The sequence below is a fragment of the Buttiauxella cochleicola genome (assembly GCF_021282405.1).
GTDB lineage: Bacteria > Pseudomonadota > Gammaproteobacteria > Enterobacterales > Enterobacteriaceae > Buttiauxella > Buttiauxella massiliensis.
The window spans coordinates 173,015-227,810 of record NZ_JAJSOU010000006.1 but is presented as its reverse complement, the minus strand read 5'-3'; the positions used below and the strand labels follow the sequence as shown (position 1 = coordinate 227,810).

General features: G+C 49.2%; 69 protein-coding genes and 2 pseudogenes (1 of these 71 only partly in view). 17 read left to right on the top strand and 54 right to left on the bottom strand.

From position 1 onward, the window contains the following. Positions 1 to 257 precede the first annotated feature (257 nt). Positions 258 to 1,748 carry a SulP family inorganic anion transporter gene (locus LVQ79_RS10540; RefSeq protein WP_232864890.1) on the bottom strand — a complete coding sequence of 497 codons (1,491 nt, stop codon included), beginning with the start codon at positions 1,746 to 1,748 and terminating at the stop codon, positions 258 to 260. Positions 1,749 to 2,057: 309 nt separating this feature from the next. Between LVQ79_RS10540 and LVQ79_RS10535 the strand changes: the two genes are divergently transcribed. Then, a complete protein-coding gene (locus LVQ79_RS10535; protein WP_232864889.1) occupies positions 2,058 to 2,972 on the top strand; it encodes a transporter substrate-binding domain-containing protein in 915 nt (304 codons plus the stop codon). 774 nt (positions 2,973 to 3,746) lie between these two features. Then, the gene (locus LVQ79_RS10530; RefSeq protein ID WP_232864888.1) at positions 3,747 to 4,421 is read left to right on the top strand and encodes an SOS response-associated peptidase family protein; all 675 of its coding nucleotides are present in this window, start codon (positions 3,747 to 3,749) and stop codon (positions 4,419 to 4,421) included. Positions 4,422 to 4,561: 140 nt separating this feature from the next. Here the strand turns inward: LVQ79_RS10530 and LVQ79_RS10525 are convergent, their stop codons facing one another. The 29 genes from LVQ79_RS10525 to LVQ79_RS10385 form a co-directional block, all read right to left on the bottom strand. Further along, complete coding sequence (locus tag LVQ79_RS10525) at positions 4,562 to 5,191, bottom strand: hypothetical protein (protein WP_232864887.1); 630 nt, start codon at positions 5,189 to 5,191, stop codon at positions 4,562 to 4,564. Between the two features lie 225 nt (positions 5,192 to 5,416). Beyond that, positions 5,417 to 6,691 carry a Y-family DNA polymerase gene (locus tag LVQ79_RS10520; RefSeq protein WP_232864886.1) on the bottom strand — a complete coding sequence of 425 codons (1,275 nt, stop codon included), beginning with the start codon at positions 6,689 to 6,691 and terminating at the stop codon, positions 5,417 to 5,419. Positions 6,692 to 6,693: 2 nt separating this feature from the next. Then, a complete protein-coding gene (umuD, locus tag LVQ79_RS10515; RefSeq protein ID WP_232864885.1) occupies positions 6,694 to 7,113 on the bottom strand; it encodes a translesion error-prone DNA polymerase V autoproteolytic subunit in 420 nt (139 codons plus the stop codon). 149 nt (positions 7,114 to 7,262) lie between these two features. Beyond that, the gene (locus LVQ79_RS10510; RefSeq protein ID WP_232864884.1) at positions 7,263 to 8,579 is read right to left on the bottom strand and encodes a phage tail fiber protein; all 1,317 of its coding nucleotides are present in this window, start codon (positions 8,577 to 8,579) and stop codon (positions 7,263 to 7,265) included. A 76-nt stretch (positions 8,580 to 8,655) separates the two neighbouring features. Further along, on the bottom strand, positions 8,656 to 9,360 hold the full coding sequence (locus LVQ79_RS10505) for a hypothetical protein (RefSeq protein WP_232864883.1): 705 nt from the start codon (positions 9,358 to 9,360) through the stop codon (positions 8,656 to 8,658). Beyond that, a complete protein-coding gene (locus LVQ79_RS10500; protein ID WP_232864882.1) occupies positions 9,357 to 9,668 on the bottom strand; it encodes a hypothetical protein in 312 nt (103 codons plus the stop codon). The genes LVQ79_RS10505 and LVQ79_RS10500 overlap by 4 nt, the downstream gene beginning before the upstream one ends. Next, on the bottom strand, positions 9,668 to 13,447 hold the full coding sequence (locus LVQ79_RS10495) for a TipJ family phage tail tip protein (RefSeq protein ID WP_232864881.1): 3,780 nt from the start codon (positions 13,445 to 13,447) through the stop codon (positions 9,668 to 9,670). Before LVQ79_RS10495 ends, LVQ79_RS10500 begins: the two co-directional genes overlap by 1 nt. A 53-nt stretch (positions 13,448 to 13,500) precedes the next feature. Further along, the gene (locus tag LVQ79_RS10490; protein WP_232864880.1) at positions 13,501 to 13,911 is read right to left on the bottom strand and encodes a putative periplasmic lipoprotein; all 411 of its coding nucleotides are present in this window, start codon (positions 13,909 to 13,911) and stop codon (positions 13,501 to 13,503) included. A gap of 81 nt (positions 13,912 to 13,992) precedes the next feature. Continuing rightward, complete coding sequence (locus LVQ79_RS10485; protein ID WP_232864879.1) at positions 13,993 to 14,586, bottom strand: tail assembly protein; 594 nt, start codon at positions 14,584 to 14,586, stop codon at positions 13,993 to 13,995. After that, complete coding sequence (locus LVQ79_RS10480; protein WP_232864878.1) at positions 14,574 to 15,305, bottom strand: C40 family peptidase; 732 nt, start codon at positions 15,303 to 15,305, stop codon at positions 14,574 to 14,576. The genes LVQ79_RS10485 and LVQ79_RS10480 overlap by 13 nt, the downstream gene beginning before the upstream one ends. 12 nt (positions 15,306 to 15,317) lie before the next feature. Then, positions 15,318 to 16,088, bottom strand: coding sequence for a phage minor tail protein L (locus LVQ79_RS10475; RefSeq protein ID WP_232864877.1), 771 nt, complete (start codon positions 16,086 to 16,088; stop codon positions 15,318 to 15,320). Further along, a complete protein-coding gene (locus LVQ79_RS10470; protein ID WP_232864876.1) occupies positions 16,088 to 16,438 on the bottom strand; it encodes a phage tail protein in 351 nt (116 codons plus the stop codon). The genes LVQ79_RS10475 and LVQ79_RS10470 overlap by 1 nt, the downstream gene beginning before the upstream one ends. A 73-nt stretch (positions 16,439 to 16,511) precedes the next feature. Beyond that, positions 16,512 to 16,928, bottom strand: coding sequence for a hypothetical protein (locus LVQ79_RS10465; RefSeq protein WP_232864875.1), 417 nt, complete (start codon positions 16,926 to 16,928; stop codon positions 16,512 to 16,514). Position 16,929: 1 nt separating this feature from the next. Beyond that, complete coding sequence (locus tag LVQ79_RS10460; RefSeq protein WP_232864874.1) at positions 16,930 to 17,688, bottom strand: hypothetical protein; 759 nt, start codon at positions 17,686 to 17,688, stop codon at positions 16,930 to 16,932. A gap of 105 nt (positions 17,689 to 17,793) precedes the next feature. Continuing rightward, a complete protein-coding gene (locus LVQ79_RS10455; protein ID WP_232864873.1) occupies positions 17,794 to 20,922 on the bottom strand; it encodes a phage tail tape measure protein in 3,129 nt (1,042 codons plus the stop codon). Beyond that, on the bottom strand, positions 20,922 to 21,206 hold the full coding sequence (locus tag LVQ79_RS10450; RefSeq protein ID WP_232864872.1) for a DUF1799 domain-containing protein: 285 nt from the start codon (positions 21,204 to 21,206) through the stop codon (positions 20,922 to 20,924). The genes LVQ79_RS10455 and LVQ79_RS10450 overlap by 1 nt, the downstream gene beginning before the upstream one ends. A 17-nt stretch (positions 21,207 to 21,223) precedes the next feature. Continuing rightward, a complete protein-coding gene (locus tag LVQ79_RS10445; RefSeq protein WP_232864871.1) occupies positions 21,224 to 21,562 on the bottom strand; it encodes a phage tail assembly chaperone in 339 nt (112 codons plus the stop codon). Between the two features lie 42 nt (positions 21,563 to 21,604). Next, entirely contained in the window at positions 21,605 to 22,540 is a 936-nt protein-coding gene (locus LVQ79_RS10440) for a phage tail tube protein (protein WP_232864870.1), read from the bottom strand. A 44-nt stretch (positions 22,541 to 22,584) separates the two neighbouring features. After that, entirely contained in the window at positions 22,585 to 23,031 is a 447-nt protein-coding gene (locus LVQ79_RS10435; RefSeq protein WP_232864869.1) for a phage tail terminator-like protein, read from the bottom strand. Next, on the bottom strand, positions 23,024 to 23,608 hold the full coding sequence (locus tag LVQ79_RS10430; RefSeq protein WP_232864868.1) for a hypothetical protein: 585 nt from the start codon (positions 23,606 to 23,608) through the stop codon (positions 23,024 to 23,026). Before LVQ79_RS10430 ends, LVQ79_RS10435 begins: the two co-directional genes overlap by 8 nt. 2 nt (positions 23,609 to 23,610) lie before the next feature. Continuing rightward, entirely contained in the window at positions 23,611 to 23,964 is a 354-nt protein-coding gene (locus LVQ79_RS10425) for a hypothetical protein (protein WP_232864867.1), read from the bottom strand. A 1-nt stretch (position 23,965) separates the two neighbouring features. Then, complete coding sequence (locus LVQ79_RS10420) at positions 23,966 to 24,448, bottom strand: DnaT-like ssDNA-binding protein (RefSeq protein WP_232864866.1); 483 nt, start codon at positions 24,446 to 24,448, stop codon at positions 23,966 to 23,968. Positions 24,449 to 24,450: 2 nt separating this feature from the next. Then, on the bottom strand, positions 24,451 to 24,624 hold the full coding sequence (locus tag LVQ79_RS10415; protein ID WP_232864865.1) for a hypothetical protein: 174 nt from the start codon (positions 24,622 to 24,624) through the stop codon (positions 24,451 to 24,453). 39 nt (positions 24,625 to 24,663) lie between these two features. After that, entirely contained in the window at positions 24,664 to 25,800 is a 1,137-nt protein-coding gene (locus LVQ79_RS10410) for a major capsid protein (RefSeq protein WP_232864864.1), read from the bottom strand. A 16-nt stretch (positions 25,801 to 25,816) separates the two neighbouring features. Next, positions 25,817 to 26,569, bottom strand: a complete 753-nt coding sequence (locus LVQ79_RS10405) for a DUF6651 domain-containing protein (protein WP_232864863.1) — start codon at positions 26,567 to 26,569, stop codon at positions 25,817 to 25,819. A gap of 123 nt (positions 26,570 to 26,692) precedes the next feature. Beyond that, positions 26,693 to 27,805 (bottom strand): phage minor head protein, encoded by a 1,113-nt coding sequence (locus LVQ79_RS10400; RefSeq protein WP_232864862.1) that lies wholly within the window; start codon positions 27,803 to 27,805, stop codon positions 26,693 to 26,695. Position 27,806: 1 nt separating this feature from the next. Beyond that, positions 27,807 to 29,195 (bottom strand): DUF4055 domain-containing protein, encoded by a 1,389-nt coding sequence (locus tag LVQ79_RS10395; RefSeq protein ID WP_232864861.1) that lies wholly within the window; start codon positions 29,193 to 29,195, stop codon positions 27,807 to 27,809. Positions 29,196 to 29,199: 4 nt separating this feature from the next. After that, positions 29,200 to 30,759, bottom strand: a complete 1,560-nt coding sequence (locus LVQ79_RS10390) for a terminase large subunit domain-containing protein (RefSeq protein WP_232864860.1) — start codon at positions 30,757 to 30,759, stop codon at positions 29,200 to 29,202. Further along, the gene (locus LVQ79_RS10385) at positions 30,756 to 31,328 is read right to left on the bottom strand and encodes a terminase small subunit (RefSeq protein ID WP_232864859.1); all 573 of its coding nucleotides are present in this window, start codon (positions 31,326 to 31,328) and stop codon (positions 30,756 to 30,758) included. The genes LVQ79_RS10390 and LVQ79_RS10385 overlap by 4 nt, the downstream gene beginning before the upstream one ends. A 26-nt stretch (positions 31,329 to 31,354) precedes the next feature. Between LVQ79_RS10385 and LVQ79_RS10380 the strand changes: the two genes are divergently transcribed. Then, positions 31,355 to 31,585, top strand: coding sequence for a hypothetical protein (locus LVQ79_RS10380; RefSeq protein ID WP_232864858.1), 231 nt, complete (start codon positions 31,355 to 31,357; stop codon positions 31,583 to 31,585). Between the two features lie 100 nt (positions 31,586 to 31,685). Then, positions 31,686 to 32,006, top strand: coding sequence for a hypothetical protein (locus LVQ79_RS10375; RefSeq protein WP_232864857.1), 321 nt, complete (start codon positions 31,686 to 31,688; stop codon positions 32,004 to 32,006). 74 nt (positions 32,007 to 32,080) lie between these two features. On the opposite strand, the gene LVQ79_RS10370 is transcribed toward LVQ79_RS10375, so the two are convergent. From LVQ79_RS10370 to LVQ79_RS10345, 6 genes and pseudogenes are all read right to left on the bottom strand, one after another. Next, a complete protein-coding gene (locus LVQ79_RS10370; protein WP_232864856.1) occupies positions 32,081 to 32,746 on the bottom strand; it encodes a hypothetical protein in 666 nt (221 codons plus the stop codon). A 98-nt stretch (positions 32,747 to 32,844) separates the two neighbouring features. Beyond that, positions 32,845 to 33,177, bottom strand: a complete 333-nt coding sequence (lysC, locus tag LVQ79_RS10365; protein ID WP_502258311.1) for an Rz1-like lysis system protein LysC — start codon at positions 33,175 to 33,177, stop codon at positions 32,845 to 32,847. Beyond that, positions 33,116 to 33,391 (bottom strand): annotated as a pseudogene (locus LVQ79_RS10360) (hypothetical protein); the annotation flags it as partial. The gene lysC and the pseudogene LVQ79_RS10360, both read right to left, overlap by 62 nt. Then, positions 33,388 to 33,867, bottom strand: coding sequence for a TIGR02594 family protein (locus LVQ79_RS10355; protein WP_232864855.1), 480 nt, complete (start codon positions 33,865 to 33,867; stop codon positions 33,388 to 33,390). The gene LVQ79_RS10355 and the pseudogene LVQ79_RS10360, both read right to left, overlap by 4 nt. Positions 33,868 to 33,869: 2 nt before the next feature. Beyond that, the gene (locus LVQ79_RS10350) at positions 33,870 to 34,190 is read right to left on the bottom strand and encodes a hypothetical protein (RefSeq protein WP_232864854.1); all 321 of its coding nucleotides are present in this window, start codon (positions 34,188 to 34,190) and stop codon (positions 33,870 to 33,872) included. Continuing rightward, a complete protein-coding gene (locus LVQ79_RS10345; protein ID WP_232864853.1) occupies positions 34,183 to 34,482 on the bottom strand; it encodes a hypothetical protein in 300 nt (99 codons plus the stop codon). Before LVQ79_RS10345 ends, LVQ79_RS10350 begins: the two co-directional genes overlap by 8 nt. 174 nt (positions 34,483 to 34,656) lie before the next feature. Here LVQ79_RS10345 and LVQ79_RS10340 point away from each other — a divergent pair, with 174 nt between their 5' ends. Then, positions 34,657 to 34,878 (top strand): hypothetical protein, encoded by a 222-nt coding sequence (locus LVQ79_RS10340; protein ID WP_232864852.1) that lies wholly within the window; start codon positions 34,657 to 34,659, stop codon positions 34,876 to 34,878. A gap of 135 nt (positions 34,879 to 35,013) precedes the next feature. Here the strand turns inward: LVQ79_RS10340 and LVQ79_RS22565 are convergent, their stop codons facing one another. After that, on the bottom strand, positions 35,014 to 35,337 hold the full coding sequence (locus LVQ79_RS22565; protein ID WP_370639843.1) for a hypothetical protein: 324 nt from the start codon (positions 35,335 to 35,337) through the stop codon (positions 35,014 to 35,016). A gap of 71 nt (positions 35,338 to 35,408) precedes the next feature. Here LVQ79_RS22565 and LVQ79_RS10330 point away from each other — a divergent pair, with 71 nt between their 5' ends. Continuing rightward, entirely contained in the window at positions 35,409 to 35,621 is a 213-nt protein-coding gene (locus tag LVQ79_RS10330; RefSeq protein WP_232864851.1) for a hypothetical protein, read from the top strand. Positions 35,622 to 35,742: 121 nt separating this feature from the next. Here the strand turns inward: LVQ79_RS10330 and LVQ79_RS10325 are convergent, their stop codons facing one another. From LVQ79_RS10325 to LVQ79_RS10250, 16 genes and pseudogenes are all read right to left on the bottom strand, one after another. After that, the gene (locus tag LVQ79_RS10325) at positions 35,743 to 36,378 is read right to left on the bottom strand and encodes a hypothetical protein (protein WP_232864850.1); all 636 of its coding nucleotides are present in this window, start codon (positions 36,376 to 36,378) and stop codon (positions 35,743 to 35,745) included. Then, a complete protein-coding gene (locus LVQ79_RS10320) occupies positions 36,375 to 36,734 on the bottom strand; it encodes a RusA family crossover junction endodeoxyribonuclease (RefSeq protein WP_232864849.1) in 360 nt (119 codons plus the stop codon). Before LVQ79_RS10320 ends, LVQ79_RS10325 begins: the two co-directional genes overlap by 4 nt. Beyond that, the gene (locus LVQ79_RS10315; RefSeq protein ID WP_232864848.1) at positions 36,731 to 37,018 is read right to left on the bottom strand and encodes a hypothetical protein; all 288 of its coding nucleotides are present in this window, start codon (positions 37,016 to 37,018) and stop codon (positions 36,731 to 36,733) included. Before LVQ79_RS10315 ends, LVQ79_RS10320 begins: the two co-directional genes overlap by 4 nt. 4 nt (positions 37,019 to 37,022) lie before the next feature. Further along, positions 37,023 to 37,478 (bottom strand): YbcN family protein, encoded by a 456-nt coding sequence (locus LVQ79_RS10310; RefSeq protein ID WP_232864847.1) that lies wholly within the window; start codon positions 37,476 to 37,478, stop codon positions 37,023 to 37,025. A gap of 366 nt (positions 37,479 to 37,844) precedes the next feature. Then, positions 37,845 to 39,803: an SIR2 family protein gene (locus LVQ79_RS10305; RefSeq protein ID WP_232864846.1), complete on the bottom strand. Its 1,959-nt coding sequence runs from the start codon at positions 39,801 to 39,803 to the stop codon at positions 37,845 to 37,847. A 28-nt stretch (positions 39,804 to 39,831) separates the two neighbouring features. Then, positions 39,832 to 40,065 (bottom strand): hypothetical protein, encoded by a 234-nt coding sequence (locus LVQ79_RS10300; protein ID WP_232864974.1) that lies wholly within the window; start codon positions 40,063 to 40,065, stop codon positions 39,832 to 39,834. 586 nt (positions 40,066 to 40,651) lie between these two features. After that, complete coding sequence (locus LVQ79_RS10295; RefSeq protein WP_232864845.1) at positions 40,652 to 42,535, bottom strand: DNA cytosine methyltransferase; 1,884 nt, start codon at positions 42,533 to 42,535, stop codon at positions 40,652 to 40,654. Between the two features lie 275 nt (positions 42,536 to 42,810). Next, positions 42,811 to 43,299: pseudogene (locus LVQ79_RS10290) on the bottom strand (class I SAM-dependent methyltransferase); the annotation flags it as partial. Continuing rightward, a complete protein-coding gene (locus LVQ79_RS10285) occupies positions 43,292 to 43,483 on the bottom strand; it encodes a hypothetical protein (RefSeq protein ID WP_232864844.1) in 192 nt (63 codons plus the stop codon). The pseudogene LVQ79_RS10290 and the gene LVQ79_RS10285, both read right to left, overlap by 8 nt. Then, entirely contained in the window at positions 43,476 to 43,940 is a 465-nt protein-coding gene (locus LVQ79_RS10280; RefSeq protein WP_232864843.1) for a hypothetical protein, read from the bottom strand. The genes LVQ79_RS10285 and LVQ79_RS10280 overlap by 8 nt, the downstream gene beginning before the upstream one ends. Then, positions 43,937 to 44,227, bottom strand: a complete 291-nt coding sequence (locus LVQ79_RS10275) for a hypothetical protein (RefSeq protein WP_232864842.1) — start codon at positions 44,225 to 44,227, stop codon at positions 43,937 to 43,939. The genes LVQ79_RS10280 and LVQ79_RS10275 overlap by 4 nt, the downstream gene beginning before the upstream one ends. 10 nt (positions 44,228 to 44,237) lie before the next feature. Continuing rightward, positions 44,238 to 45,611, bottom strand: coding sequence for a replicative DNA helicase (locus LVQ79_RS10270; RefSeq protein ID WP_232864973.1), 1,374 nt, complete (start codon positions 45,609 to 45,611; stop codon positions 44,238 to 44,240). After that, complete coding sequence (locus tag LVQ79_RS10265; RefSeq protein ID WP_232864841.1) at positions 45,611 to 46,450, bottom strand: replication protein; 840 nt, start codon at positions 46,448 to 46,450, stop codon at positions 45,611 to 45,613. The genes LVQ79_RS10270 and LVQ79_RS10265 overlap by 1 nt, the downstream gene beginning before the upstream one ends. Then, positions 46,443 to 46,589, bottom strand: coding sequence for a hypothetical protein (locus tag LVQ79_RS10260; protein ID WP_232864972.1), 147 nt, complete (start codon positions 46,587 to 46,589; stop codon positions 46,443 to 46,445). Before LVQ79_RS10260 ends, LVQ79_RS10265 begins: the two co-directional genes overlap by 8 nt. Before the next feature lie 83 nt (positions 46,590 to 46,672). Continuing rightward, a complete protein-coding gene (locus LVQ79_RS10255) occupies positions 46,673 to 47,215 on the bottom strand; it encodes a toxin YdaT domain-containing protein (RefSeq protein WP_232864840.1) in 543 nt (180 codons plus the stop codon). An 11-nt stretch (positions 47,216 to 47,226) separates the two neighbouring features. Then, positions 47,227 to 47,448, bottom strand: a complete 222-nt coding sequence (locus tag LVQ79_RS10250; RefSeq protein ID WP_232864839.1) for a transcriptional regulator — start codon at positions 47,446 to 47,448, stop codon at positions 47,227 to 47,229. Between the two features lie 122 nt (positions 47,449 to 47,570). Between LVQ79_RS10250 and LVQ79_RS10245 the strand changes: the two genes are divergently transcribed. The 11 genes from LVQ79_RS10245 (at position 47,571) to LVQ79_RS10200 (ending at position 54,225) form a co-directional block, all read left to right on the top strand. Beyond that, complete coding sequence (locus LVQ79_RS10245; protein ID WP_232864838.1) at positions 47,571 to 47,969, top strand: helix-turn-helix domain-containing protein; 399 nt, start codon at positions 47,571 to 47,573, stop codon at positions 47,967 to 47,969. A gap of 295 nt (positions 47,970 to 48,264) precedes the next feature. Then, positions 48,265 to 48,393 carry a hypothetical protein gene (locus LVQ79_RS22495; RefSeq protein ID WP_255668917.1) on the top strand — a complete coding sequence of 43 codons (129 nt, stop codon included), beginning with the start codon at positions 48,265 to 48,267 and terminating at the stop codon, positions 48,391 to 48,393. Between the two features lie 138 nt (positions 48,394 to 48,531). Beyond that, positions 48,532 to 50,160 (top strand): RecE family exodeoxyribonuclease, encoded by a 1,629-nt coding sequence (locus LVQ79_RS10240; RefSeq protein ID WP_232864837.1) that lies wholly within the window; start codon positions 48,532 to 48,534, stop codon positions 50,158 to 50,160. After that, on the top strand, positions 50,160 to 50,336 hold the full coding sequence (locus tag LVQ79_RS10235; protein WP_232864836.1) for a hypothetical protein: 177 nt from the start codon (positions 50,160 to 50,162) through the stop codon (positions 50,334 to 50,336). The genes LVQ79_RS10240 and LVQ79_RS10235 overlap by 1 nt, the downstream gene beginning before the upstream one ends. Further along, entirely contained in the window at positions 50,333 to 50,500 is a 168-nt protein-coding gene (locus tag LVQ79_RS10230; protein ID WP_232864835.1) for a hypothetical protein, read from the top strand. Before LVQ79_RS10235 ends, LVQ79_RS10230 begins: the two co-directional genes overlap by 4 nt. Continuing rightward, positions 50,484 to 51,155, top strand: a complete 672-nt coding sequence (exoX, locus tag LVQ79_RS10225) for an exodeoxyribonuclease X (RefSeq protein WP_232864834.1) — start codon at positions 50,484 to 50,486, stop codon at positions 51,153 to 51,155. Before LVQ79_RS10230 ends, exoX begins: the two co-directional genes overlap by 17 nt. Further along, positions 51,155 to 51,823, top strand: a complete 669-nt coding sequence (locus tag LVQ79_RS10220) for a DEAD/DEAH box helicase family protein (protein ID WP_232864833.1) — start codon at positions 51,155 to 51,157, stop codon at positions 51,821 to 51,823. Before exoX ends, LVQ79_RS10220 begins: the two co-directional genes overlap by 1 nt. Positions 51,824 to 51,840: 17 nt before the next feature. Continuing rightward, positions 51,841 to 52,542 (top strand): single stranded DNA-binding domain-containing protein, encoded by a 702-nt coding sequence (locus LVQ79_RS10215; RefSeq protein ID WP_232864832.1) that lies wholly within the window; start codon positions 51,841 to 51,843, stop codon positions 52,540 to 52,542. Positions 52,543 to 52,587: 45 nt separating this feature from the next. Then, positions 52,588 to 52,800, top strand: a complete 213-nt coding sequence (locus LVQ79_RS10210; protein ID WP_232864831.1) for a TraR/DksA family transcriptional regulator — start codon at positions 52,588 to 52,590, stop codon at positions 52,798 to 52,800. A gap of 98 nt (positions 52,801 to 52,898) precedes the next feature. Further along, positions 52,899 to 53,171: an excisionase gene (locus LVQ79_RS10205; protein ID WP_232864830.1), complete on the top strand. Its 273-nt coding sequence runs from the start codon at positions 52,899 to 52,901 to the stop codon at positions 53,169 to 53,171. Then, positions 53,140 to 54,225 (top strand): tyrosine-type recombinase/integrase, encoded by a 1,086-nt coding sequence (locus LVQ79_RS10200; RefSeq protein ID WP_232864829.1) that lies wholly within the window; start codon positions 53,140 to 53,142, stop codon positions 54,223 to 54,225. Before LVQ79_RS10205 ends, LVQ79_RS10200 begins: the two co-directional genes overlap by 32 nt. Positions 54,226 to 54,559: 334 nt before the next feature. Here the strand turns inward: LVQ79_RS10200 and LVQ79_RS10195 are convergent, their stop codons facing one another. Continuing rightward, positions 54,560 to 54,796, bottom strand: the 3' portion of a protein-coding gene (locus LVQ79_RS10195; RefSeq protein ID WP_151994609.1) for a YebY family protein. Its footprint extends 105 nt past the window's final position; the window shows 237 of its 342 coding nt (coding positions 106-342); its start codon lies off the right edge, out of view; it ends in the stop codon at positions 54,560 to 54,562.

Sequence of the window (54,796 nt, the reverse complement as noted above, 5' to 3'; positions counted from 1 at the left end):
GTGATACGAGTTATCTGGTAAATACTACGCTTCTTAAAGCGATGAAATATGGCTTGCGCCCCAAGGGAATGTGGTCATTAAACCTACCACGAACCCACCAGTTTACTTTTGAGGATCAGTTTCAAAACTATCTGGCACCTCCGTTTCACTCTGGAACTAAAGCTAATCTAGCAGCCTTAACATTGTAAAAGTAACGGCAGATTCACAGTTTTGCCATTTCCTCATCAAATAAATCTGGATTAACGCGTGAGTGGTATTCAAATTTTGCCGCTCAGCCGCTCGTGGAAGTCACTGCTGCGTAAATCGAGACCGACAATTTGTACCTTGCTTTCATAGCGTTGATAGCGGGTTTCGATAGCATCAAGCACGGCAACTGTCGATACATCCCAAATTTGAGCCTGAGACAAATCAATAATCACGTTTTGCGGATCGTCGGCATACTGGAAATGTTCAACCAAATCGTTGCTACTGGCAAAAAACAACGGCCCGGTTACCGTATATCTTACAGATTGCCCGTCTTCAGATAATGTTCTTTCCGCGCGTACTACGTGGGCAATACGGCGAGCAAACAAGATCATCGCAAAAACCACGCCACCGACGACACCCAACGCCAGGTTCCCGGTCGCAACGGTCACTGCGACAGTGCTTACCATCACTAAAGTTTCAGGAAATGGAATTCTTTTCAAGGTAGCAGGTTTAACACTGTGCCAGTTGAGCGTTTTCACCGCCACAATCACCATAATTCCGGCTAAAACCACCATCGGGATTTTTGCCATCAATTCGCTTAAACCGGTGACTAACAGCAACAGCACCAGGCCGGCAGCAATTGTCGAGATACGTGTACGCCCCTTACCAAGTTCCACATTGACCATGGTCTGGCCAATCATGGCGCAACCGGCAATACCACCGTAAAAACCGGCGAATATGTTAGATACTCCCAACCCCCAACATTCACGACGTTTACTCGAAGGTGTGTCAGTCAGCTCATCAACAAGTTTGGCGGTTAACAACGATTCCATTAAGCCAACGAAGGCGATGCTCAAAGCGCAAGGCCAGATAATTCGTAAAGTATCCAGATTCAAGGGCACCAACAACGCTGTCAGTCCGGGTAATCCAGTAGCCATTGGTCCCGCCTCACCCACTGTTGGTACAGATAACCCCATCCCAATGCATCCCGCTGTAATGACAATAATCGCCACCAACGGCGACGGAACCATTTTAAATACCCGAGGGAGAAACAGCACTATTGCCAGGGTGAGCGCAAACAGCCCCCAGACCAGCGGGTTATCCCCCCAAATATGTGGTACCTGGGCAAAGAAAATGAGAATGCCCAACGCGTTTACAAACCCTGTCATCACTGACAGTGGTATATAGCGCATCATACGAGCAAGCCCTGTGACGCCGAACAGAATCTGGACTAACCCTGCCAGCAATACTGCAGGGAAAATATATTCAACGCCATGCAGATGCACCATTGGACCGATAACTAATGCTACTGAGCCAGCAGCAGCTGTCACCATTGCGGGGCGCCCACCAAGCACTGACATGGATAAACAAAGCACAATAGAGGCGACCAGGCTGACTTTCGGGTCAACCCCCGCGATGACTGAGAATGAAATGATTTCAGGTACAAGTGCCAATGCCGTTACTACTCCCGCAAGGGATTCACGCGCGAGCAAACGCGGGCTACGCAAAACCGAGGCGAGAGAGTTTTCCCGACGATGTGTTTCAGTTTGAGTTGTGGTCATAGTTTGTCTTTGCAGGTTTGTCGTTATTAGTTGTAGCGAACTTCAGGTCGGGCGTGATTGTACAGAGAGGATAGTAAGGATGCTAATTAATATGCCCCCTATCTCGGACCTATCCTCTGGGCTTGTATGGGTATTCATGTAGATGATTTCAGGATGATGAATATTGAGGCATGCCACAAATATAGATATTAATGGCTATTATTAGAAAGACAATTATTAGTAAACCAACATAAAAGCAATTACAATACTGCCGATATTTTCGAAAAATATAATTTTACTTTAGCCATTTTAATTAATGGGGGCTTACTTTTGTTTAGTCATTTGACTTATTGTAAAATGATTGGTTCTTTTATGTTGGCTGCTATGATATTTTTTTGCAGCAATGCTGTAGCCGATCCTGTGCTTAATAAAATACTTAGCACGCATAGTATTACCTTGGCATGGGTGGGTAGTTCCAAGCCTATTTCCTGGGAGGTAAATGGAAAACCGACTGGCATGGCGGTGGATATCTGCCAGGGGGTTGTCGACAGTATAAAAAAACGCTACAACACAAATCTAAATATACAATGGGTAGAAGTTGCCTCAGCCGCGCGCTTTGAATATATATCTCATCATAAAGCAGACATTCTCTGCGCCATTGCCGGAAATACAGCGCAACGTAATAAATTCGTTACTTTTTCAAAGCCATGGTTTTTTACACGGACAAATTTTCTGGCTAAAAAATCTCAGCATATAAATAGCCTCGAAATGCTCTCTGGGCGAACCGTAGGGGCTATTAGTGGCGGAACATCTGCATTATTACTCTCTGCAATGAACCAAAATATTAACTATTCGATCTCTGTTAAGCTGATGAGAAGTTTCGATGAAGGATTTGATTTACTAGAACAAGGGCACATCTCAGCATTTGTCACTGATGACATTATCATACATAGCAAGTTAGCTGAAATGGCGGACAGAGATGACTATCAAATGAGTGCTGAAGGATTTGGTGACGTAATACCCTATGGAATGGTGATAGCTAAAGATGCAGATGAAATAGAGTCCATCATCAATGATGAGTTAAAAAACCTGTTTATCTCAAAACGATTTGATGAGTTATATAATAAATGGTTCATGTCCCAGATTTCTCCTACTGGTGAAAATATGCGGCAACCCATGTCAAATGATCTCATCAAAGAAAAAAATAGCTATCTACTTGCACCAGAAACTCCAACTACAGACTAAAAATGAACAGCAAAATATTAAAAGAATTAAGTATCTCCTCAAAACTGCCACCTCATATTAGAATGATAAATAATCGAAAATTGAAGCGCAGTCAGAAAACATAGCAAATACATAAATGTTGGCAGGGCATACTTTGGGTGCGATAAGTGGTGGGACTGCTGCATTAATGATGCGAAAAATGAATCAAGACTATAATTATTCGCGGAAAATAAACAAACCTGGAAAACTGAGAACAATATCAGGTGAACGCAGAAGATTTAAGGGATGATAATCCGCCACGGTTGAAATCCCGTCCCTACTGAAATGATATTTAATAAAAAGCTCAGTATGTTAACGGGTTCTGACATCAGGCAAACAGGAGTTTTTGAAGAGTGTTTTGGTTTTTTTTAGTTTAAACCATCTCACTTTCACCTACAAAAATGCTCGAAAAGTACTTGGATGTGAGGGAGAAAATGTTTACATTGATTTAACAGGGCAAAAAAACCGGATATGGAAATTCGGAGAAATTTCGGAACGACCAACCTAAGTCCTTGTATATAAAGATAAATAAAAAAAGACCGAATACGATTCCTGTTTACTAGCCATTGTTATTTCCCCCTGTAAAATCAATTACATACCCACACAATTCGCATTAAAATCACTCATCAACACTTACCATTGCGCCCTTTGGCGATCAAACACTTGCTATCTTTTTCGGATGCTCGACGGGATAATTTCGGATCCTATTTTGATCTCTTTTTGCCTATGCTTTAGGTAAGCAAACTGGAGGTAACTATGTGCGGACGCTTTACTCAAATCCAATCTCGCGATGACTATCTTGAATTTTTGGCTGAAGAAGTTGGGAAAGATATTGCTTACGATCCCGAGCCTATTGGTCGATACAACGTCGCGCCAGGCACTAAAGTTCTCCTGCTAAATAATCGCGACGATACCCTTCACCTCGATCCTGTTGTCTGGTCATACGCACCGGGTTGGTGGGATAAAGCACCGCTAATAAATGCCAGAGTAGAAACTGCGGCCACCAGCCGGATGTTTAAACCGTTGTGGAATCACTGCCGGGCGATCGTGTTTGCTGATGGTTGGTTTGAGTGGAAGAAGGAAGGAGACAAAAAGCAGCCGTATTACATCTACAGGAAAGACAGGAAGCCGCTCTACTTCGCTGCGATTGGAAAACAGCCGTTCGATGCAGGGGATGATGCTGAGGGATTTTTGATTGTGACGGCAGCAGCCGGTAAAGGTCTGGTCGATATTCACGACCGTAGACCTTTGGTGTTTACACCATCGGCAGCACTGACATGGATGGATCCAGAGACTACAGGAGTACAGGCCAGCGAGCTAGCTCATCATGTTGCAGTGTCGACAGATGAATTTATCTGGCACCCGGTAACACGGTCTGTGGGGAATGTGAAAAATCAAAGTCCGGAACTGATCAGAAATATTTGTTATTAAATTTTACTGGTTGCTATGAGTGTCAAGCGCAAAAATGGTTCAAATATGAAACTTCCCTAAACCGCATCGTACTGACATAGTTATATGTATAGAATTTTATTCACGGAAAAAATGTTTATGGTTATCCTCTATATATTAAATCAATAATTGCAAGGGACATCATCTCCGCTATACGGAAAACTATATTTGGCGCGTACGATAGTTCTGCTTCTTGGGAATGCAGTCGGCGGATTATTTATCGATGCTTTTGGAACTAAAATATTACTAATTAACACACCATCACCTCTTATATAGTCAATCAGTATATCTCTCTTGGTATGATAGTTTTCGAGCACGGATGTATCTTTTTTTGCGTATGTAGCTTCAATTACTAGAGCTTTTGAAGCATCTTTGATATCCGAAGGTGTGTAATCCCCAAAAGAAAACCAAAGAATATCATATCCAGTGGCAACACCATTTTTTGAAACAGTACACCCTAGATACTGACGAGTATTATCATCATTAGGAGCCGATTTTCCAGGAAGAGTATACCTTGAAACTTCTGACTTATAGCCTACGGTTTGTCTACAAACTACAAATGAAACGGGATATTTTACTACTGAGCTAACTAGGTAAGCCTCCCTGCCATTTACATTGCATGAGTCACCCAAGCTAATGGGATTGGTTGAAATGACTCCTCCATTAGGGGGGAATCTAGTATGTATAGGTATTGAGTGAGCTGTAAGTGATATAGCAAGAATCGTCAGAAAGCTAAGGTTGGCAGTCTTCATAGGGACTCTCCAAATCATTAGTTTGTACTAGTCCATACCCATAAACTATCCTTTATGAATTAAATGTAATGTTACTATTTTAGTCAAGATACTTGTAAAATACAAATACACGCCCTCTCAGCCTGAGTAATTACAATTAATTATCTGCAAAGAAGTTTATGAGGCAGATTTTAACTACCAGTAATGACAATATATTTTTTTAACAAACCCCAGAACTGTTTGACCCTACCTAACCTTCACCACCATCAAATCTGACCATCTCGTCGTGTACCGCGGCGAGAGCATGTCCCGCTTCATCTTCCACTGCTGTTGAATGCCCTGCCCGGCAAAATACAGCGCCCCTTTCCCGTTCTTGTGGTTGAGATGATCCAGCACTTCCATTAATGCAGCACTGTTTTGTCGCGGTGCGTTGTCGTCAAACAGATTGAGCTGAGCCACACCCTGGCTGAAGAAGTCTCCCAACATGATCCCTGCTTTCTGGTATCGATATCCATCCTTCCAGATTTTATCGAGACAGCGTATTGCCGCGGCGATAATGTCGCGGGTGTCCTGCGTGGGTGTCATTAACTTCACGGCGCCCTGATTTCCGTAATATGGTTCGTTCAGAGCGAACGGGGATGTTTTGATGAATACCGAGATGTAACGACAGAACTGATGTTCACTCCGTAGTTTCTCCCCGGCACGTGCCGCATAACTACAGATGGCCTGGCGCATTTGTTCGTATTCAGTCACCCGATCTCCGAATGAACGCGAGCAGACGATTTCCTGTTTGGTTGGTGCAAACTCTTCCAGGCCAAGACAAGGTTCACCGCGTAGTTCACGAACGGTGCGCTCGAGCACTACGTTGAAGTGTTTCCGTATGAACCGGATATCGGTATCAGCTAGCTGCAAGACGGTTTTGATACCCATGGCTTCGAGCTTTTTAGAAATACGACGCCCCACGCCCCACACTTCATCAACAGGAAAATGCGCCATCAGCTTGCGTTGTTTTTCTAAATTTGTCAGGTCCACCACACCACCCGTTTGCCGCTGCCATTTCTTGGCAGCATGGTTAGCGAGCTTGGCTAAAGTCTTGGTCTGTGCCACCCCAACGCCTACGGTGAGACGCGTTCGCAGCAAAATGGTTTCTCTGATTTCCCGCCCAAAATCCTCAAGGTTGCGACAGTTACGCACGCCAGTAAGGTCACAGAAAGCTTCATCGATACTGTAAATTTCACAGCGTGGCGACATTTCTTCCAGTGTTGTCATTACCCGATCAGACATATCGGCGTACAGCTCGTAATTGGAGCTGAAGCAGACAACGCCGAACCTCCGGAACAAATCCTTTTGCTTGAAAAACGGGTCGCCCATTTTGACGCCGATGAGTTTCGCTTCTGCGCTCCGGGCAATAACGCAACCATCGTTGTTCGAGAGAACGACGACCGGCCTGCCCTGCAAATCTGGCCTGAATACCGTTTCGCAACTGGCATAGAACGAATTGACATCTACCAGGGCAAACATGCTCAGCCCATCGATTTGATGACGAACGTGACCACACCCAGGATGTTGAGCGTGCCCTCGCTGTCGATAATAATTGGCGAGTATGCTTTGTTCATCGGATTGAGCTGGACAGTCGGATGAAGCTGCAGGCGCTTAACGGTAAATTCGCCATCAACCGAGGCAATGACCACATCGTTATGCCTGGCGGTACGTGAACAATCCACTGACAGCAGATCCCCGTCGCTAATCCCACCGTCAATCATTGAGTCTCCCGACGCACGAACGAAATAGGTGCTGCTCGGATGAGGTGCGATTAACTCACTAATATCTAAGCGCTCTTCTACATAGTCCTGAGCGGGGGACGGGAAGCCGCACTTTACCGGGTCGCTAAACAGCGGAATAGTGATGACTTCGCGAAGTAAGACGGGCTTGATAAGGTTCATATGATAGCCATAATTAATTGCTGTGTATTTATACAGTATATCTATCGTTAAATCTGATCAAGCGAACCGGCAATGTGGGCTGGCGAGGTTATGAGCGAGCGGGATTAAAGGGCTTTACTGATGAAGGGGTTACGCATTGTGTAAATTTTTCAGGGTTGTGACTGCTCTCCCTCGTCCTGCACTTTTTCAGCTGCAATACGTTTAGCTTCCACTACTCTTTGAGCCTCAATCCGATCTGCTTCCTCCGCTGCTTTTTGATCCGCCAGAATTTTCAGATTCCAGATGCTGTTTTGTGGCATCTCGACACGGACAGAGATGAACTGGTCAGCAGGGATATCAATCGGATCGCCGCCTGCAAATCCCTCTCGTTCATTGCGAGCAAATACTGGAGCATCAGGATAAGTACGGTGATACGTTTTTACGAGTACTGAGCCATCTTCATTCACTTCATAGTCAAGCCAGATGAGTGGCTGCTTATTTCTGTCTGTCGGAATATCAAAACCACCATCGATGCCACCCCATGCTGCATCAGCGTTAAGGCCCATACAGCCCTCAACCAGATATTCGCCAACACCCTGCCGCGTGACCGTTACGCCTTCCGATTCACCGTTATTCTCTGCGCGTCCATCAGCAAAGATTTTAACAACAGGCGACGCGGCTTTTAGCGTACCGTCCGCTGCTTTGGTGGTGTTGTGGTTGCCGTAAAACACATAATAACCCGCCACCGGCATTCCCCCAGACCATAGCGTAAACGCTCGCTGGCCTGTATTCTGCCCAGAGCCGTCTCTAAATACGATGCTTAACCCTTCGCCCGCACTGTTTTCAAGTCGAATTTCACGCCCAACACCCCCGACGGCCTTTGAGCTAGAAGTTAGTAGTAAGGCTGGATACGCAGCGGTGTTTGTCCCATCCGTTCCTAATCCAAGCGCTGCAAATGTCGGGGTGTTAGTTGCACCGAGTTGAAGATTATCCCGTGCACCCGCCGGATTATTAGCACCCACTCCACCTTGTTTCATGCTTAGCGGTGTGGTTAGTCCACTCAAACTGGTGATGTCGCTATTCGCACCTTTTTTCGCTAACGACTTTTGCCCGGGCACTGTCACCTGTGCGCCGTTGATTGTAATGGTGACATTACCTGCACCATTCATCACATCTGCGAAACCAGACATGTACCGCTGATACATGCCAAATGTTTCTGCGATGTCCTGCGCCAGGCCGTCAACACTCAGGCTATCGCTTAGCAGGATGGCAAATTTCGTGCCGGCGGCAATCGCTGGGCTGATAGCCGGGGTAACAGATAAAGCGTTACCGCTGGTAATGGCTGTGAGCTGTAAAACCTGAACCGGGTTGGTAAATGCAATCAGCGTGCAGCCAACACGGATGAGACTACCTGCTGCGGTGAAGTTTGTGCCGGTACCGGTAATTGTGCTGCCATTGCCTGCAATAGTGCCTGTTGTGTAAATCATATTTTCTCCGGACAATAAAAAAGCCCCGACAGATGCCAGAGCTCAGAATATTTTGAATGGATTCGTTATCAGAAAATTAGAGGTATTTGCTCACTTCGATGGCGGTGATGACGTTGCCGTTATTAACGCCACTCTCTTGTTGAGCACTACCGGTACCGATATAGGTCGTTGGCGCACTAAGAAAACGCGTTTCGTTACCATTGAATACGGCACTGAACATGACGGGCGTCGCCATTAACACCCCACCAGGGCCACCGGCTGACACTCTCCACACCTGTTGTCCGGAGCACTGAGGTACGATTGCCCAGCGCCCTGGCATTGTGGTGTTAATGAAAAAACCTGAGTTGTTGTTCGCGCCTCGCTGGCCAACCGTCGTTAAATCGGTTAAGACGCGCGTCTCGTGGGTCAGTATCAGCTGCCGATTCGCATCCCAGATAGCCATCCCCCAGGGTGGGTTTGGTACCGGCTGCGCAAAATGTGTAAACAAAAAAGCTGTGATTGTGAACTGGTCGTTGAAAATATTGATACCGTTAATCTCAAGTCTGCCATCTGCAATGACACCTGCAGACAGGGCTGGTGCGCCCTTGGCGGGCTGATTTGATATTAAAAATGGCAGAATGGGTTTATTGATGTCCGGAACGGGCATATAACCCGTAACTCGCTGATATCCACTCACCTCACTTGAGGTGAAACTGGCAACTGAATGTAGCGCCAGTGGTGAGGATTCAGGGGTTACAAAGGCCTGGCCATTAGGTGCGGTAATCAGTGCGCCATAAGTCATGCTTTCACCATATAAACGATAACGTCTGCGATATCGGCCTGATAAACGTCCCCTCCCATCGAACTATCAGCCGCGCTGGTGATCACAATGCTGTTCCCGGAGATATTAATTCGTCGACGCTTCGCGGTGTAGTTTGCTGGTGTGAATCCCACTGCAAACTGCAGAGCATAACCATCAGGAACACTGTAGGAATAGGTTCCGGACTGCTGGCCCGAAGTGAGTTTAAACACACCTGCCACCGAAATCGGCACAATGCCATAGTTGTTAGGTTTGCCGTTTGCATCCCATGACTGAAATCCCCACGCCATTACCAGACTCCTGTAATCAGCCCAAACTGCGCCCGAACGACACCTGCAGCATCACGTACAGTGATGCTGTTGTTTGTCTGCTTCATTGCGCCACTACTGTCACTACCGTAGTTTTCGAGCGTTCCTGTTTTGAAGTTGATTGACAGCCCAGCCTTGCCTGGAGAGTAATTCACAGAACTGATTGTTTCCGCCAGCTTCGCTCGAGTGATTGTGGCATCACCGATAACGGTATCGCGGATGATGGTCTGCCCGTTCTGGATAACAAAAGGCAGCGTTACCGCACCGCCAGCCTGAGTCATTACTGCGAAACGGTCAGCCAGGAACAACACCTGTGACTGCATCCCCCCCGGTGTATTCTCCACGCCAATACCCATCCCGGCAGCGTATTGCCGCCCGTTCGAGTCAACGGCGACCTTGATGTTGTACATTGCGTTGAGCTTGCCATCGATATTCGCAAGCGCCTGCGCATTGGTTGTGACACCTGCGCTCACTCCTTCAATAGATGCATTAATCGCAGTCACCTGGCTGGCTGTTGATTGCTGGTAGTTCGCGATGGTCTTGCTCAGTGTTGTAATACTGGACTCGTTGCCGGCGACCTTGCTGTCAAGTTTCTCAAGCGATTGTGTTGTGGCTTCACGGTCATTCGCAGCGACTTCATCAATGCGCTGAATTTGAGCAATACTACTGCCGTACTGCGCTGTAATAGTTTGCCGCAGATTCACCTGGGCCAGCGTGTTCTGAATCAGTGCAATCGAGGTGTTCTGAATGCCGCCACTGGCGTTATCGGTTTTACCCGACAATTCTTCGAAGCGTGAAGCGGTTGAGGAATCAAGCTCAGTGACCGCCTGTGTCAGTAGCGTCACACCGGCAGCGTTATCTCCGGTTTTTGCTGTGAGCTCATCAACGGCTGTTGCACGCGCTTTCGTTTCTGTGGCCAGCGCCTGACGAACTTCTGTGATACCAGCTTCATTACCAGTGACCTTCACCTCAAGGCGTGTCACGTCAGTAACGCGGGCCTCAGTTTCCGTGGCAATCACTTCACGCAGTTGCTCAAACTTCGCAGAGTTCGCGCCGTTCTGCGCGGACTGGCTCACCACCACATTCGCAATCGCCAGCGCGTTGTGAATGATGGATTCAGCAGTCTGTTTGTTTGCTCCAGCAGCTGCAGCAAGCTTGTCTGCGTTATCTATAATGGCGCTGGCCATGTCAGCAATTTTCAGATTACTGTCGACAGCGCTCTCAATCAGGTCTTTGAAAATGTCGGTGTCTTTAATTTGATTCAGCACGGCTTCAGTGATGTCCGTGACATCGATACTCGCCTGACCGCCTACAAATTCAGTCCATTCCCCCTGGTTGCCGATACGGTCTATAAGTCGCGCGCGGTACCAGAAATTTTGCCCCGCCTTCAACCCCATTTGCTGGTAAATCTTCTGGGGATAAGGCACGTCGGACAACAGCATAGGACTGCCACCGTCAGCCGTGGCGCTGTACTGGATTTCCGTATTCAGCGTGTCGCCTGAATCGGCAGGGAATCCCCATGTAACATTGATGCCAAACACAACATTATTAGTGGCAGCGAGGCCAACCGGCTTAGGCACATCGCCAACACGCCCTTTGAGATGCGTCAGCGCTGAGCTGGCCCACAAACTCGATGCACCTCCGGAATTGATGGCTCGAATGCGAACCAGATAATCACCTTCAAAAATAGCCGGCACTTCAAAGCTACGCATCCCTGTTTGCGGTACGTTTATCCACTCGTTCTCACCGCGCTTCCACTGCGCCACGTAAGCGACAATATCGGCCTGCGGTTTACCGTTTTTATCCAGCGGTGCATCCCATGTCGCAATAAGCGTAGCAATGCGCTGCCCCTGGCGAACCGCGTCATAGCTTGAAAGGGATACATTTCCGGGTTGTCCAACCAGGCCAGTGGGAATGAGGCTAATCGGTGGAGTATCGAGCCGGGCATTGTTATCAACCGCGTCATATTTCGACGAGTTATATTCAATTGCAGCGATGGAGAATGTGTTTTCCTCATCGTTATAGGTGAGATTCGTTACCCGGAAATACTGCAGGCGCAATTGCCCTGCATCGATGACAAACACGGCATCTGGCGCTGGTTGTGCATTGAATGCCGTGGCCACGATTAACTGCGTACCATTAACCGCCTGGATTACCCTGCTCTCGACAGTGCCGCCAATGGTGCGGATCATCAGTGTATCGCCAGCTACTGCACTGGTTCCCTGGTCCGTGGTTACTGCCTTGATTGCTGCGTCGTATGCAACAACACGACCGCCATAGATTCGGCCTGATACCCGTTCATCAGCAAAAGCGAAAACTTTCCCGGGTATATATACGTAACCGTCCAGACCGGTGGTGACTGAAATCATGCGATCAAGGTAGTTTGAATAGACCGCCCAGCCGCCCCTGCGCTGCGCTTCGCTCTCACGCGTGCAACCAACGGCTGTTAGCTGTGTTTGTTTGAACTTGAACTGCTTAACCAGGTCAGGAAACATCACCGCAGTCGTGCGATCCTGATAATGATTATCCGGGTCGCTAAAGTTAATCAGTGCAGAGCTGTAGCGGTTCTTTTCACTGCCACTTGAATAGACCGGTTTACCCACCACCGAAGCGCGGGTGAGGATCTGAATCTTCGAGGTGTCCACTGGCATATCAGAAACAACGTTGAACATGTTGTTTCCCCAGCACGTCATACCATTAAAGCCAGCGGCAATATCTTTGATTACCTGGTAGGCATCAGCTTGTGACTGGATGTACACATCAAAGAGAAATCGAGGTTCAGTACCCGGCCCACCTTTCCCATCTGGCACAAGCTGGTCACAGCGCTGAGCAATCCTGTACAACTCCCACTTATCCAGCATATCGACAGTGACGCGTCGGCCTAATCCGAAACGCTGCTGGGTGAGGATGTCAAACCAGATCCAGGCTGGGTTATTCGTCCATGACCATTTGAACGTTCCATCCCAGTTTCCACTGTACGTTCTCGCTGTAGCGTCGTAATTGGAGGGAACGCGGATAACACGGCCTTTGGGCTTGCAGGAAATGCGCGGGATGTTTCTGAAGGCTTTTGCATTAAATGAAACGTACAGCAGCGCGGTGTGTGGGTAACGTAGCCGCGCATCAATGACCTCAGTGATAGCCTGAATCTGAGTTTTGTTCTGTAGCATCTGGCTGGCGCTGTCTGCTGTATCTCGCACAACTCGAATCTGCCAGCCGGTATTCGCCTTGGGTAAATTGATGCGGTGAGTCAGCTCATACAGCGTGCTGAGTTTTTCAGTCACCGTTTTGGTCATCACCGTTGAATAAGCACCGCCGTCGGTTGCAACATCGATATGATATGCGACCGTTGTTCCCACGATATCACCATCATTTTCCTGTTGCTGGAGCCCGGTAATGCCCACTCGCACCAGCACCGCATCAATCTGAGTATTACTCAGCGCACGCGTCCAAGGCGTGGCTTTAGTAAGAGGAATGCCAATCGCAGTTTCATTCTCGACAGCAGGAAATCCCGGAATGGGTGATTGAACTTGAGTGCCCGGACGAAAATCCCATGACACATTTTCGAAATTCATGGTTCCATCAGCATTCCCCAGCGGCGTGCCATCCAGATAAATTCGAGTGGCATCCAGTCCACCAGCAAACTCACCCTCTCCCAACGCCAGTAAAATGCGGCAACGCGCCATTGACTGGGCTGAATCTGGCTGTTCTACAGGCGTGTGTTGCTTCTGGCTGCCACCTTTTGCACCAGTAATCGTTGCCATATTTTTCCCATAAAAAAACCCGCCGAAGCGGGTAGAATTTAATTCGTAGGCTGTTATTTCACGCGCCACATGCGGTACTGGCCCCAGAAGCCAATCTCAGTTAGATATTCCTGGTCTTTCCCATCAGCAGTAATGTCGAGTGTTTTACGCATCCCCATACTCAAAACATTACATTCATTGCTGACTCGCAATTGATGCGGACCATTGTTTAAATATGCTGTCACAAATTGATTTTGTCGCAGTTTAGCTACGTCACTGCCATCAATTTGAATGAGAAACTTGCATGTACCACCGCTTCCACCACCAGCAAACTGCTTGTTCCTGGTTACAGTTACTTTGGTTTGTTCTACTCCAACCTTCGGCTCAACAATCTGTTTGTTTATAATTGTTTCTGCAGGACCGTATGGACGTGCGCACCCAGTCAATAAAAGCCCACAAACCACCACCATTAATGTTTTTTTCACTTTAATCCCTTCTTATATTATGGATACCTACATAATAACCTTAAGGCATTGAAAAGTAATGACGGATACTTATATCCGAGCTTAAATATCCTCGGCAATTATCCCTGCACTAATGATCCCGCCACCAATTTCTCGCTCCCCATACAATACTGGGACCGGGTTACCCATTGCCAATGAGTTAACCGCACCGCCAAATGCATAACTTGGTTTATTGTCGGGATCATCACGGCCTTGAAGGCCTTTAGGTTGTGGTGAAAGCATCTGATAGATGCCACCCGCCATCATTGCTAATCCAGATGAGATTAAACCTGCGGCCATTGGAGAGGCTGTTCCCCCTGAGACATAAGTCATGATTCCCCCAGCCACTACCATTATTGCCCCAAGTATCGTTTGGAATAATCCGGCCTTCTTTGCCCCTTCCATAACCGGAGCAATGCGAATGTCATCGTTTCCACCAAGACTTTTAAAATCTTCCAGTCCGATGTTTCGTTTCCCTCTGAATACAGCGAATACCATCCCATTGCTCTTGGCATTGTGTAGGTAGTCTTCAAATCCGTCGAAATTAACGCTAAGAGCTTTGACTGCTTCCATCGAGGTTTGAACTGCAAACTTATGAATGCGCCCGAAACGAACACCTAATGGTCCGTATAAGCGGATGGTTGTTAAACGCGCCATTGTGTTAGCTCCAGAGGTAAGTTTTTGTGGCGGACGCATATCATCGTTCTTTCTTTGAAATAACCGCGTGAATACGGCGTGATGCATGAAGGCTGCCCGTACAAGTGGTGTAAGAGCTCGGCCTCTTCGGTGATGATCCCGGCATGATTCCACTTCCCGGATTCAACTTGCATGATGACCATGCAACCCGGCATGGGGTCACATTCGATAAAGCCCTCTTTCTCCCAGTTATCGAAATAGAGGTTGTCCGTGTATTGGCTTTCCCACCAGGGATAATCGACACGGAAATCATTCAATTTCACGCCCTGCGTGGCATGCCAGTCCATAATCAATCCCCAGCAGTCATGCGAGCCAAGAATGAACGCGCGACCAATAAGCGGAATGGCATCGGGTGTAATTTCGGCGTACTGATCACAGTCAGGTGCGTAAATGCCCCAAATGACACCCGAATTATTGCATTGCTGGCGATCAAGGTCGGAGGGAATTGGCCTTGCTCCATCCCCAGGGTGCGAATGGATAACACGGATAATCGTTCCCGAATCCTCGGCGTTTGCCCAATGCTCCCCATCGATACGGAAGTGCTCGGTGGGGGTTTCATGACTGTTAGGTATTGGGATGTAGCTCTGACGTCGCCCGGATTGAATGACGAAGCCGCAGCACTCGCGAGGAGATTCCTCCAGCGCATGAGCCCGGATGGCTGTTATTATCGTTTTGTTCATTGTGAAACCTGATTATCGAGTGAAGAGAACCGTTGCGGGGAAGCCACCAAAATCGAGGGTTGCAGTGTTTGGTTCTCCCAGTCCTGCACCAAAGCGCTTGCAGCAATCACTGAGGCAACCTCCGCAAACATCTAACGCTGGGTCGCTCACTTGATTACCTTTGGCATCGAAATAAGCTATGCCGTTATAGCTACAACCATCACCACTACGATACTGGCCCCGCAGGGCCCACTCACAAAGTGATGTGATTTGCCTTGTAGGGATCACTAAGCCCTGCAGGTCAGCCGGGCTGCTCAGTGCCCAAGTGATGACCTCGTCATCTTCAGATGATTTGATGTCTATCCAGAAAGTCTGTAGCGAGAACATCGTAGGATCAGCCGTTGGATTAGTTCCCCCGGGAAAGTTTACGGCATCAAGGTAAACGGCATAGGTGTCGATAATGCTGACTTTCGAATTCACCATGTCTTTGAACTGAAGGCAAAGCGCAGTTATATGACCATCAAGGTTCGACACACTGAGTTTTGGTGCTGCGGCTTGGTCAGTTGAAAGAGCAAGGTCAGCCACTTGGAATGGCCAGAAATCGTAAGTTTTGCCATCAAAGATGATTGGCTTCGGGCCTAGCTTGTTTTCATCGCCGGCTGCTGCGTCGATTTCTTCTGGAGTGTGTGGGAATGGACTGTAGTGAAAACGGTGCATACCACCGCTGAATTCCGAGGCATCAACTTCAATCAAACGCACCCTGCCACCGGGTGCCAGTTTTGCGGCCTGGTCGACGAAAGCCATTATGCGTACACCCCATAGGCTCGTTTGATGGTGAAAGTGAGTTCTGCGAACTTGCTGCTAATAACGTTCTTGCGTACAGAATTAGCGACAACGCGGTAAAGCCCCCTTTCTTCACCTGGTGGGGTAATGATGAATGCCTTCACTACGTGGGAAAGCAAGAAAGTGCGAAGTTCATTCACTTCCGTTTCAGCCCCCACATGCTTCATTGGCACCTGGATAGCTGTCGAGTTAATCCCGTTCTCGGCTACTTGTTCATAGCCATCGCCAAATTGGGCTGCGCGAACTGTCTGACTATATTCGATAGGCCCAGCACCGAGCTGCGAATGCCATTTGTAGGTTTCAACTGCCATATTTTCCCCATAAAAAAACCCTGCATGTGCAGGGTTCATAAATAGATATAACGGATAAAGGCGCTGTCAGATGCTAGGCCACTTGTACCTTGATTTGATTGACAAGGTCTTGCGCAATTTCTGCATCCTTCACAATATTCTCTAGCTGAGAACGGTTCATATTGTGCGTCAGTTCGTAATCAGCTTCGCATCTAATTTTATGACACATTTTTAGTTTTACAGACAATAGCTGTAACGACCGAATATGTTCTGGATGGAGACTTTCAGCGCAATCAGCTAAATATTGAGAAAGACGGGCATGAGTTCCGCCTTTAAATATTTTTCCAGGTATAGGATGGTTCTTTGGTATGTGACCGCCGACAAGCTCGTGAGAAGCATGAAACATGCTGTAGTAAGCTCTACCAATCGCAGCTCTAAGAACAACCTCATCATCATCTTTTAGGGCTAATGATTTTGACATCTGAAGTATTTCGTAATGAGAAATTGCCATCCTAAGCCTCAATCACATGGAATGTTGCGATGCTATTAGCTGAGAACAAATGGTTATCAACTATTAAATTAGCCAATTCATGGTTTAAATCCCATACAAATTCAGCTTGATCTTTTGCTACACCAAAAGAAAATATCAGCATCCCTTCGGCATCAGTGTGAACAGATGTTTGTCTTGGAGGTAGGCTGTGTTCCTCAGCAATACGCATCACTAGAAGTGCCATTTCTGAAAGAAATTTAGACTCCTCTAAATCGCTTTCCAGAACACTTAAAATAGTTTCACAACGCATAATATCGCCTCTTTGTTTATCAGTAAGCGACGATGGTTCTAATGATTGGAATAGACCTTTGTTTTTTATTGCGATCATGGAATGGAGATCAGCCCAATATCCCGCGTTAAGAAATGCGTGATAAAGTCCTGATACATCTGCGAAAGGAATACTTTCGATCGATATTTTCCTTGCGAGCTTATACTGGCACTTCTGCCCGAAGGCTATAGCAAAATTGACCCACGTAGTATCGTTGTAAGGGGCAATCAAAGCTAAACGTTCATGCGTTCCGATAGCTGCGGCGTAATTGCCACCGACGATCTCAGCGAGTCCCGTAATCAACAATGATTGCGCAATATCAGGGATTTTTTTTGCTTCACGCAATATTACTCTTAGCCCAAAATCCCCAAGCTTATTTTCTCCCGATTCAATAGAAGGGATAAGTTTTTCAAGTAGGTCATTTGTTATGAGTTGAGGATTTACACTCGGCATGCTGAGACCAATTCGTTGTTAGATGGCCTAAAGACTAGCACAGAACATCTATCAGCTATACCTGGTGAAAAATCCATAGTTAATATGAACATGTATCCAAAATGATTACTTTTTCGCAAAACTCCCACCAATCATGCCATCATCACGGATTGCCTTTGCGATTCCCTCGGTCACATATCCTTTGATACGTTCAGCCAATGCCCTGGCAGCAGCATCACCATCGCTACCACCGCTACCACCGCTAACATTCGAAGTACTGTTTCCTCGGTTATCGACGTAAATATCGACGTTAATGCCACCTGTTGCCCCAGTCGAATTACCCTTCCCGCTCCCAACAAGCCCACCCGTTGCATAACGCGACATCGTTCCACCGTTCATTAAGCGGTAGAGGTTGTCGACGCCAAGACGATTGGTCGCTTCTTTAGTGAAAACGAACTCGTCTTTGTGAACGATGCCTGCCGGTTCGTATTTCCCTCCGGATCCCGTGTAGCCTCCTGAATCAAAGCTAAGTCCCGCTGCAGCATTGGTATAAGCGCCTGATGGCGTTGTTCCACCACCAGAACTGCCGCTGATCCAGCCCAAAGCTTGCTGCACCGCGTAAGCCACCAGCAAGCGATTAGTGACCTCAACGATCATCTTAAGCATGGATTTGCCGAACTCTTTGATGGAGGCATTCCCGGTAGTCATCAGGCTGGTCAGCATGTCGGACAGGCCTGTGAATGTTGATGAGGCTACATTCCTGACGCCATCATAGGTGTTAGTGGCAGCATCGGCATAATCGGCCCATCCACGTTTGGCGCCTGCAATCCAATCCCCACGCAAATCATCTTCTGCCTGATACGTTGCTCGCTGTTCGGCAAGAACCTTTTTCTGTGCTTCAGGGTTGTAAGAATACGCCTCTTTAATGCGCTGAAGGGAGGATGCCCTTTCCGCTTCACGTGTTGATTCACCTCGCGCTGCCGCGGCGATTTCTTCACGTTTAGCTGCCTGCTGGTCAGCAAACTTATTCGCCTGGTCTGCTAAAGAGTTCAGCTTTTGCTGGCTGGCAATCTGGTCGCCTATTACGGCGTTGATTTCCGCCTGGGCTAAGGCTTTATCTTTCGTTGCCAGTAACGATTGCTCGTCTTTGGTCAGCGTCCGGGATTTAGCGGCATCTTCCAGCACGCTGAATTTGGCCTGAATCTCCCACTGCTGCTTGCGCTGCTGGCTGATTACGTCATTAACGCCAGTGTGCTGCTGAAGAACTTTAAGTTGAGCCTGTAGCGCCAGCGTTTCAGCGTTGTAGGTATCGAGTGAGCGGTCACCGGCCGCCACCCGTACAGCTGGAGTTTTGGCGGTTTTGTCTGGGTGGAATTGCTTGTTGATGCCATCAACAGCCTGCTGGCGCTGTGAGTCACTCCACTTGTCTGGTGCTGCCGCAACATTTTTCCAGAGTTCAGAAAGTGCTTTGCTGCGTTTTTCCTGCCAGGTAGCAGACTGCTCGAGGACTCGGTTCTGATAAATCAGCGAACTGGTGCGTTTGTCGTCAGCATCTTTGGCTGTTTCGGCTGATGCTGCAATGTCCTTTTGCTGCATCGCCATCTGCTGAAGCGGGGCTATTTGCTCTTTCAGAGCGCTTATTGCAGCTAACTGAGCCTTGCGCCGATTGTCATAATCCTGATCGCCACTACTTGTGTCGTAGCTATAGCCATAACCCATTCGCTGACGCTCGGGCAAAAGCGTTTTCTCTCTGGCTGCCAAATCAGCCTGCATACGTTTGAGCATGTCATCAGGTGCTTCCGGCCTGCCAATGTTCAGCAGTTCATCCCACATGCCTTTAAGCGAACTTCTGACGCTATTGGCTGCGCGTTCAACCAATCCTAGATTGCTGATGATTTGCTGGCTGCGGCTCTGCTCTGCCTGGCTATATGCTTTGGCTGCGGCCTCTGCTGCACCTTCTTTATCCCCACGACGCTCGAGCGAAGCAATGTAATCGTACTGCGCGGAAGTGAGGTAATGCAGCGTTGAGTTCAGGTCCTCTGATGCCTTTGTGGGATTGGCATATAGCTTCTGGAAGTTCTTAATCGTGGCATCGACCGATTGCCCGGTCGCGCTTTCCATCGCCATCGCAGCGCGGGTTACCGACTCCAGCTGATCGGTTTTGAATGTGCCAGCGCCAACTACCTGAGATAACGTGGCGGCAGCGGCTGCGACCTTGTTGCTCGAGCCTCCAATCTTTTGCGCCATTTCTGACAACTGGCTTGCTGATTGTGCCGAGTAGTTCCCCGTCAGAATGAGCTGACGATTAAACTCGGAGGCTTCCTGCGTCCCTTTGTACCAGGCCGTCGCAAGCACGCCAACACCTAGAACCAGCGCGCCAATTCCCAGCGTCACCGGGTTAAGCAGTCCCAGCAATCCACGCAAATAGCCACCGACTCCAGAAATCGCCCCGCCGACAGAACCAAACTGGTCCTTAATCTGCCCGCCCTGCTGAAGCAGGATAAGGAATGGCGACTGACCACCAGCCAGTTGCGTTGCAATATCCGTAAACTGCGCAGGGAGCGTACGAAGCGCAGCGTTGTACTGTCCGATAGATATCCCGGCCTTTTGTGCGGCCAGTTGCTGCCTGGACAGTGTCTCCGGCAACGCATCAGCCACGGTAGTTAGCCGCTGGCGCGTTTCGTTCAGGATGCCGTTGAAATGCTCGAACTGGCTGCTGTTAATGCGTCCTGACTCGAAGTGCGAAACAAGCAGCGCATGCTGTTCATCCAACGCATTGAATGCGCGAATAGTCGGGTCAATGGAGCCCAGCAGGCTTTTCAGTGAGGCCGATTGCTTCTCTGCTGCCTGCGTGGCTGCCAGTTCTGCCTGCGCTCGCGCCGCAGCTTCACCCGTATCAGTAAGCTTTAAGCGCGTGTCATCAAGGATTTTGTTGTAGGAAAGGAAGGTATCGTTATCCAGAAACCCTTTGGTCTGAAAACCTCGCAGGGAAGCCTGCTGCTCATCCAGGCGGTTAAGGGCTTTGGTGACCGGGTCGATATTCTCCAGCAAGCCCTTTAGGGCGATTTGTTGCTCTTTAAGTCCTTCCGTTCCCTGTTGCGTCGCAGGCTTAACACGCTTTGCCGCATCAGCCAGGCTATCGGCCCCAGCCGCTGCGCCAGCTGCTGCATCGGATAATTTATCGAGCTCAGTATTTGCCGTCTTCAAATCCGAGACATCAGCACGCAGCGTAATCGACGCGATTTGTTCAGACATTACGGCACCTTACTCATCGTTGTGAGAGCTTCGTGCTCCATGATTTGAATATCAGCCAGACAGGCCGCCGCATCCTCAACCCTGTGCATTTCGAACATCCAGGGGAGAACGTTGTAATCGATGCCGGTTGCACCGCCAGTACCAACACGCCATTGCGTTGCCAGTGATGAGAAGACAGCAAAGGACGGCCATACCGATGGCAGAATGCCGACCTCTTCTTCCACATCTTCAGGCGTATATCCAAAAGCGGCTAACTCCGCGACTGACGGTCCCGGCGTATACATCGCTGCGGCGACCTGCCTCAGTTTTTTTCGCGCAATCCCATCAGTTCTTTGGTGTAAGCCAGGCCGATGCTGTCGAACGCGCGTGGGTAGTTCTTCAGGAGGGTAATAACGTTTTCGCGGGTGAACTCATCAGGCAGCGCCCAGCTTTCAGTGATTTCCATCAGGTAATCGGTCTGCGGTTCAACTGCGGACTTCTTCCCTTCCGCTGACTTCTGAAGCTTCTCATCCATAGCGCGTAACTCGTCGAGCGTTTTATGGCGGAAGGTGAAGGTCAGTTGTCCATCCTCGCCACCAGCGCGGGGGATGGAGGCGGTTACAGAAAAAGTAGGATTGGGGATCAGGGTGAATTTGGTCATTAGGTTTACTCGTAGAAAAGCCCGGCGAACCGGGCAAGATGATTAAGGAACGGTTACCGCACATGCCTTTGAGGTAATCGTCTTACCTGCGGCATCAGTGACTTCACAGGTGTATGAACCCGCGTCACCAGCACTCGCAGCAGCGATATGCAGCGTGGCGGCTTTTTGAGTTGGCAGCACTGTTCCATCTTTCTTCCAGACGTAGGTGTATGGCGCAGAGCCGCCTGATACCACAACAGCCAGGTCCAGAGCTGCGCCTACCGCCACCGATTGGTTCGGTTTATCCAGATCGGAAACAAACGCCAGTGGTGTTGCTGAGGCATCAGCGATTGGATAAATCTGCATATCTGATTCGAAGTTCATTCGCGCTTCGTTACTTTCAACGGCGTTAACTTCCGTCTTCGGCACTTTCTGGAATGAGATTTTTGCGGAGTAAAAACGGTCAGCTTTGCCACGTTGGTTATGGAACCACACAGCCGTTGTATCGCTGGACTCGTCACACTCAATCAGGCGTTTATAAATCGCCAGTAGCGGATCATGCGCAAAGGTATAAACCTGAACCACGGCGTTTTTAAACGTCGGGATAGTTCGCGCTTTATCATCTTCCAGGAACTGGACACTGATGGTCTGCTGGTCACCGCCTTCGGTACCGAGCGTCATGACCTGCGGCATGGTGATCCACGAATCAATCTTACGCAGCGTGCCTGCCCCGGTACCGACCGGGAATTTATTGGTGTTGGTAGTATCGAAGCCTTCCAGCACGATTTTGGTGGTGGTGACTGATTTAACGCGCAGCACCATACTATCGAGCTTCAGCCATCCGGAATTAACCTGCACCACGTCACCAGCCAGAATGCCTGTGGACGATGCTACGGTAAGCTCACACTCATCAGCGTTAGATGCACCGCTGAACACAATTTGGGCGAGATAGGCCTTAGCGATGTTCACACGCGAGCCATTGGGGATTGCGAATGCCATTGCACTCTCCTGAATATGGGTAATAAAAAACCCGCCGTAGCGGGTCAGTAGTCAGCGCGGTAGCTGATTGAGATGGGTATCGTGTAACTGATGGAGCCAGAGCCACCTGTCGGGCCAGATGAGGCGCGGTCCTGTATGCCGGAATGTATTGTTGGCTGCCCGCTGATGTACACGGACAGGTCTCCATACTGCAATCTCTCACCATCCGGGAATTCATCTGAAATACCGTTTGCTATACGGCGTGAATCAGTGACGCCATTACCGGCCATTGCGATCACGTTCACCTGCATAACACCCCGGTAGGTTTTGGCGCTGGCCTCAAAATCAATGCTCTGGGTTGCGGCTGGCAATACAAACACTCGGAGGTAAGGCTTATCCTGTGGGGGTGTGAACGGGATATTCTCCCATGCAACCTGTACACCCTGCGTGTTAGCAAACAAGGCAATACGCTGTTCAAGCATTTCGATAATCCGTAACGACTGGTCAGCCATTGCGCACCTCATTTGCCGCTTCAGAGAATAGCTTCTGGAAGTCTTGCGCGGTGATACGCACCATTCCTCCGGGGGCTTGCTTTGAATGACCAAACTCAAGCGAATACGCGTACGGCAGATTATTGGTGAAGTAGATTGAGGTCATTCCCACCTTAAACGTCTCAAGGATGACGCGACCGCGCCGCATTGAGATATTCCCTGTGCGATCGACGTCATCAGTTGCGTTAACCGGCTGCGAATCCATGCCCACAAACCAGTTGGCTTTGAACCGGCCACCGATATAGCCAGGCGGTGCTTTGATATCCATGGAATCATGAACATTCATGCCTTTCCGCAATCGCCCAGTTTTGGTCAGGTTTGCTTCATCAATGCGCAGCGCATTGTTGTGGTTAGTCACCTCTTCGTTGTACGAAACTGCTGTCTGGTTCACTTCCCAAACATCCGGGTTGCCAACCGGAGACATTCTCACAAGCTGGGCCAGAATTTTGATACCGGTCACCCGAACGACTTTCTCGATATCTTCCTTTCCGCTATCAACAAACAACTGGATAGAGTCCAGAAAAGCCTGATTACCCATGGTCACATCCTTAGCTGAACTTTGTAGCTGATGAGCACCTTGCCCGGTTTAACAGGATTGGGTTGCTCAACACGATAGGTTCTTCCATCAATGACTATCAGATCATCAATTCGGATTTCCGTTTCGTACGTGGCCGTCAGTTTGATATCGCCAGTTAACACCAGTGAGTTATCAATCTCTCGTGGTTGGTACTCAGTGATAACGCCCGTTACGGTCGCTGATACCGCGGGGGTTTTCACTTCCCGGCCATTCTCATCGCGCTGAACAGCTCCACCACGGGTTAGCATGTATTGTGCGCCGTTCTCCGTAAGCAACCGGGTTGCAGCAGCACGCATTCGCAGATAGTTGATTGCCATGCTATCCCCTTGTCACCCGAACCTGTTTACCGCCTACCACCAGCCCGCGCAGTGAAGCGAATAGCCATGGGAACGATGGTGTTGCTTTGCTGGTCCCAGCTTCGTATTGCACAGTTACGGCACCTTCAACACGTTCCATCGTCACGGCGCCGCCACCAGCAACTGAAGGTACCAGGTCAATTTCCTGCGACTCAACCGCCAGGCGACATTGAACTGAAACGAGCTGTTTAGGAATGGCATCATCAGGGAGGTCAATGCCATCAAAGCGCAATCCGGAGCGTGGCCACGATAAAAGCTGAGATGAAACAGCACGCTCACCGCGCCATGCCAGCCCTTCGAGATAGTCCATCGCCTGCACCAGTAACTGAGCGCACTCAGTATCATCTGTTGGTAATGAGTAACCACGAGAATCAGCGAAGGCTTTGAGATCGATAACGCTGGCGTAGCTATTGAAGCCAGGCGAATGGGGATCGGCAACCAGCATGGTTATTCCTCCAGACGCCAGTCCAGCGCCAGCCAGTTATCTACTTCGTCGGGGTGAACATCAGCGCTCAGCGGACCACCAGGGAACTCTGGTTCATCGCGTACCATCACGACCATGCCACCCGCATTCTTCTCAGCCTCGCGCTGTGCACGCTGCTCTTTGGTTAATCCGGCCATTGGGCCTCCCAAAAGATTTAGGGGCCGAAGCCCCAATGGTTAGCCCATGATGATGGTGGAGTGCTCAGGCTGCACAGATGCAACACCCCACGCCACGCCAACCTCATAACGCACCTGGCGGTACTGACGGTACAAAGCAATCTGGAAGGTGATGCCGGAAACCGGGTCGGTTACGTTCATCACATCGTCAGCGGTATCGCCGCCTTTAGGCATCGCCGGGGTGCGACAAGCCAGCAGGAATGAATTGCGGTCAAATGCCATGTTTGGCGCAAACTCACTCAGAACCGTGACGGCGGTCTGGTCGGCAAGGTCCTGACGCAGGCCTGGCGCGGAAATGGTAAGAGTGGAAGAAGTGGCTGCGGCAACCAGATACTTATTGTCATCGCCAGCAAACTGCACCGCAGTGCCAGCGGCAATGCCACCAGTACCTGCAGAAATAGCGATGATGATATCGCCCTCTTTCTTCTCACCATTGACCTTATAGCCAGTTGCGGTGCTTTTCGCCGTGCGTTTGATACTTGCGGATTCATGCAGATTGAAGCCCATGACGCGACCAATAACACCTTCTCGCAACAATTGGTCTGTGCCGGCTTCATTCGCTTTGAACAGCACTGACTGCTTGCCACGAATTGACGCCATCGCCTCTCCACCCAGAACCATCCGTAGGTCGGTAGTCGGGCAGCCGTTATCGGTAAGGATTTGACGGGCGTTTGCCGCATCAGACAGATCATCTTTGACGCTGAAGGGCGTGTCTTTTGGTGCGCCAACAGCGCGGGATGATTTGTAAAAAAGCGCCGCCAGGTCTGCGTCCATTTCGTTACCCAGAGCACGGAACGCCTGAGAGAACTGGTCAGCCAAAACAACGTCGTAATTGCCTGAGGGCCCAATGGCTAACTGCTCTTCACCATTCCATTTGACTGGTGCCATTTTGGATTTGGTGATTTTAACGTCCACTGTGCCAATGTTCTGATCGCCGTCGTTCGGCGCGGTAGCAGCAGGGGTAATATCAACGGTAGTGGTTTTCGGCGCAACCGGTGCGGTAACGGTCTGGTCTTTAGCGGCGGCATCAGCTTTCGCATTGCGAGCCACTGCTGGGATAAATCCAACCTGTTCGCGTGATACGCGATTCAGGGCAGTAAAGATAGTCGGGATAAGCCCGGTCAAAGTGTTCGACATTTATTTTTCCTTTCGATTAGTCAACGATGCTCGTGCCACCGCCAATCGCAGCTTGTTGCTCAGCTGGCGGCAAGGCGTCAAACGCATCGCGTTTCATGGTTTTCTGCCCGGCCTGATGCTGTGACTGCTGAGAGCCACCGCCAGTGTTGCCGGATGCTTTGAGGATGTGGTCTTTCTGCGGGTATTGCTCGACCAGCGATTCCAGCGCTTCATCGAAGTCAGCCAGTTCGCCAGGCTTGGTGCGGGAGTACACCTTCTCGCCATTCGGGTTGTATGCAACCACCTTGCCGTCTTCGATTTTGAAGTTCTGGCCGAAGTGAGAACGAACAAACTCCGCCGGGATTGCCATCTTCTCGGAAATGAACTTAGAGCCACCGAAGCGACCCCCAATCATCTCCTGATAAAGCTGCGATTCCAGCTTCTGGCTCTTGCCGTTGGCTTCATCCAGTTGGGTCTGGAATGCCTTGGTGATTTCGGCTTTAACCTGGTCAACGGCACCCGCGTCAATCAACTTCTTCTGGTCGAGCCTGGATACCAGGTCCAGTGCTTCGAGCGCTTTGGCCGGGTCGGTGATGCTGGCGAACTGGGATAGTTTGGCTTCCGCCTGCTCTTTCCCTTCACGGTGAGTTTTCGCCTCGCCGTTGAGCTGAGTGATTTTGCCCATCGCCGCAGAGGCATCGAACGGGATTTCTTTTCCGTCGTCATGCACATACACAGGCATACCGTTTTCAACCACTACGTGTCCGTTTGCATCAAGTTTCAGTTTCATGTCTTTCTCCAGCCTTCCGGCCAATGCTAAAAGGTCATCCGACCCGTTCGCCGCGTCGCATCCGCTAAACGGCAGGTAATAAAAAGGGCCGCCAGTTGGCGACCCCGATAAAGTTGTTTGCTGCTAATCAAACGCGCTGGCATCAATGCGCTTGAGTTGCTCGAGCGTGAGCATCTCGCCCCGGTCGTTAAAAAACTCATCGACCGTTAGTTTCCCATCAGAGAGCAACCTGGCGCGCGTCACGCCCAGCACCTGCTCTTGCCTGGCATAGCTCTGATTGCTCAGCCAGTCGCGGTAATTGGTCTTCGCTGGCACTTGCCCGTCCATCGATGCGCGAGTGGTGCCGTCGAGTTCATTAACCGGAATACCCAGTTCACGCCATGATTTAGTGATGTAGGTTTCAGATGACCGACAGCAGTAATGCGCTTTGCCGGGACCGTTTAGATACGGCACTTTGTGGCCTATTGGCTGCCCGTCCAGGGTATACAGCAGATGGTCGCGCACGATGCAGATTGGCGTGGTTTTATTGTCCAGCGTCGAATCCCATTGCTTAGCCTTAATCAGGTCGCTGTTGGCCTCGGCAAAGTCCTGCCTGGCAGTAGCGGCAACGTGATTGATGGCGGTTTTCACAACAGTTGTAGCGTTGGCCCGACTGACCTGCAATGCGCCATCCTGCCAGTTACTGGCTTTGGTACCACGAACGCGGCGAACTACCTGCTCAGTGGTTTCACCGTTTAGGAATCCCATGCGCACGGCATTGGTTAGACGCTCAATCCGGTCCGCTTCCAGCTTCTCGCCCCATTCCTTCAGCAAGCGCCCCTGGAATGGTTGAGATACCGCAGAGGCAAACACCTGCTGCGGCGTGAGTTGCTGAAGTGGTACATGCTGCAATATCACTTCGGGCAACGTGTCGCTGAACATCAGCGCCTGATATGTGGCTTCGTGCGCAGCAAAGCTTTCCAGCTCTGCTGTTAGTGACTCATTTAACGAGGTGTAAACGCGCTGGTTAATCGCCCGCACCGCTTTGAGCTGCGTTGCCAGCCGCTTAACCGTCATGGTGTAAGGGTTCATGTCCTCGAGCGCCACCAGCAGCCGCGCAGCGAGCTCAGCATCAGCCTGATTCAGGATGAGAACCATGCGACGTGCCGCTCCATTGCCATAACGGCTAACAAATAAGCTGTGCGCAATGGTCTCGTTTTGCAGGTGTTGGTTAACGGTCCATTTGCGATTGCGCATATCATTCACCCGTTAACGTTGGAGCCTCGTTGAGTAACTCATCCAGCACCTTATCCGGATCCATCGTGGCGTCGATGAGGTTCAGCTTCTGCAGGGATTTAATGGCATCGATACGACGAATATCACCACCCTGCCGTAGCGCCTGAATCGCGAGCGCAGCCGGAGGATTAAATTCTTTGGTTTCAACATCCAGTTCAGTGCGCACATCAACCGAGCCGCCTTCCGGCAGGTCGAGATATTCCGCCATGATTTGCAGAATGTTCGCCAGCGCATCTTCCAGGCTGTTTGCCATGGTGTAGAGCGGCGATTGCTCCTGCATTGTCTCTTCGCTGGTCTGGTCGACAGACTTCGTGGAGGTGTTCTCAGTGCGCAGCAGCTTCGCACCCGCCTGGCGCATTTGTTCTACCAGGTCAGCAAGCGATTCTTTACCTGCACTAATTGCCGCGCCGGTATGTTCGACGTATTCAAGCCCTTGCCGCTGCCGATCGTCAAATGCAGTCGCAGATGATGAGCCGATGACCAGTTCTTCGTTTTCGCCGAGTCCATAAACCACCAGCAACGGCACACGAGCCACATGCAAAACGTTATCCTGCTCGCTCTGACTCTGCCAGTGCTTGATGTTCAGCAGCGCCATGTTCAAGAGCGGCGGTGTGCCACACATGAAGCCAGTGCGCTTGGTGTAGAGCGTGACCAGCGGGATATCAGTGCGGGAAGTTTCCCATTCTTCATGCAGCGCCCAGTTCGCAGCACCCTGCGCGTCCGTCGATTTGCGATGCAACTGCACATTGCCCGGACGTAGATAACGAATCTGCTCAATCTTTTTCTGCCCGAAGTCGTCGCCATCTTCAATAACGACCTCTTTGATGCGCAATTCAGTGAGGACCACCTTTCCGCCAGTGACCTTCGATTTCCAGCCGATGACCTGGCGCGGGTTAATCATCGTGACGTATGGGCGTGCGCCCGTTGCCTTCTCTTCGGCTTTCGTTTTCACCTGCTCGGTATCAACGCGTGGATAATCCACCAGCGCATGCGCCAGGCCATATTGCATTGCCAGTCCAAAGAGCGACTGCGCCCAGACATCAAAGCGATTGCCTTCGAGGTCGATATTCGGCGCAAGGTCACGAACGCCATCAGGCACTGACTCTTTCAACTGAACTGGCTCAGCAAATACCCGGCCAACATCCTGTTTAATGGTTTCCTCGTATGCTGGCAGCAACGTGGCCACAGCGAGGCGCTCTTTGTACGCGCCCTTGTCTTCTTTGGGCCACATTGGCAGGTAGGTTTTGCCAAGCTGCCGCATATACAGCGTGCCGCCCATCAGCGCGTCGTTAATGTCCCACGCCTGAACCATGTTCCCATAGTCCAGATTGGGTGTTGAAATGTCGGTCATGGAATCAGAGTCTCAGATTGGTGACTTTGCCGGTTGGCTTGTAATGAACGTGTAGAACGCGATAGCGAGTTGCATCCCAGTCGTGATCTTCCTGGGATGTATCAACATCGTCCGGATTTTTGTCATCGCGAACGAGTACTGGCACCCGACTAATCCAGCCACGGCAATAATCGAAGACATAAAATGCTGGCTTTTCTGGCATGCCTGACTCAGTCTTTTTACCTTCAATTACTGCCTCCAGCATGTCAGCAAATAGCGACGCACCATTGATGCGCGAGCCGGGTTTCTTGTTTGACTCAACCCACTTAACGCCCTGCTTCTCCATCTTCTGTCCAATGGAAAGTTCATTGTCTGCGGTGTTGTAAATGGCACTATCAGCCGGACCAGCCACAATTTTTGAGCAGATGCCCGGCATAATATGTATCTGCCCCTTGCCTATGGTTTCTACCGGCTCGCCAGCATCTTTACCGACGAGGCGCTTATCAACCCACGCCACGCCTTTGGCAACGTTCGTGGATGACATATTGAGCCCCTTGTTAAGTTCACTTGGCGGGCAGCCATACCATTCACCGATGAGAATGAGTGAACCTGCCGGCGGGCAGAATTTGCGGCCATCAGAAAGTGTTGCCTCTGTTCCGTCAGATTGTGCCCACCAGAGGTTTGCGAACGGTTTCGACTCGCCCCAGTCATGTGAACGGTCAACTGTCCAGGTATCAGGAATGCGGAATGGTTTGATAACGTGCAGCGATTCATTCCACAGGTGGTCAAAGCGCCCACCGCTGGTCACATCCCACGAGCCTTCAACCCATGCTTTGCGGCGGTTGGGGTCTTTAATGCTCATCAGAGTTGCGATGTATTGCGGGTCGAGATACGGGTTCTCTTTGAACGAGCCGTGAATGGCAACACGGGTTAGCGTCACATCCTCTTCGCGCTCTGTCTGCGGGTTAAACACCTTCTGCGTTTCGCGAATAATGGTGCCGCGCGGCGCTGGCTCAATGAAACGCTTCTTAACCCACGTATGACCGATGCCAAACGGGTTGGTCGTACTGAATGTCTCAAGAGGAATTGGCTTGATAATCGATCCATCATCGAGCGGATAATCATCGGGACGGAATGAAGATCGCCGGCAAGAGAACATCATTTCGTAGAACTCAGGGGACTGCTGCTTGGTCAGTTCGTTGAAGCCGATAAACGGGAACTCCTGACCGTGAAAATCCCAGTAGTCGCTTTCCTCCTTGCCGAACCGGAAGAGAAGCTCTTCACCAGTAGGCCATACCCAACGCAATTCACTGGCTGATGCCAGGTAGCGAGCGCCATCGTTAAACAGGCGGTACATACGCTTGGACTGGGTAATGATGTCGGTGAGGTTTTTATACTCGGTATCGAAAATGACGCCACGCCAAAATGAACCGTAACCGAGGCCAACTAGCCTACGGAATCGGGCTAACTGCGCTGCAGTCTTACCCGGTCCGCGAGTCCCTTCATAAAGAATCTCGTTGCATGGGCAGCTCAGAGACAGCGATTGCGACCCTGGCAAAGGTTTCCAGACGGCTTTGTAATTCATCCACCTAAAACCTCGCTCTGCTGTTTCTGCGCCGCAGCTTCCCAGGCATCTACGCTATCGCATGATGGCACTGGCATGATGTTGTGAGTCGCTGTGACCTTTTGCTCAATTTGTTCTTTGAATGCCTGGACGCTGACATGCTTACCAAGCAGCTCAAGGTTCTTAACCTTGTCTGGCCATTTAATCTTCTTCAGGATGGTTTCTGCCGTTTCCTCATTGAAGTTCTGGATAGTCTTAGCGATATCCAGTCCTTGCAGCGTAATGCGCCAGGTCTTCGGCCACTGACTGATTGCCTTCAGGCTGCCATCGTCGTTTAGGATATCGAGAACGTCCATCTGATCGATTTCAACTAAGCGCTTCAAAACATAAGCTGCATCAATTCCAACTTCTTCATTGCGTTGTAATTTGAGCTCAGCGATTCTGGTTTGGATGACAGCTTTTGACAGCAGCTTTGTTGCGGTGCGGTTAGCTGTTTTAGCGCTATACCCCACACGAATTGCTGCCTGAGTGGCGTTTAAATCGATGAGGTACTCGCGACAGAACATTTCTTGTTTGCCGGTGAGTGCCATTTATTATTCCCTAAAAGGATATATGGATGGGAAATTTTACTATTCATGCAGGACTAGCAGATGGCGGTTTGATGCCAATTGCAGGTGAGGATAAATCGTCGGCAGATTTGGTTGTAGCGTTTACTGGCGACGACACTGGCGCACCTCCAAGATCCTTAACCATTACAGTAAGAACAGAGTCTGGTAAGAACGTTGAGATCGTTTTCCCTAATAGCAGCGCAGACGCTGTTGTGAAAATCGATGGGAAGATGATTTAAGTTCAAAATGGCTACCAGCCTGAAGGGTTCCCCAGTCCGGTTTTGCCATGGAAAATCCGTGTTATATATTAAGGCCTTATTAAATATATGAAGATGCACTATGGCGCTTGAAGTATTCAGAAGTGATCGTCAGCAGGATAGCGAAGTAGCTTATCGGGAATGGCTAAGTGATAACCCTGACGGGTTTGTCGTTAACGCATTGAAAACGGCCCGCGGTAAGGGCTCCAAGAGTGATGCGCGCTTTACCCGAGTTCACCGAGCCAAATGCAAAACAATCAATCCATTGCTGAGTCAGGCGGATAAAACAGGGTTTACGACTGGCCGATATCAAAAGCTTTGTGCCACTAGCCTTGAGTTAGCAGACAACGAAGCCAGAATGATAACCGGCCTCGCAATTGCCAAGCGATGCCCCTGCATCTGAAGCATTTAATGCCATTACGATGGGTCTGCTCATTGTGATGGCAATAAAAAACCGCCCGTAGGCGGCAAATAATTCTAAACTTTTATTGGGCCATACATTCCGGTATTGATTATCGCATTCCATATGGTTTTCATTGCTTGCCCTGTTTCTTGGTCAACCGATAAAGAAGAACGAGCTCCATGTGGTCGACCTAAAAAATAGGGACGCATTGTCTCCCACGTTTCAGCTACTTGCGCCAATCGCCATTGAGGAATCTCTTCTTCCAGCATCAAACCCATAGCTAATGACTTAGGAATAGTGCCATCAATATTCAGAGGGCGCTCCCAATCACAAGTAACCAAAATAGGAGTTGCTGCTGGATGATAAATAACAGCGTCAATTTCAGCAGCATTTACACTCGCAGCATGATGTTCAGGACGTTTACTCACTGATGCCAAAATCGTTTCCCCTCCATCATACGGGCATGTAATGAAGGCATTTGCGAAAAATACTGTGTGGTCTAATCCAGAGTATCCATTTTCTGGGCAAGGTCTAGTCATCGGCCAGCCTTGTTTGCTTGAGGTTGATACCAAGGGATGCCATGAAGGATAAGCATCAATCACAGGGCCATATTTTGAGCGAATATCTTCCAACACTATTTTAGCTTTTTCTCTTTCTTCTTTAGTACCTTCCTTGGGAATGAGTCGGCTTAATGCGTATTGGAAATTCTCTTCTGCATCCTCTCGTGCTCTGAAAGCCATAACAATGCTCCATCAGTAAATGATGGGCGCACTATAATAAAATCACGCATGAAATGCAATTTTTGTGCGTGTAATTTACTTTTACGCACAAGGCAGAATTATCTTGCGGGCGAACTATATTTCTCACGTCCAATGGTTTGAATGTCAACCTTATCCCGATTGCACTGCCCAAGCGCCGACAGCAGGCTAACGTTCAAATCAAGGCTTCCACCCCACGTCATATTGTCAGGAATATATGGATAAGGCGTTTCAGCTGTCAGGCTTGCTGGAAGTTGTAGTGGCGGTACCGGCACGTAAACTGTCTTTGTACTGCTGCATCCGCTTAACTGCGCCAGCAGGAACAGGCTGGCTAGCACAATCATCACCCACAATCGCAGTTTTGATATCACTCGAAGCTTTCTTTGACTCCAGTGCAATCTGGTTCTTAGCATGTTGATTGACTCCCAGAACAATGTTAGTGATAGCGACAGTGCGAAGCATGTTATCCATGACAGCGCGGCTACTGTCGTTCTCACCCTGTAACGTGGTAAGGCTGGCATCGATGCGGGTGTTTTCATTCCAGAGCCATGCAATCACCGCCAGCGCGGCGATGGATAGCCACCAGCGCCAGTGCGTTTTAAGCGAAAGCAGGAAATATTCAATCATGCCTCACTCTCCGAACGACTCCCGTTCATCACCGGAAGTTGTCGAGTATCTTTCGGCTCATTCACCGGCCAGCGATAACCAGATACACGCGAACGCTGGAAGGCGCGGATATTAATAGCATCAGACTGATTGCCGCCCAGTACCATCAGGTCACCGTTTTCACGTTGCCCGACAACGAATCCCACATGCCCGCCGCCGTCACGACTGAATACCACAACACAACCGAAGGCTGGTTCGCGTAGCTCGGCCCCCCAGTTGAGGTAGGACTTCGCAGACTCAAAGCGGGTTGATTTGATTCCGACTCGCTCGAGCATGGAACCAACGAAGGCTGCACACCATGGCGTTTCATCATCTTTGATTCCACTGCGTTTGATGTCTTTCCAGAACTGAAGAATGAGGGGGTTATGACGTGGGCCTTTAGTTTCTAACTGACCGATATACTTTCGGCCTTCGATTAACCAGCGTGGTTCCTGCATAGCTAACTCCTTTTAATAACGCGCCAGGCTTTGATTACGCCGCGAATAGCAACGAGGATAAGCAGGCTCTTAACGAGCTGATGAGGTACCTGCCCGGTGACACCGATAGTGAAACCAGCAGCAGCTACGGTTGCAAACAGGAAATGCCAGACCGTATCGAAGAAACCAGCACTGCTCTTCTGATGCATCACCCTGATGGCACTGGTTATAAGCAGCGACAACGTGCAAGCCAGACCAAGCGGGCTATGCCAGAAAGTCTGCGCAACCGGCGTGCAGAAGGTGTTATCTACTGACCAACCCAGCCAGATGAGGAAATCATGCATTTGGGTTACCTCCCGGCATTCGCCATGCCTTGATAATCTCGCCACCTTTCGCAACGACTACCTGCCAGAACGCACCCATCGTGAATCCAAGCCCGGTTAATGCGGATGGAGAGGTTATTCCAAAATATTCACAGACCCATGGGGTAATGAAGAGCGCAACAAATAGTGCTGAGACAAGGTATGCCGCTCGCTGCCCCAGGCTTAATTCTTGCTTGCTGGATGTCAGCGTGATGAAGCCACCAGCCAGTCCGGCAAACATCAGCCAGAGGCGGCGCTTAATTTCGTCGTCCATTGATTTCCTCTGGATGTAGAAATAAAAAAGCCCCGCATAAGCGAGGCAGAAAGTTGAGATGTATCAATCAGGTGAATGTGTTGTCTGGTAGCCTGAAGGTTCAGCCCACCTATGTGTCAGCATGGGTGTACTTAATAATGAGGGATGGCTGATCACCTCAAGTGAAGGCTATAAATGGATATCCAAACGACTGCTACAGATGAAGGTAGAATCATTGCTTTGCAGGTTGGTTTTTCTACCCTGGTACACATGCTCAGCAAGGATAACCCGAAATTTCGGGACGTTCTTGTTAATCATCTCGAGGAGACAGGCATGAACCCAATTAACGCTTCGTCTTCTTCGGCTTTTTATGAGCTGGCGGAGTTACTTCGAGGCGTGGGACATATAAACGAATAGTTCCATCGGGGTTATAAAAAGTAGCCCCGGTTTTATCTTTTTTATAAGCCATTCTTTTCCCCAATCTATCAACAACAGATGTAAAAAGCCCCGGTAAATACCGAGGCCATATATTAATTTGTAATGATGGGACCGCTATATCGGAGGGAGCAACCGCTCACTTAGCACTTCAACTTCTTCCGAGTGGATAATATCAAACTGGTCCCCCACCAAATCCCAGGCTCCCACAACCATCTCACCAGTTGCTAAGTTTTCTGCAGTTTGCTCAACATAAAGAGCAACCTGAATCTTGCCGTCATATTGTATCCAGTAGAAGCCTTCTTTCATCAGTTGCATCTCTTCAGCAAGTAATGAGTAGAGAGTAGCAGTTGCTGGTTTTTTGTCTGTGCTAATGCTGCTGCCCTCTTTATCGAGGGGAATAAAAAGCCTCAACGAATGCCAGTCGATAAATTTATGCACTGTGAGGTTTACGTCAGATGTGACGCCACCAGCCTGATATGATTATTTTTTAATCACCGCGCGGAATGGCTATGAAAAACGTACACGAGATTATCGGAAAGGCCGTTGATGACCTGCTTAATGGTGAAAACAGCCAATTCTTTAGCCGGGAATTACTGGCAGACCATTTGATGCATGAATTTATGCGCGTCACTTCCACTGATATATCCAAGGAAGAAGGGCAGAACTACGAACGTGCAATGCGGATAGTGGCCCTGCCCGTTCATCTGAGACGCCAGGCTTGAGCCGAAAAAGCAAAAACCCGCACTAGGCGGGTTCTTTCTCATATTTGGTCGCTTATCGTCGCTGCCATCGTGGCGCAGCTTTGCCAAGCATGCCTGAATTATTCATGTTTCTGGGTGGATTTCAAGGCTTTTTATATAGAGCAGGCGTATCTGCGCAACTCATCACATTTTTCACAGACAGAAAAACCTTTGCTCTGAATATCTGCAGGCACCATTTCACCCTCTCTCGTGCTTTGTCATTAGAAAGCCACGGCGCGACCTGCTGCAGCTCTTTTGTGATGTCAGAGATTTTTGAGCGCGTGGAATAGTAGCTCATACCAATCAAATACACTGGGTCGTCTGACTTGAACATCCCCAGCACAGCACGCTCAACAAGGTCTGCATCATCCCGCCAACTGGCCTCATCTATCATTTCGCTCAAGGTAGCTGACCACAGAATTGTATGGGCACGCTGAACTGCCTGGCGACCAGAGTAACCCTCGGTCCTGGCTTGTTTTATCGCATCAGTGATTCGAGAAAGCTGAGAGTCTGACCAGTTATCCTCTTTTGCTTTTGATATAAACCTGTTGCAGTTCTCAAGCCGGTATTGCGCGCTGGTTTTACCACCAACACACTCACCCCATACCGTAAGCAGTGATTTTATCCAGGCTGACTGGATGCCAGTAAGCGGAGTAAAACGTCCCAGATAGCTTTTGCGTGGTGCAGCAGCAGCGCGTTCTATTGCTGTTCGATGTGCACGGCGCTGTTTAGGGGTCATAGCGGATCCTCCTGAATAATAATCTGCCCTTTCTCACCCCATACCTTGGTTATACGGCAATCCCAGATACTCGAATCGTCATCAAAGAGAGCGTCCATCAATGCCTTGAGCATGTTGTCGCAATCGGGTTTTGACTGATGTGGCTTGCCATTCATCTGCTCCAGCTTCTTCTTGCTCCAGCTCGGCGGCATTGGCATGACGAAAGTAACGTGGGCGCCAGATTCAGGCAGATGAATTTTGCGTAAGCGAGCTTCATCGCAGAATGCCCGATAGCGCATCACTGCCGGGCGTTGCTTCCACTTATCGGCGCGGGTCATACGTGGCTTTCCGATTGGGGTGATGTCGTAAATATTCATGCAGGCACCACCAGACCGCGGCGGGCAATTTCAATGACCGTCAGAACAATGGCTTTATTCATTAACTGACGTCGTTCATCACGAGTGAGCTTATTTCCGTTGTCGATGCTGTCGTGGCAGCACATGCAGATCGCCGCCGTGGCGCAGTCATCGACTTTAATCCCAATCCCTTTGCCTTCATTACGGTGGGCGACCTGAGTTCCCCACGCGCCACACAGAACGCATTGTTCAATACTTCCGACTGCAGCCAGCCATTTCTTGCTTCGGTAGATAGTCTTCATCATCACCTCACTGATTCTGCTGGTCGTGCAGCTGCTGATACTCGCAGTTGTGCGGAATAGTGAGGAACAGGCCGAACTGCGCGCACCACATCTCGACCTGGCACAGGAAGTGATGCATTTCCCCGGCATCCAGATCAGAAGTGTGTCGCGGTTCCCACGTTGTGGCTTTCTCGCCAGTGATGAAATCGGTGTAGGTGATTTCCACGCTGCCGAGATAGGTTTTCTTGAGGTTGCGCTTCACCCACTCGGGAGTAGCTTCAGTGCGGCCCGAACGAATCAGATATTCACTGATTTCTCCGTACCACATATGGCTTAACGCGTTCTGCGGTAGGCTGCGCTTATCGCGCCATGGCTTGAGTATCAGGCGATAGCAATCACCACCAGCTAATAGCGGCTGGAGCTGCTGACCTATGGCGTCGAAGTTTGTCTGGTGAAGGCGAACGCCCTCTTTTGGAAAGTTCACACGTCACCCCCAAGGGCGAACGCTGAATGCAGAAAATCGCTGGCGTTGGATAACGTCAGGCGAGAGAGTTCAGATTGGTAGTATTTTTGCGCCATGGTGTTCTCCGTGGCGCAGCAGGTTCAGCTGTTCAGACTGAACACTCAGTTTAGCATGTATGGAATGAATAAAACTGAAAGTATTATTGTATAGGCAGTTAAACAATCAGACAAAAAAGCCCCATTAGAGGGGCTTTTTATCTCTTTAAACTATTGCTTTTTAAGCATTTCTTTTAGTTTCTTTTTGCTTTCTTCTGAAATCTTGCTTTGGCTGTTTGCATTCTTTTGTTTCATAAATTCCCTCATTATCAACTGAATGGATTAACTATATTCAAGCCGGCTTATTAGAAAGGGGGAGGAGTTCCTCTCCTTCTGTATTCACCACTGCACCTGTGTATGCTTCGTCATTTTCGGCTGGTTTATCCGTATCTAAATGCATATGGCAATCGGTCATTTCCGAAGATTTTAGCTCAGAATCTACAGTGTTGGGCTCAGTTTCAGATGATTCAGTATCAATTTCTTCATCCTCCTCAAACGAAACGTCATAATTCCGTTCAATAGCTATGCCTTTGACCTTTTCATAAAGTTCATCAGAAATCAAACTAAAAATAGGCATTGATTGCGTAAGTATAGTAACAACTTCAGACTCGTTTAGAGAAAGGGAAACTTCTTGTGCAACATCATCCTTGTCGAGAAGTATAGCAGCACCTAAAGCGATCCATGCCTCGTCATTGTCTATCGATTCAGTAAGCATTCTCTCAAGATCTACCAACAGCTTCTGGCTAATGGTTTCACTTTGCATACGAAAACATAATGCACGGTTGATAATGACTAAATTCCTATGCTTCAATGGTAAATTCCTTGATTCAAGAAGATCCATGAGGCTATTAGCTATAGAAAATTTCCGAGCATCCATCAGATCAACTAATGCATTTACTAACTTAGTAATCTCACCTTCTATCATTTTGTTATAAGTTGATAATCTATCCATTGAACACATTATCTCCTTATCATCATTAAGATGAATGTAAGAACGCAGCAATAATGCTTCCGTCTCTAATGATTTACCGTTTGAAAGATGTTTAGTTGCATATTCTACACACTCTTTATACTCACCAGCTCTAAAAGCCGAGTTGGCTATGAGGTAATTTGGGGTGTTATAAAAGTGCACACTTTCAGAAGAACCAGCAAACTGTGTTTCCTTTAACATAATTTCAAGAGACTTTGTTATTGAATCATCATCTAATGAAGATGCCTTTTCAGATAACAGTAACTTAATTTTTTTAACAAATTGACTCACAGTATTAACTCGACGAACATGATCGGCCAAGTTATTCATGTCTCTTTTGATTATGTCATGCTGCACATCATCATCATCTTCTTCTTCAGTAACTATGAAATATCTGTCAAGTTTATTTGAAAGTGCAGAATATGGTTCAACAACTTCTTGCTGTAAGTTACAACCTAATGATTCATGTAATTCAGCCATGAACTCATCGAATCCATCAATTTTAATTAAATGGAAATGAGGGAATCTAGCAAGGTTTTTCAACGCATCAGGTAATTTGTCAACATCGGTTCCCTCACGAATACACCAATAAACACCGTGAGGGAAACAACTACCTGAATGCAAAAGGGTATTTAGTGTATCCATAATTGAGCGATCGTGGCCAGAGTAACCAATAACAATCATTCCAAACTCGGTTGCAAACTGCCTAAATTTCGCCCGCATGTTGTCTTCAAGTGATTCTAGCTCTCTGATGGTATTTTTAATATTATCAAATAGGAAATCACCGTGAAGTTTTATTATTTTAGGGCGTGTTGTTGTTAGTCGTACGCTTGTAATACTTGAATCATGAGCACAAACGATAGGGCGAAGGTTATTTGAGAAGGTAAAACATGCCTCATTGACTAAATCATCAAAGTTGGTAGTGAAGATGGTGTTGAAATGTCGCTTATTTAGGAGGTTTGTAAGATAAACATACCCCCAAGATGGTTTAGCTTCTGTTATACAGCTTTCTATGAATTCTCGACGCTGTGTGGGCTGATCATACAAAGCTTCAAAAAGTTCTGAATATTCATTATCTTTATTAAACCAGGGTTGCAAAGCTAGCTCCTCAGAGCCATGCATGGATGAGTATGCCTCTCTCCAACGTTTTATCATTCCCCCAGCGCTATCCACTCCACTAGTCATACTGGCACCAGCACCAAGGAACAAAGTAAAATTGGGATGATGCTGTTTTGTTGATGTTAGGATGTTTATGAGATGCTGCTGAGGCCGAACTTTCATAAATAAAGGTCCTAAGTGGCTGTAATTATTATTGGTTCCTTGCACAATATGATACACGGTAACCTGCTTTTTCAAGCATTTTTGTAAATAATGAAGGTGTACCTATAATATCATCATCATTAAGCGGCATAAACGAAACAGTATCTCTGCGGCGGTACATCAATGCACGCTCTACGTCAGGGAAGCTGTCGAACTTTGCGACCACAGCACAATCTTGGCATCGAATAACCGCATACCCCGTCGCTGGCAACTCTTCATTCACTTTCACTCAACCCCCTTCGGGTACTGACTAATTTTCGGGACCCAGAATCCCACTCTTCGAAGCCGTCACGGCTTGCTTAACACACAATAGCAAAGTCGACTTTTTTCCTAATAACTTGCGCGGAAAAAAGATTCAGAATGTAGTTTTCACTACCAAAATCGAAATCAGTAGCACATAATAACTGTATATACATACAGGTTTTTCAGCTTTTGGAACAGTATGCACAAAAACTACGTGCTTTAGCAAGGTGATTTATCCGACTGATTTCACAAATCTTTTTCGCTACTTTAGCGTAAAAACTGATCGTTATTGTTAACAGGGAGCGCAGCGTAATGGAGGGTATGAATAACTGATTGATTCGGAAACTGTAGAATCCTTCTTGGGCACATTCCTGCCTTTTTTGTGCGCTTTTTGTGCCATTAACTACAGCATACTTTCAATCTTAGGTTAAATTATTGTTATTCTTCTGTGCGTACCACTTAATTACTTTCATTGATCAATGCGATGCGATCGATCGGTAAAATCGATCATAAAAGGCAGTAATAAGGCCACTAGTTATGTGGCCTGTATGTATGCTTGCTTTAACTCATGCCGCCTGTTCTTTCACTCCGCATAGTTCAGGGAGATTAGCGCGCACCAATGCCTCAGCAAATGGCGGCGGTACCGCATTGCCGCAGCGAGCGACTTGCTTATCCTTCGCATACTTCAAGCCTCGGTAGTCCTGGTCGATGATGTACCATTCAGGGAAGCCTTGGGCGCGATAAAGCTCATGCGGTTGCAGCATGCGCATGCCAATATCGACAATCCGATACGTCACGCCATCGACTGTGATGAACTCACGATAATCATCGCCGCAGTATTCACGCAGGAAAGCAGATACCTGTTCTGCGCGCTGCTCGTCATACTCATCAACTGCCAGATAAGTCTCGACGTTGCCAACATGCAGCCCGCCAGCAGTTAAGCCTGGTGTTGGCGCATCCACTACCTGACCGTCTTTGCATGTTCCCCGCAGCATAACGAGATGGGATGTAACGAGCGCGTGATGATCCACTGTCGTTACTGAATGCACCGGCTCATCCATTGAGACACCCGGCCCTGTGTAGTTACCGCCAAAGTGCTTAACAAGGTTTGCCGCCACTACAGCGAATTTACCGCCGCCTGCAGTAACTGTCCCTAAAGGTTTTTCAACCTGAAGCACTCGAGGAGACTGCCCCGGACGTTCGCCATATCCCATCTGGATTAGTGTCGCTGCGCATAATTGGCTTTTACCGCCGCCCCCGGCAGTGATTGTTCCGTTTGGTTCTATCACTTCGTGCCCAATGCTATTGCCAAACTGACGACCAACAAACAGCGCGATGTAAGCTTCAACGATGCCCAGCGCGTGACCATTCCCGCCAGGCCGCTTTGACGTTCCAGCGGTTACTGTCGGTACCGGCTCGCGGCAATCCTGTCCGGTTGCGCCAGTTCTGAACTTAGTGAGGTGTGGTACCGCAATCGCGTAGCCATGCGTTTTGGTGATGGTCTGCAATGGCTCATCCAGCGATTGTCCTCGGAAACAGTCGTACTTCGTCCGCGTGCTGGTGTGGTTGCATTTCACGATAAACGGCGATGGATTATCGATTACGAAGCGCTGAATGCCCCGGGCAATTCGCTTTAAAGTATTCGTGGCCAGCGGTCGCTTACGCTCAAAGATACTCGGGCAACCCAGTGACCAGTCGATACACTCGGCAGCTGTACGCCACGGTTTCAGTGCGCCGTTTAGCACTCCCAACGACTTTGGGTCACCGTGTGATGGCTCAGGCCATGTAACCGGCTGCCCGTCACAACGCATCACCATGAAGAAGCGTTTGCGGATTGTTGGCGCGCCGTAGTCGCATGCTCGAAGTTCACGAGAATCAACGTCATATCCAAGCCCGTTAATCAGGCGAAGTGCGTCACTACTGTGTGGCTCAAAACCGAGGAAGTCACATGCTTCAGTCAGTGCTGGATGCCCTGCATCAATACCAGCGCCCAGCATGCCAACGAACGCCGCAAAGGTTTCACCAGCACTTTTCGGATCTGGTCTCTGCTCGCCATTTTCATCAGTCAGTAATGGTCCCCACGTTTTGAACTCTTCCACATTCTCCAGCATCATCACTCGAGGACGAACCGCCAACGCCCAGCGAAGCACAATCCATGCAAGCCCGCGAATCTCCCGCGCTACCGGCTTTGAGCCTTTCGCTTTACTGAAATGACGGCAATCAGGGGAAAACCAGGCGAGGCCAACTGAATTACCTGCGGTCGCTTGCTTCGGGTCGATATCGAATACCGACTCGCAATAGTGCAGCGTGTCCGGGTGATTGGTGGTGTGCATCGCCACAGCATTAACATCATGGTTTATTGCGATATCCACACTGCGACCGATTGCCATTTCAATGCCGGTACTCGCGCCACCACCACCAGCAAAGTTATCAACGATAATTTCTCTCACGCGTAATTCTCCATGGCGGTAGCCAGCGAACGAGCTGCTGTGATAATTGACGGTACCGGCATTTGCTCCAGCCACATACGATTGATGTGATGCTTCAGGCGGCGCTGGTGATGCGCCGGTAATACACCGGCACTTTCAATCTGGGAATAAACCATACCTACTTCGGCAGGCCATACAGTTTCCTGAGCGCCCACCAGTAGCAGAGACTCAAGTTCGACGATGCGCTTAGTCGCGTAGCGCACGAGAGTTTCCAATCCGTTATCCATCGCGTGACCTTTGACGAAAATAATCCAGTGCGTCTTATCTTCTTTGCCAGTGCGCTGCCCGATGAGCGGCTTCTCAGGTGTGAGCGCCAGAACCTGGTTAACCGGTATTTGGGTTTCGTTCCATTTGAAGATGAGAACGCCGTGTGGCCGCAATACTCGAAAGGCTTCAGCGAACCCGGCACGTAAATCATCGCGCCACGTTTCTTTGTTCAACTTCCCGTACTTCTTACCCATCCATGCACTATCACCAACGCGCTCAAGGTGTGGCGGGTCAAACACAACGACCGGGAAAGAATCGTTGGCGAACGGCAGCGCGCGGAAGTCGGCAATCAGGTCAGGACGAATGACCAGGCGACGACCGTCGCAAAGCGTATGCTCTTCGCTGCGAATGTCGGTGAAAATAGCCCTGTCATCATGCTTATCCAGCCAAAACATGCGAGAACCGCAGCACATATCGAGAATTGACGGCATTCCCTGCGATTCGAGTGAGTTAGTCATTACTGGCCTCCTGAGCGACAAAACGAGACGGTGACCAGTCGCAGTACGTATCCGTTTCTGTATGACCGAAAATGGCTTTGCAGCGGTAAATGTGGCGGCAGTCTCCACATTTAGTTCCAGCAGGTAACTTCATCTTGTCTGGGTCTGCCGGGTCATAGTTCAGCGCTTCGGTGTTATTACTCATTGCCAGCATCCTTGCGTAGCTGCGCGGCGAAATCAATGCACAGCAGGACGATGCCTTTCCACTTCCGTTGTGTTGATTTATCGCCAACAAAGCGCTGATATTCCTTCCCAGCAAAGTCAGCAAGTTCATCCACGCCCTGCGCCTGAATGTTTGCAAAAAATGCATCGGTAGCTGGGGTTTGAAGCATTTTTAAATGACGCTGGCGCCAGTCGATTTTCAGGGTTGGATATTGCTCTTGCTCAAAAGAATCGTCAGATGCAGCTCGATTTTCAGCCCATGACTTTAGCCCGGAATTATCAACCGCCAGATTTACCGCCCGCTTGTTTAGCTCGTCGGCCCGCACACGCTGCACAGCCAGTTCGGTAGCCAGCGCTTTCACCAGCTTTGCAGATTCAGCATCAAGCCCTTTAGCCAGCGCATAGCCTGCCGTGACTAATTCCTGAGTTTTGGTATTCATGCGCGCACCTCGGCAAGTAAACGGTTAAGTAAAGCCATGTTGGGACTCAGGCCAAATACAGGTTTATCGGTATCAGGCGCAGTAGGTTGCAAGTGGTAGCGCATCTGCCCATTCACTCCGCTGCTCTCGATGACTCTTTCCCGCTTGAGCAATGCCAGACCGGAACCGACCGTTGTCGTGCTGAGGTTCAGCGCCTCCCTGATTTCGGTGTGAGTACAGCCTTCATGCTTACGGATGTACTCTTCGATCAACTGGCGGCCTGTTTGTTTTGTTTGTTTAGTCTTCATCAAATATGCCTCACACGTCTGCGCCGGCAGAGTAGCGGCGTCCGGATTGATTGGTATTGGTTTGCTGGCGGGATGCGTTGCGCGCCTCGACCTGGTCGCATGGCAGAAAGTGGCCGTTGATAAATTTCTGGTACACGGTACCCAGGGTGCCGAAGCGATTTTTTGTCACGATGATTTCGGCATAAGGCGCTGCCGGGGAATCCTCGTTGTAAACCGCGTCTCGATACAGCATGAGGATCATGTCTGCGTCCTGCTCAATGCTGCCTGAGTCGCGCAAATCAGAGTTGTTCGGGCGCTTGTTTGGGCGCTCTTCTACTTTCCTGGAGAGCTGGCTCAGAACAAGAACAGGCGTACGCAGTGCCTTGGCCATACGCTTGAGACTTCCTGAAATGTGCCCGACAGCAAGGTCATGGCGATCGGCCTTTGGCATATCAATCAGCGTCAGGTAATCAGCGATAACAAGTGACAGGCCAGGATGCTTTTGTTTGTGCCGGGTTGTGATGGCTCGAATTTGTTCGACGTTCAGTTTCGAAGCGTCGACAATCCAGACATCCATATCAGTCAGGCGCCCTATCCCGCTTGAAACTCTTGCCCAACCTTCGTCATCCATCTTCGCTGGGTTGCGAAGAACTGAAACAGACATACCGCCAGCGCCTGCCAGCTGTCGCTCAATGACCTGCATAGAGCTCATTTCGAGAGAGAAAATCAGTACGCCACGTCGTTTCCCTTCACTGCATTTCTGCTCGCCAACACCGCTGGCAACCGTTAACGCAAACTCTGTCTTACCCATACCAGGTCGTGCAGCTGCGATAATCAGGTCTTCAGGGTTAAACCCGCCCGTAATGCGGTCCAGTTCTTCAATCCCGGTTTTTAGCGTGTCGGACTCATCCCCCATGGTTAGCCGCGCTTCCAGCTTTGTTGCATAGTTATCCAGCAGCTCATTCATGTGAATAGGTCGGATTTCGTCCTGTGGCTTGCGAATAGTTTCGATACGCGCCACCAGTTCGAGAATGGCTTGTTCGGCGACATCCGTTGTGCCAGCCTCAATGCGGTTGTATGTGTCCGTCATGGCATGAAGCACCTGACGGCGTTCATAGTTCGCATTAACGCGGCCAGCGTAGCCACGAAGGTTTGCAGCACTTGGACATGCCCGATAGGTTTCCCACACATCAGCGAAATGCTTTTCACCCATGGCCTCAGCCACCAGCATGGTATCGATAAGATTGCGCATTTTTGCCTGGCGCTGAATCTCACGGAACATCGCCTGATACAGAGGGATCGAGAACGCTTCAGGCTCAATGGTAGCAATCACTTCACCGCTTTCCGGCGTCATACCGCTAATCAGCAGGCCACCGATTACACTGGCTTCCAGTTCCTGAGTAATCATTCAGCCACCTCACGCTCAGCAAATTTACCTTCACGAACGCCAACAAGTGTTGTTTCGCGGAGCATGAAATCGAAATCAGCACGCCATCCTGACTTGCTGTCTCCGAAGTAATACGACCGGGCCATTCGTGAGAACGCGGAAAGGTAGGCTCGGAAGCCATCGACGTTTGGAGTTTTCAGGCGTGGAAGCAGTTGTTTGATAGCCCGGCGACGCTTGTCTGTCAGGTCACGAGCATTCGGAAGGCGATCACCGAGAATGTCGTTGTAAGCATCTAAAAACGCCTGGTAGGGAATGGCAGGTGCCCGTTTTTTGGATTCTTGTTCTGCCTGACCTTCTTCCTCCCCCTGTGGGGGTAAGGGGGTATTATCTTTTATATTTAAAGTATTTCTTTTGTGTGCTCCCAAAGCGGGAACATCTTGTGTATCCGGTTTGGATACATTTTTTGTTCCCGATTTGGATACAAAGTTACCTATTTGGGAACACTCAGGAATTACCCACTCATCAATGTTCTTATTTGGCCCAATCGTCCCGGCTTCAGAGATGAGAACCTTCATAGAAATCAATTCGTTCTTCGCTATGTTTGCTTTTGAGCGGCTTATACGGGCTATCTCAGCTAACTGGCTGTCTGCAATGCGGTCCATTTTCTTCTTGAAGCCATAAGTTTTACGGCAAACAGCATGCGCGACCTTGGCCTGATTGCGTGTCAGATTGGCACCGATAAGCTCCTCGTAAAGCCGCATAGCAATCATGATGAAACCATCATCCAGATCTGCCACCTGACGCTCCACGACCGCCAGTGTCGGTCTGATTGGTGTTACTGTTGCGAGGTTACTCATGCCCCTGCTCCTTGCGCTTCAGTTCTTCCAGAATTGCACGAAGCTTCTCTGCCACCGTAGGATGAACAGAATGCTCGAGACGGGCCCGAGTATTGTTTTTATGTACAGCTGTCTGGTAATGGCGCGGTTTTTTTGCCATTATTCCTCCTGCATTTACTGACGTTTGTGCACCTGAAAGTCGCTTCTGTTCCAGCAGAGCGGCTTTCGCCATTTTTGAACCTTTCATATCGCTCCAAGCATGCTTGTCACCATTTCCATCAATGGGCCGGTCAGTGCCGGGTCTACACGAAACATCTCCACAATTCCCTCGCTCAGCTCCTTCAGCTTTTGATGAGTTGGCGCATCAAGCGCAACTGCCACCTTAGCCTCGCTGGTTTCTTTCTCCAGTCGTGCCAGGCGCATCATGATGTTGTCCGCAGGAACTAACCGGCCGCGAAATTCCAGCGGCAGAACAGCAAGAATTGATGGCGTGAGCTTCTGGATGTTCTCCCGGTATTTCTCAGAGTTGAATTTGTTGTCCAGGTAGCGAAACAGCTTCTGGCGCCCACGGCTAATATCATCGGGAAAATCAATTCCCTCACCGCCGCTGGCATTCCATTGTTCAATGATCAGCGCTGCAACAACGTCCTGATTGTCGATTGCAGCAGCCCAGGAGCGGACAGCATCGCGGATCACTTCATGCCCATCATGCTGCTTGGGTTGATAGCGATTTATCATTGGAACGAGATTCAGCTTGCTATCATCTTGAAACGTTAGGGTTTGCATGGTTATGCCTCCTACTGCGGTAAACCATCGGTTGGGTTGGGATAGAGATCGGGGCGCAGTTCGTGCGGAGTTACTTGCCAATCTAACGCCCTGCTGGCGTTGATAACTTCATTGCTCGCTACGCCGTTACGAAACCAAGCAGAAACGGTTTGGGAATTTTTCCCGACGCGTCGTGCTAGTTCTGACTGGCTACCGCAAACGGCAATAATTTTCTTTTGAATTTGCTCTTTCATGACACCTCCCAAATTTGTTGTCACATAATTGACAATTAAATTATCAATGTCAATTAAATTAACTACTCACAACTGAAAAGAAAGTTTGTATGCTCACATGTCAAATAGAGTTGGAAAGCGCGATGATTTTTGAAGAACGTTTACAACAAGCACTGGAAGAGACGGGAATGTCTCAATCCGAGCTAGGCCGACGCGTGGGAGTAAACTCTCAATCTGTGAGTGGTTGGTGCAAAGGAATTCTGCCTAGAAAAGATAAGCTGGAGCTTCTTCCGGAGGCACTTGGTCGTCCATTACATTGGTTCTTCATGCTCCCTGAGGATGAGGAAAGGATCAGGGCAACTACGGAAAGCAAAGTAGTTTTATCTGATGCTCAAGCCAGAATGTTAGAGATTTTTGACCAATTACCCGGAGAAGAGCAGGAGCGTTTTATTAGCCTTGCCGCGCTGAGACTTGAAGAACTAGACAGGTTTATGCAGGAATATCTCAACAGAAGAAAAATTGAGCCTACTAATCCCGAGTAAAAAGTAACTTTTCTACTAATAGCCGCCCCTTGAGGCGGTTTTTTTTCGCCTAAAAACCCCTCCCTCATGAAATCAAAACCACCAGTTGATAATCTAATTATCATTTTAGCATTGACGACTGATAATTTTATTTGTAGTGTTAGCAACATCAAAACGCAGAAACGAACCACTCAGGCAGGAAGCCCACGAAGTAGCGGCCCGACGCATACGAAGATCGGGATGAGGTGGAGAAATTAACGCGCAGCAGGTTTAGCAACGTTCCGCCAGCCTGGCGATAAGGGCAAAGGGGATTGAGATGTTCGATTTAATGCGTAAGCCAGTGAAGCAGCAGGCAGTCAGGCTGCCAGTAGTGATGGTGATAGTTCGCAAGGTTTGTTATGTGCTCGCCCAGAAAGGCGATCCAACAAAAACGAATTCGCAGTAACGCAAAAACCCGCGCAAGGCGGGCTCTACGTCCAGCGATACCGGCAAAGTGCGCTGGAAATCTGATTAACCAAAGTAACCACCCAATGGGCGCTATCAATGGCTCGGGGATCTTACAACCTTTTGGAGCGTAAAAACAATGATGTTCGCCTATCTAATCAAGGCTCGGCCTAAAGCAGGCAAGCCAAATTTGTTCACCTGGTTCGATTGCAAATCTGACTCTCGCGCCGACCGTGAAATCATGAACATCCTGGAAGATAACGATATCGAGACAGGCCGAGGCGCTGATTACATGCTGCCGGTTCGCACTAACGTGCCAGTGTTTGATGATTTACCAGAAGAAGGCTCACTGGATGCTTCATGGTGCGAAGACTATGAACTGTCTGAAGATGGTAAGACCTGGCAGAAGATAGCTGCTGTAGTTGATGAAGCGCCAGAAGCTCCCGTCGTTGCTGATTCTGTTATTCCGGAGAATCCGGCAGCCGAAGAGAGCTCGTCGGAATCAGCTGCTACATCTGACAACACTCCAATGGATAAAGACCTGGTTGTTGATGCTAATGACGATGACCTCACAGAATACCCAGTGGCGGAAATGGCATTCGGCAGAAGACTGCTTTCTCAGCTGATCAGTACCGTTACCGCTCATCATATTAAGCACGCTCAGCGCGTTCAAATTATGGAGATGTCGCTAGATACCGATAACAGCTACGTCCAGAACCTGTTACTGGCAGCCAGAAACGCACCAGGACTTGAAGACCTCAGCACTGCGCAACTGTGGAAATACACCTATGCCATCAAAACTGTATTCCCAATGGATAAGCGTCACGAACTGACCCGCGTCGTTCAATTCTCTAATTTATGGCTGACCACAGAACATATTGATCGCGGAATTCTGGTGCGTGAGTGGACCGCAGGTAATTACATCACGTCAGTTCAACGCACACCCAGCGGTGCAAACGCAGGCGGAGTAATCCACTCCGATCGCCTGACGCCACAAACTGCGCTTGGGTTGGAATATGAAATTGCGCAGGGAATATTAGCTCGTAACAACGAGTTTGATATTTATAACCCCCCGATGGAAATCGACATTATGACTAACAGCATAATGAACAAATATGAGAACCAGGAGTTTCTGGCTACTCGTGAGATTTTCATCTCGATGCCTGGCGGTTTCGACTTCTCCCGCGCCTCCAATGTAGCAACGGTTAAAACCACCCCTCCAGGGTTATGGAAAACACCGGTTCAACATCTTGAGTATCTGAACAGGGTTATGACTGAAACGGATCATGCCCACCCCGATCCACTCATTGTCGATATTGCGTGCGGTCGTTCCTCGCTACCAATGCCAATGGCTACAGAAACAAATCAAACATCCGTCGAAGACGTAAACAAACAACTGGCTGCTGCACGAGGCGAGTTTGTAGAAGGCATCAGCGACCCGAGCGATCCGAAATGGGTGCACGAAGAACTTAGAAGCGCCAGCTCAAATGAGGGTGAAAAAACGGAAATTAAGCCAGCGGAGACCACCAGTGATGAGCAGATGGAAACGACTGACAGTAACGAAATCGCGGGTAGTGCTGAGGTTTCAGCAGGCGAAGGTACTGATGCAAATGATCCGCAAGCAGTTGCCGTAGAAGAACCGGAATTAACGGAAGCAGAAAAAGAAAGTTCAGCTCAGCAAATCCAGAACCTCACGCAGCGCATTGAGCGCCTTGAATCAGCACTTGCCGCCATGTGTTCTGTTTTCACTGCTGCGGAGGTGGCCTGATGAGCCGTTACTGCTCGCAATGCCTGGCCCTGCGTGATGAAGAAGATCTGGTTAAACGCCCTGTCCGCTTTTACACAGGCATTCGTCAACTTGTGTTTTGTGCTGACAAGAAATGTGATGACAGCTACTTCGCATCCCATCCGCAGCGCTCGCACAGTCGTCGGAGAATGGCATGAGCCATGAAATCCAACGCCAGCAGGCTATGACGCTCATCGCTATGTTGTGCCTGACTTACCACTTAACGCCAGCTGACCTCGAAGAAATCGCCCACCAGCTCGCGCACTTTGATGCTGTATGTGATTACAGAACTCAGGGAGTAAATAATGTTGCGAATCATTGATACCGAAACCACTGGACTAGAAGGTGGGCCAGAAACCGTAGTTGAAATAGCCAGCGTCGATATTGTCGACGGTGTGATCTGCAATCCGATGAGCGACTTCGTTAAGCCACTGGAGCCGATTGGCTTTGAAGCAATGGCCATTCACCACATTACCGAAGATATGGTGGAAAGTGCCCCGCTTCTCGGCGAAGTGATTAGCCGTTACCTGGGTGCAGAGGTCTACGTTGCACATAACGCGAAGTTTGACCGCTCAAAGCTCCCGCAAATCGATGCGCCATGGATCTGCACAGCGAAACTGGCCCGCGCCCTTCTCCCAGAGCACAAGAGCCACAGCAACCAGTACCTGCGTTATAGCCTGGGTCTGAAGCCGGAATTACCTGAAGGTCTTTATGCACACCGCGCACTGTATGACTGCTACGTCACGGCTGAACTGCTGATTTACATGGGACGCCTGGCTAAGTGGACCATTCGAGAGATGCGCGAGATTTCCAGTAACCCTTCGCTGATTAATGCGATTCGCTTCGGCAAGCATAAAGGTCTGACGTTCGCAGAAATTGCAAAGACCGACCCCGGATACCTGCGCTGGTTAGTCGGTAACAATGAAGATGAAGACATTTTGTTTACTGCCAGACACTGGCTTAACGGGGGCAACTGATGGGTACTCCAGTGCTGATCCTCGGTGATTCTGGCGCGGGCAAGTCATACGGCCTTCGTAAATTCAAGCCAGAAGATGTAGTGCTGCTGCAATGCATCCCGAAAATGCTGCCGTTTAAATCAACCGGCTGGAAGCTTAACGGCAAGGAACTGCCAGACGGCAGTATCCAGCGCGGCAACGTCCTGCGCTCGGACGACTGGGAAACAGTGCTGGATACCATTAACCGCATGGTGCTTTCCAAAACCCGGCGCGTGCTGATTATCGATGATTTTCAGGTGGTGATGCAGCACGAAAACATGAAGCGCGCATACCAGACCGGTTACGGCAAGTTCACCGAAATGGCGGACCACATCTGGCAAATCATCATGGCGGCCACGCATTTGCCTGACGACTTCCGGATTTACTTTCTGGCTCACACCGAAGAAGCCGAAGGCAAGATCCGGATGAAAACCACCGGGAAGATGCTGAACGAAAAGCTTACGCCGGAGGGGTATTTCTCGATCGTTCTGCGCGCCATCAAGAAGGACGGGAAGCACGTATTCCTGATTAAAGGCGATGACAACGACACCGCCAAAGCGCCGCCAGACCTGTTTCCTGACCAGACGGAAATGGAAAACGACCTCAAAGCGGTCGACGTGGCAATCACTGAATTCATGACAGATTTATAACTTTTAAGGATTTTAAGATGAACTCACCAATGACTTTTAACTGGAACGCAGAATCAGCTGAGCTTGCGAAGAAGGCTGGCGCATCGAATGGCATTAATGAAACAGGCGCTTATGAAGGCGTGATTACTTCAGCGGTCTACACGTTCGGCAAAGATGGCAGCCAGTCACAAGCGCTGGAACTCAACTTCGAAAGTAATGGCGCAAAAGCCAATTACATCCGCATTAACTACCAGGGCAAGGAAGGCCAGCAAACTTTCGGGATGGGTTTGGTCTCCGCAATTATGTGGGCTGCACAAATTAAGCAGGCACAGCCTCAGCAGGTTCAAACGCCAGAGGGAACCGAGTGGCAATGCCCTGCGCTGGTAGGCAAGAAAGTTGGCCTGTTCCTGCAAAAGGTTCTGCGCACCAAAGATGATGGCTCTGACACCTACCGCTTCGAGCTGCGTCATGTATTCCAGGTCGGTACGCGCAAGACCTATGCCGAGCATAGCGAGAATGCACCGGCCGAAGCTATTGCAGCACTCGAGGCTTCAATGAAGGACAAGGATGAACGCACGAACAATGGCGGTCAGCAGTTCTCAGGCAACCGCAATGCGTCACATGGTTCAAACCCATACGCACAGAACAACGGCGTGCAACAGTCACGTCTACAGCAAGCCGCCCACCATCAAAACGCACAGACCCAGTCTCCGCAATTCGACGACGACATTCCCTTTTAGAGTTGATTTCCGGGAGGCTAACCCCTCCCGCTCATGGAGTAATTAATGGACATCATTGATAACGCAAGCGAATTGGAAGAGTTACACCGTAACGCCGCGCTGAGCCGCACCCGTATGCAGACCAATTCGGCCTCAGCTACGCATTGCCGTGAATGTGACGAGGTATTGCCGGAGGCTCGCCGGATTGCGATCCCTGGCTGCCAGCTCTGCGCGAGCTGCAAGGGAGTTGAAGAGTTGCGCGAGAAGTTGCGCCAATAACTCGATCAGATTCAGCACAAAGCCGTTTGATTTCGATATATCACTTAATCACGGTCTGCTTTCATATAATGAGTAAGGTAGACCGTTGGAGAGAAACCATGCCAAAACTTCTCAATTTGCAGGAATGGGCCGATTCGATTTACTCCACGCCACCATCACTTTCTACTTTACGTCGATGGGTTCGTGAGGGTCGCATTTATCCAGCTCCAGAGCTCCACGGTAAAGAGTACAAATTATTGCCGGATTCAATCTACATTGACCCACGCAAAAAGAACCTTCGCTTAAAGCCTAAGCATCAGAAACTGCCCGCGACCGGGACACTACTTGAGAGACTGAGACATGACGAAAAGGCCAGTACGTTACGACGCTAATCTGCCGCGTAATCTGACCTTTCGCAAAACCAAACAAATCTATTCCTGGCGCAATCCGATTACTGGGCAAGAAATTTCACTCGGCAAGATTGCGCGCAAGGATGCAGTAGCCCAGGCAATAGAAGCAAATAATTACCTCGACCAGAACTACCTGCCATCTAGCTTGTTAGAACGAATTATGGAAACCCCAGATTTTACAGTCTCGAAATGGCTGGAGAGGTACTCTGTTATCCTGGAGCGAAGGGATCTGAAACCTAACACAATGAAAGTTCGAAAAAATCAATTGGCGACTCTTGAAGATGAATTTGGAAGCATGCCACTGAATGCGATCACAACTCGAGATATAGCATCCTTCCTGGAAAGATATATTGAGTGCGATAAGAAAAGCATGGCCGTGGCACTTCGTTCTGTTCTGTCTGACATTTTCAGGGAAGCAATAGTAGAGGGGTATATTGATAAAAACCCGGTTGAGCCAACCAGAGCACCTGCCCCTGAAGTTAAGCGGGGTCGACTTGTACTCGAGCAATTTAACGTTCTGCGATCTGTTGCGGATAATTACAGCCCTTGGGTGAGGAGTTCATTTGAACTGGCCCTCGTAACCGGGCAGCGCCGCGAAGATATTAGTTTGTTCAGGTTTAGCGACATTAAAGATGGAAGGCTTTTTATCACCCAAGAGAAAACTGGACATAAACTTGCCCTATCTCTTGATTTGAAACTTGAAGCTGCTGGACTGTTACTGAGTGAAGTTATAGATAACTGTCGAAAAGATAACCCGTCAGATTTTATGCTCTTTTCATCAGTGAGACGCGGGGGAAGAAAACCAGGAGCATTAACACCCGATGGACTAACGCAGGCGTTTGCAGATGTCCGGGATAATAGCGGGGTAAGTTTCGGTCCTCATCCACCTTCCTTTCATGAGATGAGAAGTCTTGCCAGTCGATTATACGAAGTTGAGTTTGGCGAGGATTTTGCACAGCGATTGCTAGGACACAAAAATTTAACAATGACCAAAAAATACCTTGATTCGCGCGGGGCTGAGTATGTTATGGTTTAGACTGAATATTGAGTTTTCGGGAAAATTTCGGGATATTTCGGAACTGACCACAAAAAACCTTTATAAATCATACAGATAAAAAAAGACCGAATACGATTCCTATATTCGGTCCAGGGAAATGGCTCTTGGGAGAGAGCCGTGCGCTAAAAGTTGGCATTAATGCAGGCAGACATCGCCTTGCCTTCTAAGAATAGATTACCGGCGCAGGTTTTCCAGTCCGGCGCAAAAGTGTTCAGAAAAAAACTGCGGCGCAGGTAATATTTTAGACAAAAACCGCAATATCCGGTCTACGGTTATTGCGGTTTTTTATTTTTAATTAGTGAGTTATCGCATTTTAGCTACACAATTTCTCAGCACGCTCAATAAATGGAGCAAGACTCTTTTTTTGTCCCGGTGTCTTAGGATCATCAATTTGAATCACGGAGATGGGCTGGCCAGTGGTTTTACCGCTGCTCACTTGTTGTTGCGCTACGTCGTTTAACGGGTATTGCATCAAGGTACTTGGGTTGATTGCAAAGAGCGCATGTCCAGGGCGGCAACTTAGCATTACCTCTTCACGGTTAAACGCCCA

Bases quoted from the DNA above. Each gene is read 5' to 3' on its own strand.
- LVQ79_RS10230 (WP_232864835.1), top strand. From the start codon at position 50,333: ATGAGCCATGAAATCCAACGCCAGCAGGCTATGACGCTCATCGCTATG.
- LVQ79_RS10540 (WP_232864890.1), bottom strand. From the start codon at position 1,748: ATGACCACAACTCAAACTGAAACACATCGTCGGGAAAACTCTCTCGCC.
- LVQ79_RS10405 (WP_232864863.1), bottom strand. From the start codon at position 26,569: ATGAAACTGAAACTTGATGCAAACGGACACGTAGTGGTTGAAAACGGT.
- LVQ79_RS10530 (WP_232864888.1), top strand. From the start codon at position 3,747: ATGTGCGGACGCTTTACTCAAATCCAATCTCGCGATGACTATCTTGAA.
- LVQ79_RS10375 (WP_232864857.1), top strand. From the start codon at position 31,686: ATGGCGCTTGAAGTATTCAGAAGTGATCGTCAGCAGGATAGCGAAGTA.
- LVQ79_RS10200 (WP_232864829.1), top strand. From the start codon at position 53,140: ATGACGAAAAGGCCAGTACGTTACGACGCTAATCTGCCGCGTAATCTG.
- LVQ79_RS10205 (WP_232864830.1), top strand. From the start codon at position 52,899: ATGCCAAAACTTCTCAATTTGCAGGAATGGGCCGATTCGATTTACTCC.
- LVQ79_RS10280 (WP_232864843.1), bottom strand. From the start codon at position 43,940: ATGAATACCAAAACTCAGGAATTAGTCACGGCAGGCTATGCGCTGGCT.
- LVQ79_RS10315 (WP_232864848.1), bottom strand. From the start codon at position 37,018: ATGATGAAGACTATCTACCGAAGCAAGAAATGGCTGGCTGCAGTCGGA.
- LVQ79_RS10400 (WP_232864862.1), bottom strand. From the start codon at position 27,805: ATGCGCAATCGCAAATGGACCGTTAACCAACACCTGCAAAACGAGACC.
- LVQ79_RS10220 (WP_232864833.1), top strand. From the start codon at position 51,155: ATGGGTACTCCAGTGCTGATCCTCGGTGATTCTGGCGCGGGCAAGTCA.
- LVQ79_RS10395 (WP_232864861.1), bottom strand. From the start codon at position 29,195: ATGACCGACATTTCAACACCCAATCTGGACTATGGGAACATGGTTCAG.
- LVQ79_RS10470 (WP_232864876.1), bottom strand. From the start codon at position 16,438: ATGGCAGTTGAAACCTACAAATGGCATTCGCAGCTCGGTGCTGGGCCT.
- LVQ79_RS10430 (WP_232864868.1), bottom strand. From the start codon at position 23,608: ATGGGTAATCAGGCTTTTCTGGACTCTATCCAGTTGTTTGTTGATAGC.
- LVQ79_RS10240 (WP_232864837.1), top strand. From the start codon at position 48,532: ATGATGTTCGCCTATCTAATCAAGGCTCGGCCTAAAGCAGGCAAGCCA.
- LVQ79_RS10505 (WP_232864883.1), bottom strand. From the start codon at position 9,360: ATGACTTATGGCGCACTGATTACCGCACCTAATGGCCAGGCCTTTGTA.
- LVQ79_RS10475 (WP_232864877.1), bottom strand. From the start codon at position 16,088: ATGGCTTTCGTCGACCAGGCCGCAAAACTGGCACCCGGTGGCAGGGTG.
- LVQ79_RS10325 (WP_232864850.1), bottom strand. From the start codon at position 36,378: ATGACCCCTAAACAGCGCCGTGCACATCGAACAGCAATAGAACGCGCT.
- LVQ79_RS10480 (WP_232864878.1), bottom strand. From the start codon at position 15,305: ATGAACAAAACGATAATAACAGCCATCCGGGCTCATGCGCTGGAGGAA.
- LVQ79_RS10495 (WP_232864881.1), bottom strand. From the start codon at position 13,447: ATGGCAACGATTACTGGTGCAAAAGGTGGCAGCCAGAAGCAACACACG.
- LVQ79_RS10355 (WP_232864855.1), bottom strand. From the start codon at position 33,867: ATGCAGGAACCACGCTGGTTAATCGAAGGCCGAAAGTATATCGGTCAG.
- LVQ79_RS10465 (WP_232864875.1), bottom strand. From the start codon at position 16,928: ATGGCAATTTCTCATTACGAAATACTTCAGATGTCAAAATCATTAGCC.
- LVQ79_RS10340 (WP_232864852.1), top strand. From the start codon at position 34,657: ATGGATATCCAAACGACTGCTACAGATGAAGGTAGAATCATTGCTTTG.
- LVQ79_RS10520 (WP_232864886.1), bottom strand. From the start codon at position 6,691: ATGTTTGCCCTGGTAGATGTCAATTCGTTCTATGCCAGTTGCGAAACG.
- LVQ79_RS10250 (WP_232864839.1), bottom strand. From the start codon at position 47,448: ATGAAAGAGCAAATTCAAAAGAAAATTATTGCCGTTTGCGGTAGCCAG.
- LVQ79_RS10435 (WP_232864869.1), bottom strand. From the start codon at position 23,031: ATGGCTGACCAGTCGTTACGGATTATCGAAATGCTTGAACAGCGTATT.
- LVQ79_RS10415 (WP_232864865.1), bottom strand. From the start codon at position 24,624: ATGGCCGGATTAACCAAAGAGCAGCGTGCACAGCGCGAGGCTGAGAAG.
- LVQ79_RS10460 (WP_232864874.1), bottom strand. From the start codon at position 17,688: ATGCCGAGTGTAAATCCTCAACTCATAACAAATGACCTACTTGAAAAA.
- LVQ79_RS10455 (WP_232864873.1), bottom strand. From the start codon at position 20,922: ATGTCTGAACAAATCGCGTCGATTACGCTGCGTGCTGATGTCTCGGAT.
- LVQ79_RS10420 (WP_232864866.1), bottom strand. From the start codon at position 24,448: ATGCTGGTTGCCGATCCCCATTCGCCTGGCTTCAATAGCTACGCCAGC.
- LVQ79_RS10255 (WP_232864840.1), bottom strand. From the start codon at position 47,215: ATGCAAACCCTAACGTTTCAAGATGATAGCAAGCTGAATCTCGTTCCA.
- LVQ79_RS10380 (WP_232864858.1), top strand. From the start codon at position 31,355: ATGGGAAATTTTACTATTCATGCAGGACTAGCAGATGGCGGTTTGATG.
- LVQ79_RS10235 (WP_232864836.1), top strand. From the start codon at position 50,160: ATGAGCCGTTACTGCTCGCAATGCCTGGCCCTGCGTGATGAAGAAGAT.
- LVQ79_RS10345 (WP_232864853.1), bottom strand. From the start codon at position 34,482: ATGGACGACGAAATTAAGCGCCGCCTCTGGCTGATGTTTGCCGGACTG.
- LVQ79_RS10210 (WP_232864831.1), top strand. From the start codon at position 52,588: ATGGACATCATTGATAACGCAAGCGAATTGGAAGAGTTACACCGTAAC.
- LVQ79_RS10350 (WP_232864854.1), bottom strand. From the start codon at position 34,190: ATGCATGATTTCCTCATCTGGCTGGGTTGGTCAGTAGATAACACCTTC.
- LVQ79_RS10320 (WP_232864849.1), bottom strand. From the start codon at position 36,734: ATGAATATTTACGACATCACCCCAATCGGAAAGCCACGTATGACCCGC.
- LVQ79_RS10385 (WP_232864859.1), bottom strand. From the start codon at position 31,328: ATGGCACTCACCGGCAAACAAGAAATGTTCTGTCGCGAGTACCTCATC.
- LVQ79_RS10485 (WP_232864879.1), bottom strand. From the start codon at position 14,586: ATGGCGCGTTTAACAACCATCCGCTTATACGGACCATTAGGTGTTCGT.
- LVQ79_RS10285 (WP_232864844.1), bottom strand. From the start codon at position 43,483: ATGAGTAATAACACCGAAGCGCTGAACTATGACCCGGCAGACCCAGAC.
- LVQ79_RS10440 (WP_232864870.1), bottom strand. From the start codon at position 22,540: ATGGCATTCGCAATCCCCAATGGCTCGCGTGTGAACATCGCTAAGGCC.
- LVQ79_RS10305 (WP_232864846.1), bottom strand. From the start codon at position 39,803: ATGAAAGTTCGGCCTCAGCAGCATCTCATAAACATCCTAACATCAACA.
- LVQ79_RS10260 (WP_232864972.1), bottom strand. From the start codon at position 46,589: ATGGCAAAAAAACCGCGCCATTACCAGACAGCTGTACATAAAAACAAT.
- exoX (WP_232864834.1), top strand. From the start codon at position 50,484: ATGTTGCGAATCATTGATACCGAAACCACTGGACTAGAAGGTGGGCCA.
- LVQ79_RS10510 (WP_232864884.1), bottom strand. From the start codon at position 8,579: ATGATTTACACAACAGGCACTATTGCAGGCAATGGCAGCACAATTACC.
- umuD (WP_232864885.1), bottom strand. From the start codon at position 7,113: ATGAACCTTATCAAGCCCGTCTTACTTCGCGAAGTCATCACTATTCCG.
- LVQ79_RS10370 (WP_232864856.1), bottom strand. From the start codon at position 32,746: ATGGCTTTCAGAGCACGAGAGGATGCAGAAGAGAATTTCCAATACGCA.
- LVQ79_RS10275 (WP_232864842.1), bottom strand. From the start codon at position 44,227: ATGAAGACTAAACAAACAAAACAAACAGGCCGCCAGTTGATCGAAGAG.
- LVQ79_RS22495 (WP_255668917.1), top strand. From the start codon at position 48,265: ATGTTCGATTTAATGCGTAAGCCAGTGAAGCAGCAGGCAGTCAGGCTG.
- LVQ79_RS10390 (WP_232864860.1), bottom strand. From the start codon at position 30,759: ATGAATTACAAAGCCGTCTGGAAACCTTTGCCAGGGTCGCAATCGCTG.
- LVQ79_RS10410 (WP_232864864.1), bottom strand. From the start codon at position 25,800: ATGTCGAACACTTTGACCGGGCTTATCCCGACTATCTTTACTGCCCTG.
- LVQ79_RS10450 (WP_232864872.1), bottom strand. From the start codon at position 21,206: ATGTATACGCCGGGACCGTCAGTCGCGGAGTTAGCCGCTTTTGGATAT.
- LVQ79_RS10215 (WP_232864832.1), top strand. From the start codon at position 51,841: ATGAACTCACCAATGACTTTTAACTGGAACGCAGAATCAGCTGAGCTT.
- LVQ79_RS10500 (WP_232864882.1), bottom strand. From the start codon at position 9,668: ATGGCGTGGGGATTTCAGTCATGGGATGCAAACGGCAAACCTAACAAC.
- LVQ79_RS10265 (WP_232864841.1), bottom strand. From the start codon at position 46,450: ATGAGTAACCTCGCAACAGTAACACCAATCAGACCGACACTGGCGGTC.
- LVQ79_RS10445 (WP_232864871.1), bottom strand. From the start codon at position 21,562: ATGACCAAATTCACCCTGATCCCCAATCCTACTTTTTCTGTAACCGCC.
- LVQ79_RS10330 (WP_232864851.1), top strand. From the start codon at position 35,409: ATGAAAAACGTACACGAGATTATCGGAAAGGCCGTTGATGACCTGCTT.
- LVQ79_RS10525 (WP_232864887.1), bottom strand. From the start codon at position 5,191: ATGAAGACTGCCAACCTTAGCTTTCTGACGATTCTTGCTATATCACTT.
- LVQ79_RS10245 (WP_232864838.1), top strand. From the start codon at position 47,571: ATGATTTTTGAAGAACGTTTACAACAAGCACTGGAAGAGACGGGAATG.
- LVQ79_RS10425 (WP_232864867.1), bottom strand. From the start codon at position 23,964: ATGGCAATCAACTATCTGCGAATGCGTGCTGCTGCAACCCGGTTGCTT.
- lysC (WP_502258311.1), bottom strand. From the start codon at position 33,177: ATGCTAAGAACCAGATTGCACTGGAGTCAAAGAAAGCTTCGAGTGATA.